The organism is Stenotrophomonas sp. GD03877 (assembly GCF_029840555.1).
In the GTDB taxonomy this organism is placed as follows: domain Bacteria; phylum Pseudomonadota; class Gammaproteobacteria; order Xanthomonadales; family Xanthomonadaceae; genus Stenotrophomonas; species Stenotrophomonas geniculata.
Genome location: NZ_JAOCCT010000016.1, coordinates 1 through 55,398 on the forward strand (window position 1 = coordinate 1; position 55,398 = coordinate 55,398).

Annotated in this window: 53 protein-coding genes, 1 tRNA gene and 1 pseudogene (1 of these 55 only partly in view); 19 read left to right on the forward strand and 36 right to left on the reverse strand. The window is 63.9% G+C overall.

The genetic code is table 11. The annotated features are described in order from the left end of the window. Positions 1-27: 27 nt before the first annotated feature. On the reverse strand, positions 28-564 hold the full coding sequence (locus tag N5D20_RS13120; RefSeq protein ID WP_197579571.1) for a hypothetical protein: 537 nt from the start codon (positions 562-564) through the stop codon (positions 28-30). Then, the gene (gene mrcB / locus N5D20_RS13125; RefSeq protein ID WP_043399215.1) at positions 561-2,999 is read right to left on the reverse strand and encodes a penicillin-binding protein 1B; all 2,439 of its coding nucleotides are present in this window, start codon (positions 2,997-2,999) and stop codon (positions 561-563) included. Before mrcB ends, N5D20_RS13120 begins: the two co-directional genes overlap by 4 nt. 96 nt (positions 3,000-3,095) lie before the next feature. Here mrcB and N5D20_RS13130 point away from each other — a divergent pair, with 96 nt between their 5' ends. After that, positions 3,096-5,195, forward strand: coding sequence for a glycosyltransferase (locus N5D20_RS13130; RefSeq protein ID WP_197579572.1), 2,100 nt, complete (start codon positions 3,096-3,098; stop codon positions 5,193-5,195). On the opposite strand, the gene N5D20_RS13135 is transcribed toward N5D20_RS13130, so the two are convergent. Together N5D20_RS13135 and N5D20_RS13140 are read right to left on the reverse strand one after the other, a co-directional pair. Further along, a complete protein-coding gene (locus tag N5D20_RS13135) occupies positions 5,192-6,757 on the reverse strand; it encodes a hypothetical protein (protein WP_197579573.1) in 1,566 nt (521 codons plus the stop codon). The genes N5D20_RS13130 and N5D20_RS13135 overlap by 4 nt on opposite strands. Before the next feature lie 30 nt (positions 6,758-6,787). Continuing rightward, positions 6,788-8,944 carry a bifunctional (p)ppGpp synthetase/guanosine-3',5'-bis(diphosphate) 3'-pyrophosphohydrolase gene (locus tag N5D20_RS13140; protein ID WP_197579574.1) on the reverse strand — a complete coding sequence of 719 codons (2,157 nt, stop codon included), beginning with the start codon at positions 8,942-8,944 and terminating at the stop codon, positions 6,788-6,790. Positions 8,945-9,074: 130 nt separating this feature from the next. Here N5D20_RS13140 and N5D20_RS13145 point away from each other — a divergent pair, with 130 nt between their 5' ends. After that, positions 9,075-9,611: a hypothetical protein gene (locus tag N5D20_RS13145; RefSeq protein ID WP_057502257.1), complete on the forward strand. Its 537-nt coding sequence runs from the start codon at positions 9,075-9,077 to the stop codon at positions 9,609-9,611. 107 nt (positions 9,612-9,718) lie between these two features. Here the strand turns inward: N5D20_RS13145 and hrpA are convergent, their stop codons facing one another. Then, the gene (gene hrpA, locus N5D20_RS13150; RefSeq protein ID WP_197579575.1) at positions 9,719-13,801 is read right to left on the reverse strand and encodes an ATP-dependent RNA helicase HrpA; all 4,083 of its coding nucleotides are present in this window, start codon (positions 13,799-13,801) and stop codon (positions 9,719-9,721) included. Between the two features lie 86 nt (positions 13,802-13,887). Between hrpA and N5D20_RS13155 the strand changes: the two genes are divergently transcribed. The 6 genes from N5D20_RS13155 (at position 13,888) to N5D20_RS13180 (ending at position 20,769) form a co-directional block, all read left to right on the forward strand. Beyond that, a complete protein-coding gene (locus N5D20_RS13155; RefSeq protein ID WP_006439098.1) occupies positions 13,888-14,436 on the forward strand; it encodes a Dps family protein in 549 nt (182 codons plus the stop codon). Between the two features lie 542 nt (positions 14,437-14,978). Beyond that, entirely contained in the window at positions 14,979-16,784 is a 1,806-nt protein-coding gene (recQ, locus tag N5D20_RS13160; RefSeq protein WP_053443400.1) for a DNA helicase RecQ, read from the forward strand. 131 nt (positions 16,785-16,915) lie between these two features. After that, the gene (locus N5D20_RS13165; protein WP_197579576.1) at positions 16,916-17,299 is read left to right on the forward strand and encodes a CopL family metal-binding regulatory protein; all 384 of its coding nucleotides are present in this window, start codon (positions 16,916-16,918) and stop codon (positions 17,297-17,299) included. A 75-nt stretch (positions 17,300-17,374) separates the two neighbouring features. Further along, positions 17,375-19,183, forward strand: a complete 1,809-nt coding sequence (locus tag N5D20_RS13170) for a copper resistance system multicopper oxidase (RefSeq protein ID WP_197579577.1) — start codon at positions 17,375-17,377, stop codon at positions 19,181-19,183. Further along, a complete protein-coding gene (locus N5D20_RS13175; RefSeq protein WP_197579578.1) occupies positions 19,180-20,175 on the forward strand; it encodes a copper resistance protein B in 996 nt (331 codons plus the stop codon). Before N5D20_RS13170 ends, N5D20_RS13175 begins: the two co-directional genes overlap by 4 nt. An 81-nt stretch (positions 20,176-20,256) precedes the next feature. Continuing rightward, positions 20,257-20,769, forward strand: a complete 513-nt coding sequence (locus N5D20_RS13180) for a GNAT family N-acetyltransferase (protein WP_197579579.1) — start codon at positions 20,257-20,259, stop codon at positions 20,767-20,769. A gap of 78 nt (positions 20,770-20,847) precedes the next feature. On the opposite strand, the gene N5D20_RS13185 is transcribed toward N5D20_RS13180, so the two are convergent. Then, entirely contained in the window at positions 20,848-21,168 is a 321-nt protein-coding gene (locus N5D20_RS13185; RefSeq protein ID WP_010481706.1) for a zf-TFIIB domain-containing protein, read from the reverse strand. Between the two features lie 149 nt (positions 21,169-21,317). Here N5D20_RS13185 and N5D20_RS13190 point away from each other — a divergent pair, with 149 nt between their 5' ends. Further along, positions 21,318-22,085 carry a CPBP family glutamic-type intramembrane protease gene (locus tag N5D20_RS13190; RefSeq protein WP_197579580.1) on the forward strand — a complete coding sequence of 256 codons (768 nt, stop codon included), beginning with the start codon at positions 21,318-21,320 and terminating at the stop codon, positions 22,083-22,085. Between the two features lie 94 nt (positions 22,086-22,179). Beyond that, complete coding sequence (locus tag N5D20_RS13195) at positions 22,180-22,602, forward strand: response regulator (RefSeq protein ID WP_197579581.1); 423 nt, start codon at positions 22,180-22,182, stop codon at positions 22,600-22,602. Between the two features lie 66 nt (positions 22,603-22,668). Here the strand turns inward: N5D20_RS13195 and N5D20_RS13200 are convergent, their stop codons facing one another. Together N5D20_RS13200 and N5D20_RS13205 are read right to left on the reverse strand one after the other, a co-directional pair. Next, positions 22,669-23,604 (reverse strand): alpha/beta hydrolase-fold protein, encoded by a 936-nt coding sequence (locus N5D20_RS13200; protein ID WP_197579582.1) that lies wholly within the window; start codon positions 23,602-23,604, stop codon positions 22,669-22,671. 82 nt (positions 23,605-23,686) lie between these two features. Beyond that, positions 23,687-24,535 carry an alpha/beta hydrolase-fold protein gene (locus N5D20_RS13205; RefSeq protein WP_197579583.1) on the reverse strand — a complete coding sequence of 283 codons (849 nt, stop codon included), beginning with the start codon at positions 24,533-24,535 and terminating at the stop codon, positions 23,687-23,689. A gap of 131 nt (positions 24,536-24,666) precedes the next feature. Between N5D20_RS13205 and N5D20_RS13210 the strand changes: the two genes are divergently transcribed. The 4 genes from N5D20_RS13210 (at position 24,667) to N5D20_RS13225 (ending at position 27,064) form a co-directional block, all read left to right on the forward strand. Further along, positions 24,667-25,101 (forward strand): hypothetical protein, encoded by a 435-nt coding sequence (locus tag N5D20_RS13210; RefSeq protein WP_197579584.1) that lies wholly within the window; start codon positions 24,667-24,669, stop codon positions 25,099-25,101. A 78-nt stretch (positions 25,102-25,179) separates the two neighbouring features. Continuing rightward, positions 25,180-25,497 (forward strand): hypothetical protein, encoded by a 318-nt coding sequence (locus N5D20_RS13215; protein ID WP_010481695.1) that lies wholly within the window; start codon positions 25,180-25,182, stop codon positions 25,495-25,497. 261 nt (positions 25,498-25,758) lie between these two features. Beyond that, complete coding sequence (locus N5D20_RS13220) at positions 25,759-26,226, forward strand: integrase arm-type DNA-binding domain-containing protein (protein ID WP_197579585.1); 468 nt, start codon at positions 25,759-25,761, stop codon at positions 26,224-26,226. A gap of 430 nt (positions 26,227-26,656) precedes the next feature. Continuing rightward, positions 26,657-27,064 carry a hypothetical protein gene (locus N5D20_RS13225; RefSeq protein WP_197579586.1) on the forward strand — a complete coding sequence of 136 codons (408 nt, stop codon included), beginning with the start codon at positions 26,657-26,659 and terminating at the stop codon, positions 27,062-27,064. 9 nt (positions 27,065-27,073) lie between these two features. Here N5D20_RS13225 and N5D20_RS13230 read toward each other — a convergent pair whose 3' ends face one another. After that, entirely contained in the window at positions 27,074-27,664 is a 591-nt protein-coding gene (locus N5D20_RS13230) for a hypothetical protein (RefSeq protein ID WP_197579587.1), read from the reverse strand. Between the two features lie 620 nt (positions 27,665-28,284). On the opposite strand from N5D20_RS13230, the gene N5D20_RS13235 reads away from it, so the two are divergent. Both N5D20_RS13235 and N5D20_RS13240 read left to right on the forward strand, forming a co-directional pair. Beyond that, the gene (locus N5D20_RS13235) at positions 28,285-29,199 is read left to right on the forward strand and encodes an IS110 family transposase (RefSeq protein WP_279948126.1); all 915 of its coding nucleotides are present in this window, start codon (positions 28,285-28,287) and stop codon (positions 29,197-29,199) included. A gap of 170 nt (positions 29,200-29,369) precedes the next feature. Beyond that, positions 29,370-29,588: a hypothetical protein gene (locus tag N5D20_RS13240; protein ID WP_343239049.1), complete on the forward strand. Its 219-nt coding sequence runs from the start codon at positions 29,370-29,372 to the stop codon at positions 29,586-29,588. On the opposite strand, the pseudogene N5D20_RS13245 reads toward N5D20_RS13240, so the two are convergent. From N5D20_RS13245 to N5D20_RS13255, 3 genes and pseudogenes are all read right to left on the reverse strand, one after another. After that, positions 29,584-29,787: pseudogene (locus N5D20_RS13245) on the reverse strand (DNA adenine methylase); the annotation flags it as partial. The gene N5D20_RS13240 and the pseudogene N5D20_RS13245 overlap by 5 nt on opposite strands. A 224-nt stretch (positions 29,788-30,011) precedes the next feature. Then, positions 30,012-30,086, reverse strand: a tRNA-Gly gene (locus tag N5D20_RS13250). A 207-nt stretch (positions 30,087-30,293) separates the two neighbouring features. Further along, complete coding sequence (locus tag N5D20_RS13255) at positions 30,294-31,127, reverse strand: hypothetical protein (RefSeq protein WP_197579538.1); 834 nt, start codon at positions 31,125-31,127, stop codon at positions 30,294-30,296. A gap of 124 nt (positions 31,128-31,251) precedes the next feature. Between N5D20_RS13255 and N5D20_RS13260 the strand changes: the two genes are divergently transcribed. Both N5D20_RS13260 and N5D20_RS13265 read left to right on the forward strand, forming a co-directional pair. Further along, positions 31,252-31,815: a hypothetical protein gene (locus N5D20_RS13260; RefSeq protein WP_197579537.1), complete on the forward strand. Its 564-nt coding sequence runs from the start codon at positions 31,252-31,254 to the stop codon at positions 31,813-31,815. Positions 31,816-31,883: 68 nt separating this feature from the next. Then, positions 31,884-32,333, forward strand: coding sequence for an integrase (locus N5D20_RS13265; RefSeq protein ID WP_279914458.1), 450 nt, complete (start codon positions 31,884-31,886; stop codon positions 32,331-32,333). A gap of 99 nt (positions 32,334-32,432) precedes the next feature. Here N5D20_RS13265 and N5D20_RS13270 read toward each other — a convergent pair whose 3' ends face one another. The 4 genes from N5D20_RS13270 to N5D20_RS13285 all read right to left on the reverse strand — a co-directional run bounded on the left by N5D20_RS13270 (position 32,433) and on the right by N5D20_RS13285 (position 37,101). Next, a complete protein-coding gene (locus N5D20_RS13270) occupies positions 32,433-35,015 on the reverse strand; it encodes an SIR2 family protein (protein WP_197579536.1) in 2,583 nt (860 codons plus the stop codon). A gap of 370 nt (positions 35,016-35,385) precedes the next feature. Then, entirely contained in the window at positions 35,386-35,730 is a 345-nt protein-coding gene (locus N5D20_RS13275) for a hypothetical protein (RefSeq protein ID WP_279914459.1), read from the reverse strand. A gap of 63 nt (positions 35,731-35,793) precedes the next feature. Continuing rightward, positions 35,794-35,982: a hypothetical protein gene (locus tag N5D20_RS13280; protein WP_099484417.1), complete on the reverse strand. Its 189-nt coding sequence runs from the start codon at positions 35,980-35,982 to the stop codon at positions 35,794-35,796. A gap of 186 nt (positions 35,983-36,168) precedes the next feature. Beyond that, complete coding sequence (locus N5D20_RS13285; protein ID WP_279914460.1) at positions 36,169-37,101, reverse strand: SOS response-associated peptidase family protein; 933 nt, start codon at positions 37,099-37,101, stop codon at positions 36,169-36,171. Positions 37,102-37,367: 266 nt separating this feature from the next. Here N5D20_RS13285 and N5D20_RS13290 point away from each other — a divergent pair, with 266 nt between their 5' ends. Continuing rightward, positions 37,368-37,673 carry a hypothetical protein gene (locus N5D20_RS13290; protein WP_279914461.1) on the forward strand — a complete coding sequence of 102 codons (306 nt, stop codon included), beginning with the start codon at positions 37,368-37,370 and terminating at the stop codon, positions 37,671-37,673. 42 nt (positions 37,674-37,715) lie between these two features. Here the strand turns inward: N5D20_RS13290 and N5D20_RS13295 are convergent, their stop codons facing one another. From N5D20_RS13295 to N5D20_RS13390, 20 genes are all read right to left on the reverse strand, one after another. Next, complete coding sequence (locus tag N5D20_RS13295) at positions 37,716-39,557, reverse strand: SGNH/GDSL hydrolase family protein (RefSeq protein ID WP_279914462.1); 1,842 nt, start codon at positions 39,555-39,557, stop codon at positions 37,716-37,718. Positions 39,558-39,578: 21 nt separating this feature from the next. Then, positions 39,579-42,641: a host specificity factor TipJ family phage tail protein gene (locus N5D20_RS13300; protein WP_279914463.1), complete on the reverse strand. Its 3,063-nt coding sequence runs from the start codon at positions 42,639-42,641 to the stop codon at positions 39,579-39,581. Further along, a complete protein-coding gene (locus N5D20_RS13305) occupies positions 42,638-43,015 on the reverse strand; it encodes a nitrite transporter (protein WP_279914464.1) in 378 nt (125 codons plus the stop codon). The genes N5D20_RS13300 and N5D20_RS13305 overlap by 4 nt, the downstream gene beginning before the upstream one ends. After that, positions 43,012-43,494: a DUF1833 family protein gene (locus tag N5D20_RS13310; protein WP_279914465.1), complete on the reverse strand. Its 483-nt coding sequence runs from the start codon at positions 43,492-43,494 to the stop codon at positions 43,012-43,014. Before N5D20_RS13310 ends, N5D20_RS13305 begins: the two co-directional genes overlap by 4 nt. Beyond that, positions 43,491-43,949: a hypothetical protein gene (locus N5D20_RS13315; RefSeq protein WP_227852785.1), complete on the reverse strand. Its 459-nt coding sequence runs from the start codon at positions 43,947-43,949 to the stop codon at positions 43,491-43,493. Before N5D20_RS13315 ends, N5D20_RS13310 begins: the two co-directional genes overlap by 4 nt. Continuing rightward, entirely contained in the window at positions 43,949-46,462 is a 2,514-nt protein-coding gene (locus N5D20_RS13320) for a phage tail length tape measure family protein (RefSeq protein ID WP_279914467.1), read from the reverse strand. The genes N5D20_RS13315 and N5D20_RS13320 overlap by 1 nt, the downstream gene beginning before the upstream one ends. A 16-nt stretch (positions 46,463-46,478) precedes the next feature. Next, positions 46,479-47,108: an NUMOD3 domain-containing DNA-binding protein gene (locus tag N5D20_RS13325; protein WP_279914468.1), complete on the reverse strand. Its 630-nt coding sequence runs from the start codon at positions 47,106-47,108 to the stop codon at positions 46,479-46,481. Between the two features lie 74 nt (positions 47,109-47,182). Further along, positions 47,183-47,368, reverse strand: coding sequence for a hypothetical protein (locus tag N5D20_RS13330; RefSeq protein ID WP_199155929.1), 186 nt, complete (start codon positions 47,366-47,368; stop codon positions 47,183-47,185). A 107-nt stretch (positions 47,369-47,475) separates the two neighbouring features. Then, on the reverse strand, positions 47,476-47,865 hold the full coding sequence (locus N5D20_RS13335; RefSeq protein ID WP_199155930.1) for a phage tail assembly chaperone family protein, TAC: 390 nt from the start codon (positions 47,863-47,865) through the stop codon (positions 47,476-47,478). Then, complete coding sequence (locus tag N5D20_RS13340) at positions 47,862-48,581, reverse strand: phage tail tube protein (protein WP_099559402.1); 720 nt, start codon at positions 48,579-48,581, stop codon at positions 47,862-47,864. Before N5D20_RS13340 ends, N5D20_RS13335 begins: the two co-directional genes overlap by 4 nt. A 63-nt stretch (positions 48,582-48,644) precedes the next feature. Then, the gene (locus N5D20_RS13345; protein WP_099559403.1) at positions 48,645-49,010 is read right to left on the reverse strand and encodes a DUF3168 domain-containing protein; all 366 of its coding nucleotides are present in this window, start codon (positions 49,008-49,010) and stop codon (positions 48,645-48,647) included. Next, complete coding sequence (locus N5D20_RS13350; protein WP_279914469.1) at positions 49,007-49,489, reverse strand: HK97-gp10 family putative phage morphogenesis protein; 483 nt, start codon at positions 49,487-49,489, stop codon at positions 49,007-49,009. The genes N5D20_RS13345 and N5D20_RS13350 overlap by 4 nt, the downstream gene beginning before the upstream one ends. Next, complete coding sequence (locus tag N5D20_RS13355; protein WP_199155931.1) at positions 49,482-49,817, reverse strand: phage head closure protein; 336 nt, start codon at positions 49,815-49,817, stop codon at positions 49,482-49,484. The genes N5D20_RS13350 and N5D20_RS13355 overlap by 8 nt, the downstream gene beginning before the upstream one ends. After that, positions 49,814-50,020, reverse strand: a complete 207-nt coding sequence (locus N5D20_RS13360) for a hypothetical protein (RefSeq protein ID WP_279914470.1) — start codon at positions 50,018-50,020, stop codon at positions 49,814-49,816. The genes N5D20_RS13355 and N5D20_RS13360 overlap by 4 nt, the downstream gene beginning before the upstream one ends. Positions 50,021-50,080: 60 nt before the next feature. Further along, a complete protein-coding gene (locus N5D20_RS13365; RefSeq protein ID WP_279914471.1) occupies positions 50,081-50,389 on the reverse strand; it encodes a head-tail connector protein in 309 nt (102 codons plus the stop codon). Next, positions 50,389-50,691 carry a hypothetical protein gene (locus tag N5D20_RS13370; RefSeq protein ID WP_279914472.1) on the reverse strand — a complete coding sequence of 101 codons (303 nt, stop codon included), beginning with the start codon at positions 50,689-50,691 and terminating at the stop codon, positions 50,389-50,391. Before N5D20_RS13370 ends, N5D20_RS13365 begins: the two co-directional genes overlap by 1 nt. Before the next feature lie 65 nt (positions 50,692-50,756). Further along, on the reverse strand, positions 50,757-51,926 hold the full coding sequence (locus N5D20_RS13375; protein WP_279914512.1) for a phage major capsid protein: 1,170 nt from the start codon (positions 51,924-51,926) through the stop codon (positions 50,757-50,759). Positions 51,927-51,955: 29 nt separating this feature from the next. Beyond that, the gene (locus N5D20_RS13380) at positions 51,956-52,606 is read right to left on the reverse strand and encodes an HK97 family phage prohead protease (RefSeq protein ID WP_279914473.1); all 651 of its coding nucleotides are present in this window, start codon (positions 52,604-52,606) and stop codon (positions 51,956-51,958) included. Then, a complete protein-coding gene (locus tag N5D20_RS13385) occupies positions 52,587-53,816 on the reverse strand; it encodes a phage portal protein (RefSeq protein ID WP_279914474.1) in 1,230 nt (409 codons plus the stop codon). Before N5D20_RS13385 ends, N5D20_RS13380 begins: the two co-directional genes overlap by 20 nt. 2 nt (positions 53,817-53,818) lie before the next feature. Continuing rightward, positions 53,819-55,398 carry the 3' portion of a terminase TerL endonuclease subunit gene (locus N5D20_RS13390; protein WP_279914475.1) on the reverse strand. Its footprint extends 124 nt past the window's final position, so only the last 1,580 of its 1,704 coding nucleotides appear in the window; the start codon falls outside the window, past its right edge; its stop codon occupies positions 53,819-53,821.

Below are 55,398 nucleotides of genomic sequence, written 5' to 3' on the forward strand. Positions count from 1 at the left end.
CGAGGGGCTGCGCCGTTGGCTGGAAATTCAGTACCGCTTGATCCCCGGCACGGTGCAGCCTTCCAGCTGTGCATGCGCCGACACCGCATTTTCCTTCTCGCCCCGCGCCAGGCGCGACTGCTCGATCGTCGCCCAGTGCCGCCGGCACAACGGCCCCGTCTTCGAGCCCAGATCCACCGCCTTGCGCGCGAACGTCTCCGCCTGCGCCCACTGCCCCTGCAGCAGCGCCAGTTCGGCACGTTCCTGCAGCACCGCCGGGTCGCCGGCGACGATTTCCAGCGCGTGATCCAGGCTGCTGGCGGCACCGGCCAGGTCGTTCGCCTGGCGTTGCGCCTGCGCGGTCACCCGCAGGTCTTCCACCTGCGAATCACGCAGCGGCTGCACCGACAGCTCCTTGTCGTCCGGACCTGCGGCCGCATCCACCGCAGCCAGGCGCTGTGCCGGCGTAGTGGTATCGACCGGCTTGACCACCGGCGGCGCGCTGGTCACGCAGGCGGCCAGGGCCAGGCTGAGGCCGGTCAGGGCCAGGAGCTGCAGCAGGGATCGCATGTTCATCGGCATCATCGGCTCGGGGGAGGAGTGGCGGCGGCGGGCGCCGCGGCAGGTTCAGCAGGCGCTTCCGGCTTGCGGTCCAGGCCGAACCAGCTGCGCCAGCCACCGCCCTCGCCTTCGGCACCCTGCCCGTCCGGCGACACCGCCGGCGCGCACGGTGCATAGGCCGGTGCATAGCCCACCACGAACGGGAAACGACGCGCGCCCGGACAGCCTTCATCCGTGCTGTTGAGTCCGGTGGGCGCCACCGACTGCCAGTCCAGGCCCTTGTTGCTGACCCGCAGCGGAGCACTCGGCAGACGCTGGAAGATACCCGACCAGACCCGCATCGCGCCGGTGGCGCCGTACAGGCCGGCCTGCTCGTTCTGGTCGTTGCCGATCCAGATCACCGCCAGATGATCGCCGGTGTAACCGGCGTACCAGCTGTCGCGGCCATCGTTGGTGGTACCGGTCTTGCCGGCCGGCTGCAGGCGGCCGAGGCCATCGGCGTTGAGCCGCTGCGCGGTGCCGCTGGCAACCACCTGCTGCAGGCCGACACTGATCAGGTTGGCGGCAATCGAGTCGCCTTCCTGGGCCGGTGCCGGGGTCTTGTCGTAACGCTTGAGCAGCTTGCCCTGCGGATCGAGCACGCCACGCACCGCATGCAGCGGCTGGATCTCGCCACCGGACGCGAGGAACTGGTACAGCTGTGCCATCGCGTACGGGCTCTGGTCGGTCGAGCCGAGGATCACCGCCGGGTTGGCCTCGGCCTTGATGCCGGCCAGTACGTGGATCAGCTGGGTCACGCGCTCGGGGCCGACCTGCATGCCCACGCGCACCGTGGCCTGGTTGTAGGAATGCGCCAGCGCGTCGATCAGGCGCACCGTACCGTGGCTGCGGTTGTCCGCGTTGCCGGGATTCCAGTTGCGGCCGCGGCCGAGCTGCACGGTCACCGGTGAATCATCGACCCAGCTGGCCAGCGAGTAGCGGTCCGGCTGCGCAAGCGCCAGCAGGTAGACGAACGGCTTGAGCAGCGAGCCGACCGGACGCTGTGCTTCGATCGCCCGATTGAAGCCGACCTCGGACACCTCACGGCTGCCGATCACCGCCAGCACATCACCGTTGTGCACGTCGGTCAGCACCATGCCGGCCTGCAGTTCGGGGCGGCGCTTGCTTTCCAGCGACTTGATGGTGCGGGTCACCGCGCCTTCGGCATAGGCCTGCGCGGACGGCGACATGCCGGTCATCACGCTCAGGCCCGCGCCCTGCAGCGCCGATTCCGGATAGTCATGGCCCAGCTGGCGGCGGACCAGATCGACATAGGCCGGGAAGCGGTTGGCGGCAACCAGGCCCGGCGTCTTGGGCACGCCCAGCGGGGCCTTCAACGCACGTTGGTACTCGGCGTCATCGATCAGCGTGGCCTCGTGCAGTTTGCCCAGCACGAAGTTGCGGCGATCCAGCGCGCGTTCCGGATTGCGCCGCGGGTCGTAGAAGGACGGGCCCTTGACCAGGCCGATCAGCAGCGCGATCTGCTCGGTCTCCAGCGACTGCAGGTCGCGGCCGAACCAGAACTCGGCACCGGACGACATGCCATGGATCGCCTGGCTGCCACGCTGGCCCAGGTACACCTGGTTGAGGTAGGCCTCGAAGATGGTGCGCTTGTCGTAGCGCGCTTCCATGATCAGCGCGTACAGCACTTCGTTGAATTTGCGGGTGACCGTTTGTTCCTTGCCGATGCCGAGCAGGCCGCTGCGGGCCAACTGCTGGGTCAGCGTGGAGGCGCCCTGGCGGCTCTGGCCGCCGGAGCGGATGGTCACCCACACCGCGCGCGCGATGCCCGACAGGTCGATGCCGTGATGGCGGTTGAAGTCCTTGTCCTCCACCGCCTGCAGGCCGGTCACCAGCAGGTCCGGCGCCTCGTCCATGCGGATCAGGCGGCGTTCTTCCTGCTTCTGGCCGTACAGGGTGGCGATGCGGGCCGGGTCCAACCGTGCGGCCTTCAACGCCTTGCGGTTGTCGGCGTCACGCAGCGAGGCGACCGCACCATCGGCCAGCGACAGCTCGAGCCGGCGCGGGGCAACCCGGCCATCGACGTCGTTGTAGCCGCGGCTGGAGATGACGAAGCGCCCGCCGTTCACCGCATAGGTGGCCGGCTCCTTGCCCTGGCCGTCATCGCGGTAGGCGGAGGCGGCCAGCTCGGTCTTCAGCGTGGACGCATCCATCGCCTTGCCGGGGGTGAGCACCAGCGGGCGCGCATAGACACGCGTCGGGATCTGCCAGCGCAGTTCACCGAAACGCTGGGTCACCTGCTGGTTCAGGTACAGCGTATAGGGAATGAGGAAACCCAATCCCAACGCGACCGCAGCCATGCTCCAGGTGATCAGGCGACGCCGCCACAGCGGGCCGTTGTCCTGCTGGTCGTCGTCGTCGAAATCGTCGATGTCGTCGGAATCGTAGCGTCGGGGCACGGGAATGCGAGAATGTAGGGTCTGGCGAGTCTACCCCAGCCGCTGCGGCTGGCGGATTCTCCCGGGTTCCCCTGCTTAAGCTGGAGTTGCAACCGGATGGCGATGTCCCTGGCCGAGATCCGATACCTGATCAACCGCCTCACGGGCCTGGCCCGCCGGAGCCTGGCCAGCCTGCGCACCCGTGGGTGGCGGGCGACCTGGCAGCGCATCCGCGTGCATACCCAGCGCGCCGTTCCCGCGCCGCGAACGCCGCTGTTCCTGCCGCCGGCACAGGATTTCGCCCCCTTCACGGTGCCGTTCAGCGAGACGCCGGAAGTGAGCATCGTCATCCCGGTCTATAACCACGCCGGCCACACCCTGGCCTGCCTGCGCGCCCTGGCGGCACATCCGCCGCTGGCCGCGTGCGAGATCCTGGTAGTGGATGACGGCAGCAGCGACGCCACCGTGCAGTGGATGCCGCAGGTAGCCGGACTGCGCTACGAAGTGCGCGAGCACAACGGCGGCTTCATCGAGGCCTGCAACGATGGCGTGTCGCGCGCACGCGGCCGCTACGTGGTGCTGCTCAACAACGATACGGTGCCGCAGCCGGGCTGGCTCGACGCTCTGCTGGACACGTTCGCCAGCACGTCCGGCGCCGGCCTGGTCGGCAGCCAGCTGCTCTACCCCGATGGCCGCCTGCAGGAATCAGGGGGGGTGATCTTCGCCAACGGCAGCGGCTGGAGCTACGGCCGTTTCGAGGCGGCGGACGACCCGCGTTTTGCCAGCCTGCGCGACGTCGACTACTGCTCCGGTGCGGCGCTGATGCTGCCGCGCGCCCTCTGGCAGCAGCTGGATGGCTTCGATACCCGCTACAAGCCGGCCTACTACGAGGACACCGACCTGGCCTTCCGCGTGCGTGCACAGGGCCTGCGCGTGCTGGTTCAGCCGGCCAGCCGGGTGATCCACGACGAGGGCACCAGCAACGGCACCGACACCGGCAGTGGGGTGAAGGCCTACCAGGTGCGCAACCAGGCCATCTTTGCCGCCCGCTGGGCCACCGAGCTGGCCCGCCATCCGGCGGTGGGCGAAGTGCCGTCACCGGCGCTGCTGCTGCGTGGCCGACGCCAGGTGCTGATCCTGGACGAGGAAGTACCGCAACCGGATCGCGATTCCGCGTCACTGCGCCAGGTGAACCTGATCCGCCTGCTGCTGCAGGGCGGCGCTCATGTGGTGTTTGTTCCCACCCGCCGCGAACATGGCGGTGCCGCCACCGAAGCACTGCAGCGGATGGGCGTGGAAGTCTGGTATGCACCGTTCCTCGATGGCGTCGCCAGCTGGCTGCGAACGCACGGTGCACGCTTCCATGTGGCGCTGCTGGTCCGCCACCATGTCGCCCACGAGTGCCTGCCGCTGCTGGAGCGCTATGCGCCACAGGCACGCACCGTGTTCGACACCGTGGACCTGCACTACCTGCGCGAACGCCGTGGTGCCGAAGTCGCCGGTGATGCCGGGCTGCTGCGCGCCGCCGAGCGTACCCGCGCCAGCGAGCTGACGGTGATGGAGCAGTGCGACGTCACCGTGCTGGTCAGTGCCGCCGAGCGCGAGCAGCTGCAGGCCGACGCCCCGTCCGTGCAGGTGGAACTGATCTCCAACCTGCACGACGTCGCCGGCGCCGGCAGGCCGTTCGAACAGCGCCATGATCTGGTGTTTGTCGGCGGCTTCCGCCATCCGCCGAACCTGGATGCCATGGAGTGGTTCATCGGCGAAGTCTTCGCCGGCATCCGCGCCCGTCTGCCCGATGTACGCCTGCACTGCATCGGTGCCGCCACACCCGATTCGCTGCTGGCATTGGCCGCACGCCAGCCCGGCGTGCAGATGCACGGTTTCGTCGAGGACATCACGCCCTACATGGACGGCGCACGCATTTCCATCGCGCCGCTGCGCTTCGGTGCCGGCGTGAAAGGCAAGATCAACCTGAGCATGGCCCATGGCCAGCCGGTGGTAGGTACCACCTGCGCCGTGGAAGGGATGCACCTGCGCCCGGGCCAGGACGTGCTGGTGGCCGATGATGCGGCGGGCTTCGCCGATGCGGTGGTCCGCCTGTACCAGGATCCGCAGCTGTGGCAGCAGCTGTCCGATGCCGGCCTGGCCAACATCGCAGAGCACTTCTCGCTGGACGCTGCCCGGGCAACCGTGCAGCGGGTGTTCTTTACCTAATCCGGGCGCCCGCCTGCGCGGCGCAGGCGGTCTTCGAACGCTGGCAGCTCGGCCAGGTCCGGCTGCAGCAAACGGGCCTGTCCGGCGGCATGCGCCGCGAAAGCCAGGTCGCCGTTGCCGAGCCGTTCGCTGCCGATCGCCAGCCAGCGCTGGGCCAGGCGCAGGCGTGCCGAGGGAAGTCCGGCCGCGGTCGGCGACAGGGTCTGCCAGGCCTGCAGGCAGGCACCTGCGGCGTGCACGCGGTTCTGCCGCAGGTTGTCGTCGAAGCAGCGGCGACTGGCGGGCAGCAGCCGCGCTGCGGCAGCCTTCACCCGTGCATCGCGTGGCGCCAGTGACTGCGCTTCGCGCAACGCGTCGAACGCACTGTGGCCGGGGGGGCTGATCCATTGCCCGGCACGTTCGGCTCGCTCGATCCTGCGCAGGTGGTCGCGCAGGTGGCGCTCGCGCTGCGTGTTGCTGACCGCCGGCTGCTGCAGCGCCTTCTGCGCCTGTTGTGCGCGCTGCAGGCGTTGCGCGAGCTGCTGTTGCGCGGCCGGCGAAGCGCCCAGCGCTTCCGCCAGCGCGGCATCGGCCTGCGCCGCCTCGAACTGGAAGTCGTCGGCCTGCTTCTGGCTGCGTACCAGCACTGCCTGCAAGGTCTGTTCGCGGCCGCGCTGGGCACTGGAATCATCAACCGCCACTGCCAGCACGGCGAGGAATCCCTTCGCTGCCGATTCCAGCTGCCGCCGCTGCAAGGCGCGCTGGGCCTGGCGCAGGCGCTGGTCGACAGCCTGTGCCAATGCTTCCTGGCTTGCGGGCAGATCGGCGTGGCCGGCATCGAACTGGCGCGCACGCTGCAGTATCGTCGCTGCCTCGGCCAGCTCGCCGCGCCCGGCCAGGATACGGGCCTGCTGCAGCAGATCGCTCAGTGCGTCCTCGCGACCTTCCAGCGCCGGCAGATTGTCCGGCTGCAATGCCAGGATGCGCTGGAACAGGGGCAGCGCGCTGCTGTCACCTTCGTCCAGCCGGCCCGCTGCAAAGGCGTTGCGCGCCTGCGCCAGCAGTGCACCGATGCCGGCGCCTGCAATGCGCCGGGCCTGCAGCTGGCGAGCCACGGCGTCCGCTTCGCCCTGCGGCACCTGCAGTTCCCGGGCCAGTGCCAGCGCCTGCGCGCTGCCCTCGAGGTCGTTGGCCCGCAGTTTTTCGCTGGCCTGCTGCAGGGCCGCGGCGCCGGTACGGGCCAGGCCTTCGCGGGCCTGCGGACGATCGCCATCCAGCGCCAGCACGGCCTGGTAGCGCTCGCGCGCGCCACTGCCGTCGGCCGCGCTCAACCGGCCGGTGGCAAGCGCGCGGTCACCTTCGGCCAGCAACTGTTCGATCTGCGGCTCATCCCAGAACCAGTCGGCCAATGGCTTGCGCAGCAGCACCAGCAGCACGAACACCGCCAGCGCCGCGACCAGCGCCCAGCGCCACACCCGGCGCGCGTGGCGTGCCTGCAGCCACCACCAACGGCCTTCGCGGCGGACGCGGTCCAGCGCAGGATGTTCAGCGCCATGCGGGCGATGCGGGGGCTCGCGTTCCATGCGTGCAGGGTAGCCGGGGCAGCGTGAAGCTCAGCCGAGGCGACGCGCCTCGCTCACGCCGGGCAGCGCGTCCAGCTTGCCCAGCAGGGTCGACAGCTGGCCGTAGTCACTGACTTTCAGGCGCAGGCGCAGATGGGCACGGCCACTGTTGCGCACGTTGTCACTGTGGATGTCGAGCACGTAGGCGTCTTCCTGGGCGATCAGGTTGGTGATGTCCTTCAGCAGCCAGCGGCGGTCGACCGCAGTGACCACCACGTCCACTTCGTAGCCGCCGCCGGCCTGGCCCCACTCCACCGGCAGGATGCGCTGCGGGCTGGTGGCTGCCAGCCGGGCCAGCGCGGCACAGTCTGCACGATGCACGGTGACACCACGGCTACGGGTCAGGTAGCCGACGATCGGCTCGCCAGCCACCGGCTGGCAGCAGCGTGCCAGCTGCACCAGCAGGTTGCCTACGCCCTGCACGGTGAACTTGGACTTGCCCAGGTTCTCGCGGCGCGCGGTCGGCCGCGGCAGGGTCGGCGCGGGCGCCGGCTGGCTCGCTGCACGTTCGGCTTCCAGCAGGGTACGGCTGACCTGGTTCGGGCCGGTATCGCCCAGCGCCACCTGGATGTAGAGGTCGTCAACGCTGTCGGCATGGAACTTCTTCGCCGCCACCGCCAGGTCCGAGTGCTGCAGGCCCAGACGCTTCAGCTCGCGCTCAAGCAGTTCGCGCCCGGCCTGCACGTTGCGCGCGCGGTCCAGCTTGTGGAACCAGCTGCGTACCTTTTCGCGCGAGCGGTTGCTGGCCAGGAAGCCGTTGGCCGGCATCAGCCAGTCGCGGCGGGGGTCGGCCTCCTTGCCGGTCAGGATCTCGACGCGGTCGCCGCTGCGCAGGCGATAGGTCAGCGGCACGATGCGACCGTTGACCTTGGCGCCCCTGCAGCGGTGGCCCACCATGGTGTGCACCTGGTAGGCGAAATCGAGCGGCGTGGCGCCCTGCGGCAGATCCAGCACCTCATCCTTCGGGCTGAGTGCATAGACCCGGTCTTCGGTCAGCTCGGCATCGAGCGCCCCGGCCAGCTCATTGCCCTGCCCGTCCTGCGCCTGCTCCAGCAGCTGGCGCATCCAGGTGATCTTGCGGTCGAAGGACTTCTCCGCGCCCTTGCCACCTTCCTTGTACTTCCAGTGCGCGGCCACGCCCAGCTCGGCCTGCGAATGCATTTCGTGGGTACGGATCTGCACTTCGATGGTGCGGCCTTCCGGGCCGACCACGGCGGTGTGCAGCGAGCGGTAGTCGTTCGCCTTGGGCCGGGCGATGTAATCGTCGAACTCGCTCGGCACCGGTGCCCACAGTGCATGCACCACGCCCAGCGCGGCGTAGCAGGCGGCGACGTCATCGACCATGACGCGCACCGCGCGGATGTCGTACAGCTGGTCGAACGCCAACCGCTTCTTCTGCATCTTCCGCCAGATGCTGTAGATGTGCTTTGGGCGGCCGCTGACCTCGGCCTTGATGCCCTGCGCGACCAGCTCGCGCGACAGCACCTTCTTGACGTTCTCGACGTAACGCTCGCGGGCGATGCGGGTTTCGTCCACCTCCCGCGCAATGCGACGGTAGGTCTCCGGTTCCAGGTGGCGGAACGCCAGGTCCTCCAGCTCCCACTTCAGCTGCCAGATGCCCAGGCGGTTGGCCAATGGCGCGTGGATGTCGCGTGTCAGCTGTGCCAGCGCGCGGCGTTGCTCGTCATCCAGCTTGTCGGCCGCGCGCATCCGCGCCAGCTGCCGGGCCAGCAGGATGGGCACCACGCGCAGGTCGCGGATGATCGCCAGCAGCAGGCGGCGCAGGCCTTCGCTGTTGCGCCCGGCCTCACGGCCGGCATGCAGCGCCCACACCGGGTCGGCGGCGTCCTGGCCATCCAGCAGGCCGATCACCGCGGCCTTGTGGTTGCCCAGCGGCAGTTGCTCCAGTCTGGCGCGCAGGCCCGGCAGGTCGAACAGCAGGGCTGCGACCACCGCGCCTTCGTCGGCAGAGAGCATCGCCAATGCATCGAGGGTGTCACCCAGCACCGACCAACTGGCGCGCATCTGGTGGTCGCATTCCGGCGCTTCCCAGTGCCCGCGCAGGGCCTGGCGCAGCGGAGCAGGCAGCACGGCTGCCGAGGGACGGTTCAACAAGGCATCCAGGCCGGGGACGGAAGCGCGGTTCACAGCATCGAGCAGGCAAGACAGAGGCCTCTACACTAGCGCCGGCGCCGTTCAGGGACAATCACCGCGGCCACCATCACCCGGCATGAAGACATGCCGCTACACTCGCGGGCAAACCCAGGAGAGTCCCGACATGTCCTCGATCGCCCCGCGTTTCCGCCTACGGCTGCTGGCCTGTGCCGCACTGTTGCTGTCCCTGTCGGCGCCTGCGCTGGCCCAGCGCGTAGTGGAGGGGGACCTGCAGCAGCAGATGTCACCGGCCGAGTTCAAGGCTGCTGGCCTGGACAAGCTCAGCGCGCAGGAACTGGCCACGCTGAACCGCTGGCTGCAGGGCAAGGTCGAAGCGGCCACCACCCAGGCGGTTGCCGCCGTACGGGAATCGGCGCGCGAGGAAGGCCGTCAGGAAGTGATCGTGAAGAATCGCGGCTTCTTCGATTTCGGCAGCAGCGAGCCGATTGTCGGTGTGCTGCAGGGCGAATTCCGCGGCTTCGGCAAAGGCCGCGTCTACGTGCTGGACAACGGCCAGGAATGGGAGCAGACCGACACATCCACGACCCCAGGGGTACGCAAGCAGTCGCCAAACGTCAGTATCAAGCCCGGAATGCTCGGTGTCTGGTACATGAAGATCGAAGGCGTGAACGTACAACCGAAGGTGCGCCGTACCAAGTAACGGCTTACCCGTCCCGTGGAGCCTGGCCGATGCTCCGCTGCTTTCCGATGGACCGCCATCGTCCATCGCCAGCAGTCGAGCGCCGGCTCGGCTCTACAGGACCGGATTCACGCCTGGCGCAATGCGGTCACCCGCTGCGCCAGCTTCTTCGCCGAGATGCCGGTGCGTGCCCCCAGCTCCTGCGCGAACAGTGACACCCGCAGCTCTTCCAGATCCCAGCGCAGCGCCTGCCATTGCGGGCGCTCGCGCAGTCCCTGCTGCTCCCCCACTTCCAGCGCTTCCAGGAACGGGTGCAGTTCCAGCATGCGCGCCTGGTCACGTGGCGGATCACGCTTGGCACGCTCGGTGCGCAGGATCATCGCCTTCAGGTAGCGCGGGTACTGCGCCAGCGCGTCAGCCGGCGTGTCGCGCAGGAAGCCGGGATGGATAAGGCCGGCCAGCTGCGCTTCCATGTCGTCCAGGTTGCCGCGCGCCCAGCCCATCAACGGTGCTTCCAGCATCGGCTTCAGTTCCGCCACCAGGCCCAGGATGGTTTCGGCCAGTTTCAGCCGCGACATCGCCTCACCGAACAGGGCCTTGGCCGCATGCTCGCGTCGCTGCTCGAAGGTCGCCGCATCGCGGATGTCTTCCAGCCCCTCGGCCAGCACTGCGTTCATCGCTGCATCGACCAGGTCGCCGCGCAGGCGCTCCTGCGATTCGATCGCGGCATACAGCAGGCCGGTCTTGGCACCGACCGGCAGCTGCTTGCGCGCCTGCTTCACCTTCTCGGCCAAGGCGATTTCCAGCAGGCGGCGCACGCCGAGCGGATGGGTCTCCAGCGCCTGCTGGCGGTCGGCGAAGATGCGCAGCGCCACGCTTTCGCCCTCGTCCAGCAATGCCGGATAGGCCGGCACGCCTGCTTCACCGGGCACCTGCAGCGGAATCGGCGTGGCCGGGAACGTACGCAGGCCATCGGCCGCCATCTCGCGGCCGGCGCGTGCAGCGAAGGCATCGCCGGCACGACCGCCGAACTTGGCGCGCAGTGCATCCAGATCGCGCGAGGTCGCCAGCACCTTGCCCTGCTCGTCGCGCAGCCGCAGGTTCATGTGCAGGTGCGGTTCGATCGAACCGGGCTCGAAATCGAGCGCGGTCACCGTGGCGCCGGTTGCGCGTGACAGGAAGCGCGCCAGTTCGCCGGTGATGGCATCGGCGCTGGGCTGCGGGAACGCCTCGTAGAACGCGCGGCCGAAATCCGGTGCCGGCACGTAGTTGCGACGCATCGCCTTGGGCAGGCTGCGGATCAATGCCGAGGCCTTGTCGGCGACGAAGCCCGGCGCCAACCAGCCCAGTTGCACCGGGTCCAGCGCGTTGAGCAGGTGCAGCGGCACGTCCAGGGTCACGCCATCGTCGTCGGCACCCGGTTCGAAGCGGTAATGCAGTGGCAAGCGCGCCTGACCCAGCGCAAGGTACTTCGGGTAGCGCTCCTGTTCGCTGCCCTCACCGGGCAACAGGTCGACCAGCGACCAGTGCAGGGTCTTGCGCTGTTCCGGCGCCAGCCCCTTCCACCAGGTATCCAGGCCCGCCGCCGAATGGATCTGCGGCGGCACCCGGTCCAGGTACCAGCGCGCCTGCCAGTCTTCGTCGGCGACGATGCCGGCGCGACGTAGCTTCGCTTCTTCCTCGCGGGCGATCTCCAGCACTTTCTGGTTGTCGGCCACGAAACTGGCGCGGGTGTTGATCTCGCCGGTCACCAGCGCCTGGCGCACGAAGATGTCGTGCGCCTCGCCCGGTGCGATGCGGCCGTAGTGCACCGGCTTCTTCGGCGCCAGCACCAGGCCGAACAGGCTGATCTGCTCCGATGCCAGCACCTGGCCCTGCGCACGCGACCAGTGCGGGTCGAAGTGCTTGCGCAGCAGCAGGTGCGGTAGTTCGGCGATCACCCAGTCCGGCTCGATCGCGGCCAGGGTCATGCCCCACACCTTCTGCGTATCCAGCAGGTTGGCCACCAGCAGCCACGGCGGCGGCCGCTTGGACAGCGCCGAACCCGGGAACGGCAGGAAGCGGCGCTGGCGTGGTGCCTGGAAATCGCCCTTCTCGGTGCGGTGGCCGATCTGCGTCGGCAGGCCCGCCACCAGCGCCCGGTGCAGGGTCTGGTAGGCGGCGGCGCGCACGCGTTCGCTGAAACCGCCGCCAACCGGCGCCTGTTCCTTCTGCGCACGCACGGCCACCGGCGCCGGTGCGGCCTCGGCCTTGCCTTCGCGGGCCAGGCGCGCGGCACGGTGCAGCTGGCCACGGGTGGCTTTCACCGCCGCGGCGTCGTCACGCGCCGGTGCCGGCGCACTGCTGCCGGCCAGCAACGGTGCCATCGACGCCTCATTGGCCTCTTCCTTCCAGCCCAGTTCTTCGCACAGCAGGCGCAGCTGGCGATGCAGCTCGCGCCACTCGCGCATGCGCAGGAAGCCGAGGAAATGACGGCCGCACCAGTCGCGCAGCTTGGACTGGGTCAGATCTTCATGGGCCTGCCGATAGGCATCCCAGAGGCGCAGCACACCGACGAACTCGGAACGTCCATCGGCGAACTGCGCATGCGCGCTGTCGGCTGCACCGCGGGCTTCGGGCGGGCGTTCGCGCGGGTCCTGGATGCCCAGGAACGAGGCGATCACCAGCATCGGCCGAAGGCAGCTGGCGGCCTGCGCGGCGACCAGCATGCGCGCCAGCTTCACGTCCACCGGCAGGCGTGCCATCTGCTTGCCGATGGTGGTCATGCGCCGCTCGGCGTCGATCGCGCCCAGTTCAGTCAGTTGCTGCCAGCCATCGGCCACCGCGCGCTCGTCCGGCGCTTCCAGGAACGGAAACTCCTCGATGCGGCCCAGGCCCAGCTGCAGCATGCGCAGGATCACCCCGGCCAGGCTGGAGCGGCGGATTTCCGGATCGGTGAACTCCGGCCGCGCCTGGAAATCGGCCTCGGCGTACAGGCGGTAGCAGATGCCCTCGGCGATACGACCGCAGCGGCCCTTGCGCTGGTTGGCACTGGCCTGCGAGATCGGCTCGATGTGCAGGCGGTCCAGCTTGTTGCGCGGACTGTAGCGCTTGACGCGGGCGAAGCCCGGATCGACCACGTAACGGATGCGCGGCACCGTCAGCGAGGTTTCCGCCACGTTGGTGGCCAGCACGATGCGCCGGTTCGGTCCGGGATTGAACACCCGGTCCTGGTCCTGGTTGGACAGACGCGCGTACAGTGGCAGCACCTCGGTATTGCGGTACTTGCGCCGTTCCAGCGACTGGTGCGCATCGCGGATCTCGCGCTCGCCCGGCAGGAAAATCAGCACGTCGCCGCGCGCATCCAGGCGGGTAATCTCGTCGATGGCCGACACGATGGCATCGTTGACGGTACGCTCGCCCTGGTCTTCACCCTCGCCTTCCAGCGCGCGGTAGCGCACTTCCACCGGGTAGGTGCGGCCTTCGACGCTGATCACCGGCGCATTGTCGAAGTGCTGGGCGAAGCGTTCGGTGTCGATGGTGGCCGAGGTGACGATCAGCTTCAGGTCCGGGCGCTTGCGCAGCAGCTGCTTCAGGTAGCCCAGCAGGAAGTCGATGTTGAGGCTGCGTTCGTGCGCCTCGTCGACGATGATCGTGTCGTAGTTCGACAGCCAGCGGTCGCTGGCGATCTCCGCCAGCAGGATGCCGTCGGTCATGAACTTGATGCGGCTGTCTTCGCTGACCTTGTCGTTGAAGCGCACCTGGTAGCCGACCAGCTGGCCCAGTTCGCTCTGCAGTTCCTGCGCCACGCGGCTGGCCACCGCACGTGCGGCAATCCGTCGCGGCTGGGTGCAGCCGATCATGCCGGCCTGGCCCCGGCCTGCGGCCAGGCACAGTTTCGGCAGCTGGGTGGTCTTGCCCGAGCCGGTTTCACCGGCGATCACCACGACCTGATGACCGCGGATCAGCGCGATGATGGCGTCGGCTTCACGCGCAATCGGCAGCTGCGGGTCCAGAGTAATGGACGGCTGCTGCTGCGCCCGCAACTGCCGGCGCTGCACCGACGCCTGCAAGGCCTGCTCGAAGGTGGCGGCCAGTGCCGCATCCTGTGGCTTGGCCTGGCACCGCGAGAGCATCCCCAGCAAACGGCCCCGGTCGCGGCTCATGGCGCCGTCGATGGCGGCGCGCTGTTGGCGCAGGCGGGGCGATGGATTTTTATCGATAGAGTTCATCAATCGGTTCGTTCAAAACTTTGAAAGCGACCAGTCATCACGACCGGTTTATTGTGAAGGCCAACGATTCCACAAGGAGGAACCCCATGGCGAAGACCAAGAGCACGACCAAGGCCAAGACCGGCAAGCAGAAGCTTGCAGCGGCGGCACCGTCGGCGCCGAACATCGATATCGGGATCACCCAGGGCGACCGCAAGAAGATCGCCGACGGTCTGTCGCGCTTCCAGGCCGATGCGTTCACGCTCTACCTGAAGACGCACAACTTCCACTGGAATGTGACCGGGTCGATGTTCAACTCGCTGCACACCATGTTCGAGACGCAGTACACCGAGCAGTGGGCGGCACTGGACGACGTGGCCGAGCGCATCCGCGCGCTGGGCTTCAATGCCCCGGGCTCCTACCGGGAATTCGCTGCGCTGACCTCGATCGCCGAGGAACCGGGCCTGACCGACAGTGCGGACTGGCGTGAAATGGTACGCCAGTTGGTGGTCGCCAACGAAGCGGTCTGCCGTACGGCACGTGAAGTGCTGGACGTGGCGGCCAAGGGTGACGATGCCCCGACCGAGGATCTGATGACCCAGCGGCTGCAGACGCACGAGAAGTACGCCTGGATGCTGCGCTCGCTGTTGCAGTAAGGGTTGGGGGTGTTCGGCAGGGCTTGCAGCCCTGCACCCGCCGAAGCCTTCAAGCCAGCGCCAGAGCAAAAGCCAGTTTCCTGAAGGTTGGCGGGGTGGGTCCGGTTGAGGGGGACGCCGTAAACCCGTCCATGGGGGCTTGGTCGCGGCATCCATGCCGCTCACACCCCCTCAACCGGACCCACCCCGCCTTCGACAGATTTCCGCGATCTGCCAGGGCATTGCTTGGGGTCAGATCCGTTTTCCGCAGGAAAACGGATCTGACCCCATTTCGTTTGTCGATATCTGACAGATTTCATCCACGCATGGCGTGGATCTACGAGCCGCCGGCCAACTGTCGAAGGCGGGGCGGTGTCGGATTGCGGGGTGTCAGCCGCATGGATGCGGCTGCCAAGCCCCCATGGACGGGTTCACGGCGTCCCCGCAATCCGACAGCGCCCCGCCAACCCACGGACAGCCCGCTTTCGACGTTGACGTTGCCTTTGATTCGGCAGGTGCAGGGCGCAGCCCTGCCGACTCCCCCGCCGGGGTAAACTAACCGGATGGCTTCCCGTCCCGCGCACGACCTGCTCCAACGCGTCTTTGGTTACGACGATTTCCGTGGTCCCCAGCAGGACATCGTGGAGCATGTGGCTGCCGGTCACGATGCCCTGGTGCTGATGCCCACCGGCGGTGGCAAGTCGCTCTGCTACCAGGTGCCGGCCCTGCTGCGTGACGGATGTGGCATCGTCATCTCGCCGCTGATCGCGCTGATGCAGGACCAGGTCGAAGCCCTGCGCCAGCTCGGCGTGCGTGCCGAGTACCTGAACTCGACCCTTGACGCCGAGACCGCCAGCCGCGTCGAGCGCGAACTGCTCGCGGGCGAGCTGGACATGCTCTATGTCGCCCCCGAGCGGCTGCTGACCGGCCGCTTCCTGTCGCTGCTGTCACGCAGCCACATCGCCCTGTTCGCCATCGACGAAGCACACTGCGTGTCGCAGTGGGGCCATGACTTCCGCCCCGAATACCGCCAGTTGACCGTGCTGCACGAGCGCTGGCCGCAGATCCCCCGGATCGCGCTGACCGCCACCGCCGACCCGCCGACCCAGCGCGAGATCGCCGAGCGCCTGGACCTTCAGGAAGCACGCCACTTCGTCAGCTCCTTCGACCGCCCCAACATCCGCTACACCGTGGTGCAGAAGGACAATGCCCGCAAGCAGCTGACCGATTTCCTGCGCGGCCACCGTGGCGAGGCCGGCATCGTCTACTGCATGTCACGGCGCAAGGTCGAGGAGACTGCCGAATTCCTCTGCGGCCAAGGCTTCAACGCCCTGCCCTACCATGCCGGCCTGCCGCCGGAAGTGCGCGCTAACAACCAGCGCCGTTTCCTGCGCGAGGATGGCATCGTGATGTGCGCCACCATCGCCTTTGGCATGGGTATCGACAAGCCGGACGTGCGCTTCGTAGCGCATACCGACCTGCCCAAGTCGATGGAAGGCTACTACCAGGAAACCGGTCGCGCCGGCCGTGATGGCGAAGCCGCTGAAGCATGGCTGTGCTACGGCCTGGGCGACGTGGTCCTGCTCAAGCAGATGATCGAGCAGTCCGAGGCCGGCGAAGAACGCAAGCAGCTGGAGCGGGGCAAGCTCGATCACCTGCTGGGCTACTGCGAATCCATGCAGTGCCGCCGCCAGGTGCTGCTGGCCGGTTTCGGCGAGACCTATCCGCAGCCCTGCGGCAACTGCGACAACTGCCTGACCCCGCCCGCTTCGTGGGATGCCACCATTCCCGCGCAGAAGGCATTGAGCTGCGTCTACCGCAGCGGCCAGCGCTTCGGCGTCGGTCACCTGATCGACGTCCTGCGTGGCAGCGAGAACGAGAAGGTGAAGCAGCAGGGCCACGACAAGCTGAGCACCTATGCGATCGGCCGCGACCTGGATGCACGCACCTGGCGCAGCGTGTTCCGCCAGCTGGTCGCCGCCAGCCTGCTGGAAGTGGACAGCGAGGGCCATGGCGGCCTGCGCCTGACCGATGCCAGCCGCGACGTGCTGACCGGCCGCCGCCAGATCAGCATGCGCCGCGACCCGGCCAGCAGCACCAGCGGACGCGAGCGCAGCGCACAGCGCACCGGCCTGTCGGTGCTGCCGCAGGATCTGGCCCTGTTCAACGCCCTGCGCGGCCTGCGTGCCGAACTGGCGCGCGAACAGAACGTGCCGGCCTTCGTGATCTTCCACGACAGCACCCTGCGCAACATCGCCGAACAGCGCCCGACCAGCCTGGACGAACTGGCCCGGGTCGGCGGCATCGGCGGCACCAAGCTGAGCCGCTACGGCCCGCGCCTGGTCGAGATCGTGCGCGAAGAGGGCTGACGGTAACGCGTTGCCGCGCTGCGCGAACAGCAGCCGAGCGTGGGCTCGGCTCTACGCTGGTGCTGGTCCAACCTTGAACCGGCCATTCAGCCGGAAGTGCATCCGCGCCCACTTGCAGCTAGATTAACGCCATGTCCCTGGCCTCGACCCTGCTCCGTGTCGTGCTCATGCTCAGCCTGTTGCTCAACGGGCTGAACGCGGCCATGGCCAGTGGTCATGAGGAAATGGGCCGGATAGCCCATGCGGTAGCCGCCCTTGATGGCGGCGGCGATGCCGACTGCCACCACCACGCCGCCATGCAGGCCGACCAGGCCCCGCAGGCCAAGGCCCCCGCCCACGACGCCCACTGCCAGATCAAGGACTGCGTGCGCAGTTGCGCCCAGCACCCGCTGCTGGTGGTGCAGCCGTTGCCGTATCTGGCGGGCCCGGCACTGTCGCTGGCGCCGCAGCCGATGCCGGCCACTGGCCGGCCGGCGCCGCCGCTGCCGCCGATCTCCCGCCCTCCCATCGGCTGATTCCACACACACCGTGCGCCCTGCGCACCGTAGCCGGCCACCTGCCGGCGTCTTTACGTGTCTGGAGTCACCACCATGAATACCCGCATTCCCCCCGGTCCGGGCGCTGTGCCCATGCCGTCGCGCCGCCTGTTCGTGCAGGGCCTGGCCGCCGGTGGCGTGGTTGCCGGCATCGCCGCTGTCGGCGTGCCGCAGCGCGCGCTCGCCGCCGCCACGGCTGCCCCACGCCTGGCCGGCGCCCCCGCCGTGCTCAGCGACACCCGCATCGAATTGGCCATCGGCGAATCGCTGGCCAATTTCACCGGCCGCACCCGCCCGGCGATCACCGTCAACGGCTCGCTGCCCGCGCCGATCCTGCGCTGGCGCGAAGGCCAGACCGTGGACCTGTTCGTGCGCAACACGCTGGGACGCCACCCGACCTCCATCCACTGGCACGGCATCCTGCTGCCGGCCAACATGGACGGCGTGCCGGGCCTGAGCTTCAACGGCATCGGCCCCGGCGAGACCTACCACTACCACTTCCAGCTGAAGCAGTCGGGCACCTACTGGTACCACAGCCACTCGATGTTCCAGGAGCAGGCCGGCCTGTACGGTGCGCTGATCATCGATCCGGCCGAACCGGCGCCGTACCACCACGACCGCGAGCACGTGATCATGCTGTCCGACTGGACCGACATGGACCCGGGCGCGCTGTTCCGGCGCATGAAGAAGCTTGCCGAGCACGACAACTACTACAAGCGCACGCTGCCCGACTTCCTGCGTGACGTGAAGCGCGACGGCTGGTCGGCCGCGCTGTCCGACCGCGGCATGTGGGGCCGGATGCGGATGACGCCGACCGATATCTCCGACATCAACGCGCATACCTACACCTACCTGATGAACGGCACCGCCCCGGCCGGCAACTGGACCGGCCTGTTCCGCAGCGGCGAAAAGGTGCTGCTGCGCTTCATCAATGGCGGGTCGATGACCTATTTCGACGTGCGCATCCCCGGTTTGAAGATGACCGTGGTCGCCGCTGACGGCCAGTACATCCACCCGGTCAGCATCGACGAATTCCGCATCGCTCCCGCCGAAACCTACGACGTGCTGGTCGAACCCACCGGCCAGGACGCCTTCACGATCTTCTGCCAGGACATGGGCCGCACCGGCTACGCCGCCGGCACGCTGGCGGTTCGCCATGGCCTGCAGGCACCGATTCCCGCACGCGACCCACGCCCGTTGCTGACGATGAGCGACATGGGGCACGACATGGGCAGTGGTGGGCACAGTGGCCACGACATGGCCGCGATGAAGGGCATGGAAGGCAGCTGCGGTGCCAGCATGGGCCACGGCGCGCACGGCGGCGATACCGCCAGCAAGGCACCGAAGCATCCGGCCAGCGAACGCAACAACCCGCTGGTGGACATGCAGAGTTCGGCCACCGAACCGAAGCTGGACGACCCCGGCATCGGCCTGCGCGACAACGGCCGCCAGGTGCTGACCTACGGCGCGATGCGCAGCCTGTTCGAGGATCCTGATGGCCGCGAGCCGAGCCGCGAGATCGAGCTGCACCTGACCGGCCACATGGAGAAATTCTCCTGGTCATTCGACGGCATCCCGTTCGCCAGCGCCGAGCCGCTGCGGCTGAACTACGGCGAGCGCATGCGCATCGTGCTGGTCAACGACACCATGATGCAGCACCCGATCCACCTGCACGGCGTGTGGAGCGATCTGGAAAACGCACAGGGCGAATTCCAGCTGCGCAAGCACACCATCGACATGCCGCCGGGCACGCGCCGCAGCTATCGCGTGCGCGCCGATGCGCTCGGCCGCTGGGCCTACCACTGCCATCTGCTGTACCACATGGAAGCGGGCATGATGCGCGAAGTGAGGATCGAAGAATGAGCCGCTCACTGCTTTCCCCCAGCCTGCTGGCCCTGGGCCTGGCCGCCGCATTGCCGGTGTTCGCGCAGTCGCACGCAGGCCATGACATGGCCGCGATGGACGCGCCGGCGAAGACCGCGAAGACGCCGGCCGAATCGGTCGATCATTCGAAGATGGATCATTTGAAGATGGACATGAGTGCGGCGGATCACGCCGGCATGGACCACTCCACGATGGACCACTCCACGATGGACCACTCGAAGATGGACCATTCGGCGATGGGTCACGGCACGCCCGCACCGACCGAACCCCTCGAACCGATCCCGGTGCCTACCGATGCCGACCGTGCCGCTGCATTCCCGCCCATCGCCCACGGTGCGATGGAGCATGCGCCGGAGATCAACAGCCTGCTGCTGATCGACCGCCTCGAGCATTGGGATGGCAAGAGCAGCAACGGCCAGGCCTGGGAGGCCACGGGCTGGATCGGCGGCAACATCAACCGCCTGTGGCTGCGCACCGATGGCGAACGCAGCCGTGGCCGCACCGAATCATCGTCGCTTGAAGCACTGTATGGCCGCAGCGTGTCGCCGTGGTGGGACGTGCTGGTCGGTGTGCGCCAGGACTTCCGACCGGCCGACTCCCGCACGTGGGCAGCCATCGGCATCCAGGGCCTGGCGCCCTACAAGTTCGAGAGCTCGGCCACGCTGTACATGGGCTCCGGCGGCCAGGTGCTGGCCAAGGCCGAAGTCGAGTACGACGTGCTGCTGACCAACCGTTTGATCCTGCAGCCGCTGCTGGAAGCCACAGTGGCAGCCAAGGATGAACCGGAGTACGGCATCGGCCGTGGCCTGAACAAGGTCGAAGCCGGGCTGCGACTGCGCTATGAGTTCAGCCGCCGCTTCGCGCCGTACATCGGCATCAGCCACGAACGCAGTTTCGGCGACACCTCTGACTATGCCGGTGACCACGCGCGCGACACGCGTTGGGTCGCTGGCGTGCGCATGTGGTTCTGAGCAGCGTTACGTGAGCAGTGGCCAGCCCCGGCAGCCGCCGGGGCCGGCTACACTGCGCCACGTTCCAATGCAGGCACCGCCATGTCGTTGCAGATCCGCCGCGCCACCCTCGCCGACGTCGACACGCTTTCGGCGATCGCCATCGCCACCTATACCGAGACCTGGGGCGACTCATATCCGCCGCAGGACCTGCACGATTTCCTGCAGGATCACTACAGCAGCGAACCGCAGCGCATCGAACTGTCCGACCCACGCAGTGCCATCTGGCTGCTGATGGACGGTGACGCCGTGGTCGGCTATCTGGCCGCCGGTGCCAACACCCTGCCGCACACGGATGCATGCGAGGGCGACATCGAACTGAAGCGGTTCTACATTCTGGCTGCACACCAGAACGGCGGCCATGGTGCACGCATGATGGACGCGTTCATGGCCTGGCTGGACCAGCCGCAGCGCCGCACCCTGTGGGTGGGCGTATGGGAAGAAAACTTCGGCGCGCAGCGCTTCTACGCGCGCTATGGGTGCAGCAAGGTCGGCGAGTACGACTTCATCGTCGGCGACACGCATGACCGCGAGCTCATCATGCGGCGGCCGTGATCACGCGCTCCATGTAGCGTCGACCCATGCTCGACTATGGCCTGCAACATCCAGTCGAGCATGGCTCGACGCTACAAACTAGAAATCGAACAACTCCGACAGGAAGCTGTCCTTCTTCTTTTTCTTGTAGCCGTGGCTGTACTGCTGGCCCCGGTTGTCCTCGTAGCGCTGGCCCAGATGACGGGTGTCGCGATGCATCACCGGCGGCGGCGCGGCGGCCGGCTGCGACTGCGCCGGGGCGGGCGGCGGTACCGCACTACCCGCACCCGCGCGCTCGATGATCTTGTCCAGTTCACCACGATCCAGCCAGACACCACGGCAACCAGGGCAATAGTCGATCTCGATGCCATGGCGTTCGGCCATCTGCAGGGTCTGGGTCTTGCACACGGGGCACAGCATCGGCATTGCTCCTGTCGGTCTGGTAACGACTGTACCTGCCCTGTGATGACTGTGCGGCAACACATGACCGATGGCACAGGGACTTCCGGCGCGTGCCAGCGTGCCCGGCTCCTTCCACACTGCATGCTGGTTCCGCAGGGAGTGCGTGCATGACCGTCCTGTCCCGCCTGCCCAGCGCCGCGCGCCTGCTGCTGGTGCTGCTCGGCGTCGGCGTTGGCCTGAATCTGCGCGACATCGCAGCCGCCGCAGGCACGCCGATTCCCGCCTTGCCCATTGCTTACGGCGGCAGCCTGCTCGACAACGCGCTGGCCGTGCTCGTGGCACTCCTGCTGGCCGCGCTGCTGCGGCCACGCGGGATGGGCCTGATGACCAGCCTGGGGCTGCGCGGCAACGGCTGGGGCGGCCCGTTCTGGGTACTGCTGGCCAGCCTGCCCTGCTGGCTGGGCCTGGCGCTGCTCGGTACGCCGAACAAGGCACTGACCGCACTGGATGCCACCATGCTGGCGGTGCTGTTCCCGCTGGCCGAGGAAGTGCTCTTCCGCGGCCTGGGCTTCGTACTGCTGGTGAAGATCGTGCGCGGCCCCTGGCCATGGCTCGCACTGCCGCAGGCGCTGTTGTTCGGCATGGTGCACTGGCTGGGCTTCGGCGGCTTCGACGGTGGCGGCCTCGCGCTGTTCGTCGGCGCGGTGATCGCCCTGGGCGGCTTCATCTTCGCCTGGCTCGACCACCTCGACGGTGACACCTTGTGGTGCGGCCTGGTCCTGCACGTATCGATGAACCTGGCCTGGAACGTGTTCAGCCTTGATGACGCCGTTGCACTGGGCTGGCAGGCCACCGGCCTGCGCATCGGCACCGCCCTGCTCGCGGTCGCGATCCTGGCCTGGCACGTGCATCGCCGGCGCCAGACGCGGTTGTAACGCCCACTTAGCTTGCCGTGCACGCCGGGATCACTACCGGCTTGCGCATACTTGCGCGCCTTTCGCTCCCCCTGTTGTCCGGAGTTGCCGCGTCATGTTGCTGTCCAAGCGCTTTGTGGAACCGCGCGTCCTGCTCATCGAGGACGCCGAGGAAACCCAGGAACTGAGCCGTCTCGCCCTGGAAAGCCAGGCCTGCCAGGTCACCGCTGTCAGCAGCGCCGAGGCCGCGCTGGGCCTGCTCAACGCCGGTGAACCGTTCGACCTGCTGTTCACCGACGTCTGCCTGGGCGGCATCAGCGGCATCGAAACCGCCAACCGCGTGCGCGAGCACCTGCCGCAGCTGCCGATCCTGGTCACCTCCGGCATGGATCAGCATCGCGTGCTGCCGCAGCTGCGCGCCGGCATCCACTTCCTGCCCAAGCCATACAGCATGAGCGAGCTGCTCGATGCCATCCGCCTGTGCTTCCGCCACGCCGATGTGGGCGTGTTGACCGGGCCGGATGCACAGGCCGCGTGAGGCATTCATCCACGCATGCGTGGATCTACTGATTTCACTTCTCGTCGGCGTGGATTGAACGGGTCATCAGCCGCCGGTATACGGCCCCTCACCCGGCAACACTTCCAGCAGCGCACGGCTGATCACCCGCGGGTATACCGTCAGGTGGTCCTCACCGTCGATCACCACGTTGTCCACCTTCAGCTCGCGCCCCTTGCGCTCAAGCTGGGCAGTGAAGTCGGCAGTCTGCCGCAGCATGTCGTTCCCGGTTGAGTAACGCGGCCCTGGCTTGTCCGTCTCATAGCTTCCCACCGACAGCAGCACCCGCGTCGGCTGCGCCGGAATCACAGCGGCATCCTGCATCCGCGGCAGCAGAAGGTGGTCGAACCACAACGACGGGCTCGACAGAACATAGGTGCTGAACATGTCCGGCCGGGTCGTCAACACGTAGGCGCCGAACAGAGCACCATAGGAATGACCGGCGAACATGCGCCGGGCGGGATCGGTGCGATAACGTGCATCGACCATCGGCAGCACCTGCGCCGCCAGGAAATCACGATAGTGCGCGGCACCGCCGTAGGTGACGTCATCACTGTAGTAGCCCTCGGTACGCGCCGGATTACTGGGCGTGTAATCGCGCGATCGACTCTGCTTCGAGGTCAGGCCTTCCTGTGGTGGCAGCCCGACCAGGATGAAATTCTCAATGTTGACACCCTTCTGGCCCACCAGGTTGCGCACGCTGCGCACCAGCGGGAAGCTGTACAGCGCGTCGGTCACGTACAGCACCGGATAGTGCTTTTCCGGATGTGCGGCGTAGTCGGCCGGCAACGCCACCCAGACCGGATAATCGCGGCCGATCGGATCGTGCACGCGCAGCGCTTCGGTATCAGGCAGCACCACGCCCGACACAGCGGCGGCCGGGCTCTCCTTCGCTTCACTCTGCGCTGCCGGCGGCGCCACCGACATCGCACAGCCACTCACGGCCAGGCAGGCCGCCACACTCCATCCACGCACACGCTGCATCCACACGCTCCCATTGCGGGCGGCGCACCGGATGGCGCCGCTGCCGCATCCTTGCATGGTGCGCAACCGGCTGCCAGTGCGGTCAGGGCGAGGCCGGCGGCGCCGGGAACAGCGTGCGCAGCGCCTGCAATGCGGCCGGATGATAGATCGTAGCGTGGGTTTCTTCCGGCAACGGCAGGTACTTCACCAGCGGCGACGGCGAAGCCTGCTGCAACAACTCGGCCAGTCGTGCAGTGGATGCGGCCAGCTCCGGCTGCCCACTGCTGGCCAGGAATACGCGCGGCTGCACACGCGTCACCGCCGGCAGCTGCTTGGCCGCCCCGGCCAGCATTGCTCCGCGGTTCCACCACAGGCTGGGATCCAGCGCGATGTAGCTGTTGAACAGTGTCGGCTCCTGCAGCAGCGTTTCGACCACGAACAGGCCGGCCAGCGATTCACCGATCAGCGCGCGCTCGTCGGTGGTCGGGTAGCGCTGGCGCACCTGCGGCATCAGTTCATCGCGCAGGAACGTGCGGTAGGCCGCCGAGCCGCCGACGCGCGGCGCGATCTTCCGGTCCTGCGGGTCGTTGCTGGGGCCGGTCATGTCGCGGCGGCGCTCGGTGTTCTCGATGCCGACCAGCAGGAACGGACGCATGCTGCCGTTGCCGCTCAGCACCTGCACCAGCCCGGCCACATGCAGGAAATCCTCACCGATGCCACCATCTGCCATGTACAGCACCGGCAGCGGCGCCTTCGGATCCAGGCCCCACGGCTGCGGGCGGTAGACATTGATGCGGCGGGTTTCGCCCAGCGCCTTCGACTCGATGGTGAAGGTCTCGCCGATGACCAGAGGGGTTGCGGCAGCTGATTGTGCGGGCGGCGCCGGTTCGGCGGCCATCAGCGGCGCGGCGGAGACGACGGACAACAACAGCGACAGCACGATCAAGCGCATGGAGCGGCCCATCCTGGGAAAGCGCTGAGCATAACGCCAAGGCCAAGGCGTCGGCCGATTCGGCATGCCTGCACGTATGCTACGGCGCTGCGCGATGCTTGAACTGTATCGGGAAATGACTGCAATCACGTTTGCTAACATTCATCGTTTCCTACAAGGAGTTGGGACATGGGGGGATTCAGCATTTGGCACTGGATCATTCTTCTGGCGGTCGTCCTGATCCCGGTCGGCATCGCAGCCGTCATCGCAGCGATTGTTCTCAGGCGAAAGTAGATCCACGCCATGCGTGGATGCGCATTCTGGGATGCCTCAAGCGCATCCGCGACGGCGCCGACGGCCTGCCCTGGCCGGAAACCGATCTGCCGCCCGGGCGGGAACAGGCGATGGCACACGCGGAGCGTGCCGCCGTTGGCATGCTGACCGTGGCGGAAATGCTGCACGCCGCCGAACGCTGCCGGTCGATGGCCACGCCCGACCGCCATCTGGATGAGGGGCTAATCGATGGGTTGTTCTTCGCCTGCCGCGGGCCGGCGGAACTGGTGTGCCGGGATATCCGGCCGGCGTAGCCGCCGTTTCACCCAGATCCGGTCCATACTTGGGACGGACTGGTTGCCAGTCCCTTCGAAACCTACAAGGAGGTTTGCATGTTGAGTGCCCTGCTCATCGCCGCGCTGGCCGCCAGCTCGGCCGCGCCCGTACCGTATGCCGATTGCCTGCTCGGCAACATCCAGCCCGGGCTGTCTGATCGTGCCGTGCAACTGGTGCAGGAGGCCTGTGCTGCAAAGCATCCGGAGAGCTTCGCCGCAGCAATGGAACTGGAACGCAGAACCAGCCTGCAGCGGCTCACCTATTTCGAGGCGGCAAGAGCGGAGGCGGCACGTTCTGCGAATGCAGCAGCAACGGCCGCACAGGAGGCTGCTGACGCGGCGGCGGCTAAAGCGAAGACTGCGCGGACGAAGTAGTTGCCGTGGAGGAGCGCAACAAAAAAGGCACCGCATTGCGGTGCCTTTCTGAATGACCTGGGTCATGGGATGCAATGGTGGGCCGTGAAGGATTCGAACCTTCGACCAAAAGATTAAAAATCCTACGCGACGCGTTCCAGCACGTTCCAGCCTGGCCCATCGGTTAAGCTAAGCCTCTGAATTTTACAATCCTTAGCGTTTCAACCAGTTCCAGCTGGCACCCTGCATGCCCACTCAATGTAGGCACCAAATAGGCACCAGATGGCGAAGGGAAATGGACAACTCACGGCTCGCGGCCTCGCCGCTCTCGCGCTGGGGGAATGGGTCAACGACGCAACCACCCATGGCGCCGGCGTCCTGCAAGTTCGCAAGCTCGCATCAGGTTCTGTCGGATTCTACTACCGCTACACCGGCCCCAATCGAAAGCAGGACCGCCTCAGCCTCGGTAGCACCCTGAGCCTGGCGGAGGCTCGCGCACCGGCGGCTGGCCTGGCTCGCCGCTACCAAGCCGGCGAGCGCGATTTGCGTGCCGCCCTTCTGGCAGATGAGCCCATCGCGGCGCGCGAGGTGGCGCTGGCCAAGGCCACGGCTTCGGCCCGCAGTGCGGCGACGCTCGGTGCGCTGATGTACGCATACGTGTCGAGTCTTAAAGAAGCGGGCAAGGTCAGCGCCGGCAATGTCGAGAAAGCGGTGGCCCTGCACATCGAGAAGGTATGGCCTGCGCTCTAGGATCGGCCTGCAGCGGAGATCGAGCTGGACGACCTGATTCCGGTTCTGGCGCGGCTGGTGCGCATCAAGAAGCTGCGCGAGGCTGCGGGCGGCTTATGCTGCGGCAATCCGCGCGAAACAGGATGCGGCTGCACCAGACGCTCTGCGTGCGGTAAACCTGTCCCGCAACCCCGCCCAGGACCTCGCCACTGCTGACAGGGGCACCTCCCGTGAGCATGCCCTATCCGTCGCCGAACTCCGCGCCTACCGGCTCAGGATCGCCGTGATACCAGGGGCGCGCGGCCCATGCTTCGTTTCCACATGCTGATCGGTGCACAGCGAATCTCTCAGATGGTCAGGCTGGCTGGTGGCGACTGACGTAGACCACGACCACCAGTCCATCCGGATCCTAGACATCAAGGGCCGGCGCAAACGCCCGAGGGCGCACGTCGTGCTTCTGATCCCGCAAGCAATGGCGGCGCTGCTGACAATCCAGGGCAAGAAGGCGGGCGCTTTCTTCTTCATCATCACCGACGGCATGGAGGCGGTCTCCTATGACCTCTTCCAAGGCAGCCTCGACCGCGTGGTAAGCGCAATGGATGCCGCCGGCGAGCTGGAAGGGCCCCGGTTCACGCCCGGCGACCTTCGGCGCACAGTCGAGACGCACCTAGCTGCGGCTGGGTACTCCGAAGAGGTTCGCGGCCATGTGCAGTCTCACGGTCTCAGTGACGTACAGAAGCGGCATTACAACAAATATGAATACGACACGGAGAAGTGCGGCGCGATTAGAACCCTTTACGACCTGCTCGCTGGAGATAGCGCAGATATTATGAAACTGCGCCAACTGGCCGCAGGCTAAATCAGCCCGTTAATCATTATTATCACGACTGAACTGCATGCCGGATACATTATCAACGTATATGCCGCCCCCCAAGTCTGCCTCGTACACTTCCTGGTTACCTGTCCGATAGTCAGCCCTGGTCAAATTTCGAGACTCCGGCTGAGGGATCGGATTGAGTGTCGGATGGAAGTTCTGAATGTAGTACGAGATATCACTATCACACTGATAGCGGCTCATGTAGCCATGCAGCTCGTTCTCATATTGGACAGATGAGGGATAATTGCACTCGATGAAATCCTCGACCATGCCAGTCATAACATCCGGATTTTCAGCGAAACACTCACTGGTGCCACTAGTACTAAAGTGCTTCAAAGGCTCATAGCCAAGGAAGTGCTTGATGTGATCGAGTAGATTCACCTCGATTTCATGCACGCTGCCGCGAACTATTTGGAATGCGACGTAGATGAAGAAGCTAGTGTTTTGCGGTGACCTATGGCGATCGATTAGATTCCTGGTCGTCTTCCCGACTTTACACTCGCGGACGTTGTTGATGTTGCCGCCAACATAGATCCAGCTCTCATCGCCAGACCCGGCCTCCAGATTGATCTCAAAGCTCACTCAGCAACCCTCGAATTTTTAGATGTGCGCCGGACGTGGAGAAAATGACCTTGCAACTGAGGAACGCAACCCAGACGCCCCAGCTCCGCCACTAAATTCGGCTGCCCTCTCACTAGACTAATGCAACTTATCTCAATCTGAACCGATAGACAAATCGTCTACCCGACTACTTAGAGCTTGGCCTCAGTAGCGTTTGGTTTGATTGGCCTTCGAGCTGCGCTGTCTGGCCACACACTAGAACGGCAGGTCTTCGGACAAGTCCAGGCCCGCCAGCCGGCCAGCGGCGCGCTGATAGTCGCTGGCCGCATGTCGCAGCCGTTGCGCACTTCGCTCCCGGCGAGCGCGGCACCGCTAGCTTCCCGAGGTGTCCCGTTCGAGCCCTGATGCCTGCTGCAGTTTGGCAGCCTGAGCCTTATCTGATCGGAATCTGGCAGCGTAGGTGTCGAGAGCCGGCGTGGGCCGCCGTACGAGCCTGGATCTCGACGATCGCCATGTAGCTTGGCGCCCACGCCGGAATCTCCCTTGATCCGCCCGAACAGTTGCTGGAGCTGACACTCGAAGCGATAAGACTGGGCAAGCGGGGGAGCTCTCGACCCTTGCAGACTATACGGAGTCGGGCAATGAACGGGATCGGGATCGATGTGAGCAAGCGCCGATTGGATATCGGCACGACAGACGGCCAGACCCTGCAGGTCTGCAATAACCGCTCCGGCTTTTCTGAATTGGATGTTTGGCTGAAGAAGCGTCCGGTCAGCCAGATCGTGCTGGAAGCCACCGGCGGCTATGAGCAGACTGTCCTGGACTTCCTTCACAAGGCCGGCCATCCGGTGATCCGTGCCAACGCCCTGCGAGCGCGTAGACTGGCTCAGGGGCTGGGTAAAGTGGCCAAGACGGACCGTTTGGACGCTCTTGTATTGGCGCAGATGGCCGCACTGGTGGAATTGCCTTCCTATCAGCCGCTGGAGCCCTGGCAGCGGAAACTGCGTGAGTTTGTGCGGGCGCGACGACAAACGATGCAGGCACTGACCGTAGCCCGCCAACAGCAGGAAATGGTCGGTGATCGTGAATTGCGCCGGCTACTGCAGGCCAACATCACCCGCTTGCAGACACTGGTCGAGCGGCTGGGAAAGCAAATTGCCGAGCAGGTCACGCAGCAGCCTCAACTGGCAGTGCTGAAGTCGATGAAAGGGGTCGGCCCGGCATTGCAGGCGGTACTGGCCAGCTACCTGCCTGAGTTGGGTCAGATCAGCGGAAAAGCCATTGCCAGCCTGGTCGGCGTGGCGCCGATCTCCCACGACAGCGGAGCCATGCGAGGGAGGCGAAGCATCCATGGCGGCAGGGCCGAGATCCGCCAGGTGCTCTACATGGCAGCCATGTCGGCCATGCGACATGAGCCACGATTACGGGACTTTTACCGGTCGCTGCGGGCCCGCGGCAAGGAAGGAAAAGTAGCCATCGTGGCGGTGATGAGGAAGATGCTGGTGATTCTCAACGCTCGCGTGCGTGACGCTGAAAACGGGTTGGTCCCAGCCTAAGGCCAGGCAGCGGCGCAAGACCAAAGGCTGCCGGCCAGCGGCCGGCACTACCGTGCCCGTCTCATGGAGGGGCCAAGCCCCTCCATCAACACAGTTGCTCCAATGAGGCCTGATCCTTCTGCTTCATCGATCTGGAGGGAGCGCGGGACCGCGAGAGATTCGCCCGTGATCTGCGGCAGCGTGTGCACCGCTGGACCGGCATTCCCAACTGCATCGGCATCGGGCCCGCGAAGACGCTGGCCAAGCTGGCCAACAAGGTGGCCAAGAGTGCCGACGGGGTGATTCGACCTCGTGGACACGAGCAACCGGGGCACGGCGTTACGGGCCTTCCCCGTTGGAGATCGGTGGGGTGTTGGCCGCAGGCTGGCGCCGCGGTTGAGCATCGCTGAGGTCCTGCTCCAGCCGCAGCAGGTTTATGCGCATTGTCGACGCCGGGCCGACCCCCAGCGTTTGACCGTCCACTTTCCCGCCGAAGGTCAGCTTCTGCAGGTAGTAGAGCCGCGCTGCATGCTGAATGTCGGTCAGCGTCTCAACGTGCTGTAGCTGCGCCCAGCGGTACATCTCCCGGCTCGTCAGGGACCAACGGAAGTGCCGAACGAGGCGCCGCCCTGTTTGGTGGTCGGTGGGCAGGGGCTCATGCCCTGCGGGCCGAACGTTTGCGGCCTTGGTCCCCTTGAACAGCGGGAGGCTTCCAAGAATACAGACCAGCTTTCGCATGCGCGCAGCGCGCGCCACCCACCCTTAGAGGTATCGGGTCCCGAGGTGCGCCCATCACCGGAAGCCCGGTCCAGTGAAGCCGACACCGCTATGAATGGAGCGGGCCATGGGAGTCGAACCCACGCACTCAGCTTGGAAGGCTGATGCCTAAACCACTCGGCCAGGCCCGCGAACCAACGCCAGAAACGACGAACCGCAGGTGACTGGACCTCCCGAGTCCAAGCCTGCGGCCGTTGAGTGCGGGTAGATCGGAACCTCGCCCACGGTATTGATTGAACAACAACACTGGTTCCCAACGCAACTGCGGCAAGGTTCCTTACTGCAGTCGGTCGAATGCGGTAAGTTTCGCGGCAACTGCGGTAAGGATGATTAATGAATCACTCGTCTTCATACCTGTCAGCGTGGTACTGCCCTGAGCAACGGTAGCATCTATAGACCTCTCGCGGCTCACCATTGTCCTCGATGGTGTCACTATAGAGTTCGCCAAACGTCAACCGCTCTTGGCACCAATCACATGCGGCCGGAACATCATCGCTTGTCGTGTTATCACACAACGTGCATTTGTATCCGGTTAGGGATTTTTCGTTTACGACCATAGTGAAATGACCGCACCAGTCACAATCCACTCGAACGTTCGGCCGATTCTCGAATGGATTTAATTTTGCGGAGCGGGCCACGACGTCGGCTGCCATATGCGCATCCCGAACCTTCAGCTCGTACTCATCGGACAGAACTTTGAACGTGGCCTTCACTTCTTTCGGAATTTCTTCCAATAAATCTAGGTCCGTGTAATCTTCGATGAACAGCATCATGGAGCGAAAAAGCCTACCCATCGTCGAGCGAACCTCAGCAACATTCATTTCGAACTTATGATGCTCAATCTGGTTCCGCAGGTTCTTCAGCCAGTCTAGATCACTACGAAAATCCTTCGAAACGGCGCCGGCCTCTTCGTTGTTGATGAAGTTGATTGCTTCCCATAGCCCAATCGTCTTTTGTGTATTGAGCTTTTCATCGAAAGGCCTCGCATAGATCAACAATGGGTGCTTCTGAGTAATATGATGCTTGAAGATTAGTTCGACAAAATGCGCCATATGAAGGACTGCAAATTTGTAGGCCTTCGGATTCCCATTGTCTCCTTGCTCAAACTTCTCTAGCGCCTCCACCAGACTGTCGATTGCGTTTCCTAATAAATCCAAATCATGCTTGTCCATGCCGCTCCGCCCGCTCCTATTTAGCTCGTTAGCTTAACGCCGGCCATCAGGCAAAGAACAGCCTAATCTTGAACTCTCGTCGCCCATCCTCCAGCGCTTGTCCAAGCACGGCAGTAGCGAGGGCATGGACTTTCAGATAGGTGCCCTTTCACATCTTGGCCGCCTTAGCCGCATCCTGCGCCGCAACCTTCTTCTCCGGCCAAACCAGATCGTTCACAGCATCCTGCAGAACCAGACGTATGCGCCATCGGTTCCCGGAAAGCTCGCCGAACGGTCGCGGGGCCCCACGCCAAGCTTTCCGAGTTACACGGACTCATGGAAGCCGGAGAAGGAACCGGAACAGTTGAATGGGTCTGCACTCAGTGCCGAGTTCAAGGGGCTTGCGCTTGGCACACGTCCGGACTACGAGTCGGCGCCCAAGTTCGTGAGCTACCCCTCGAACTTGGGAGTGCCGTTCGGCAAGCTCCAAGTCAACAAACTGCGGAATCACAATTTCCAACGCCTTGTTGATCGGATCGAATCGGCAGGAACACCCACTAAGGCAAACAAGGTGCTGCGCTACTCGCGGCTCGTGCTCCGCTGGGCATTGAATCAGGGCATCGTGAACCATAACCCTGCCAGGGACTTGAGCAGGCGAAGGAGCGTAAGCGTCAACGACTTCCTACCGATGAAGCCTATGCCAAGTTGATAGCGTTCGCGCGCGAACGCTCCAAGCGAACAGCTAGGACAGAGGGTTCAGTACCGCCATACCTGTGGATGATCACGGAGCTGGGCTACCTTTGTAGACTGCGCGGCATTGAGACGCTCAGGCTCACTGAGGCGCAAGGCACGACTGAAGGGCTGCGCACCAATCGCCGAAAGCGCAGTCGCGATAGCCTGGTGGAATGGCCCCCGCGGCTACGGAGCGCATGGGATACTGCAATCGCTCGGCGCGAAGCCATCATCGAGCGCCACAGCTTGCCGGTGCAGATGCGGGCCGATCAGCGCTATCTATTCCTTGCAGAGCATGGCGAACCCTTGCAGAAGACCGGCCTGGACAGCACGTGGCAGCGCTTCATCCAGCTCGCAATCAGCTCTGGGGTCATCGTGGCAGAGGAACGCTTCAGCCTGCACAACCTCAAGCGGAAGGGGGCCCGACACTGTCGGCAATCGCGCCGACCGCCAAGATGCGCTCGGTATTACCGGCGCGATGATGAAGATTTATGACAAGAGTATCCCTAAAGTCAAACCATCTGGAGACCGACAAAGTTAATGGCACGGATCGAAGCCCACCCGAACCCGCAAGAATCCGGGTGGGGCCACAGATCAGTTAGCAGAATTGACCGCTGCCTCTAGGACAGATCTCCCCTTCGCGTCCGAGAAGATTGCCCAATCCTCGTAGATATACCGATTTTCCCGATTGCGTCGCAATTCCGTCTTGAGCAACTCCTTGCACTTCTCCATATTTCCCATCAAGAAATATGCACAAGCTGACGCAGCCTCGTTGCCTGACTTATCAATTACGTCTTGCAACTTAGCCTTTTTGGGAGATTCGTCCTGCCTAACCCGCGCCAATTCATAATTAATAAGCAACTCTGGATGTGCAACACTCCAGCCGACTTTCTCCAGCGCCGTCTTCGCAATTTGCTCCGCCTCCCTGTATTTCTTCAACAGAAGCAGGTCATGAATTTCCTCATTGGCTTGATCCACGCCAATTATTCTAAGCGTATTCATCGCACGCAACTGAGCAAGAGCACCTTCAACGTTACCGCGAGCCAAGGATTCACTTCGAGTCAGGAGATGGCGATGCAATGGATAGAATCTCTTGCCGTACTCCTTAATTATATCAGCAACTCCAGAAGGGTCTTTCTGATAAACGTAATACCGAGCAAGGTGGAGCGCGTCATCGGGAGATTTTTCAGCCTTGAGCGCAGCTTTCATGGCTACGACAGCGCCCGTCAGGTCACCACTGGCTTCTAGCAGATGGCTGGCCTTCCGGACAAGGAAATCCCTGCTGGACGAAAGATCAGAATCCAAATTTAGTTCACTGACCTTCTTGGAAAGTTCTGCCGTTTTACCAAGCGCAGACATTGCGTCCATTTCGAGCCAAGCATAGTCAGCCCGAAGAAACTGTGGCTTTTGCTTGGCAGCCGCAGCTATATCCGACAATAAAGCTTCAGCTTCGCCAGAAGCCCTATCTTCCTTGTACCGGGACAGTCTATTTAGGCGCGCACGCAATGCCCTCAATGACGCTGGATCCATAGATGAACAGCGAGAAACGATCTCATCCATTCTTCGACGGAAATCATCCTTGGGCATGACTTCCTTGTACAGATGCTTCCCGAGCATATCCCACGCCCAATTATTTAGCCCCGGATTGCACCGTATGCTAGCCTGGAAATGATGCTCAATTTTCTCACTAAGCGTGCTGCTGTCGAAGCCTAATCCAGCTCGCCTAGCATCCAAGAGCGCTGCCAGCGCTGCATTATGTACCTTGTAGCTATTGGGAGCGACTTCGAGGCAGGAATTAACAGCGACCATCCGCGCATCGTGATCATGCAGGAGATGAGTCTTACGAATGTAGTTATCTGGATCGCGAGAATCCAGAGCAATTAAATCATCCAAAACTCTTATCGCCGCTTTAACGTCTCCGGCAAACTCCTCAGTCCTGACCAGCAGATCATAAAAGCGTTCACGCGCGCGAGCTCCAGGATGCTTCTCAAGTTCAGATCGTATCCTGTCACGCGCTTCCGAGAACGAGTTGGAATCGATGAGGCGACGAATCTCGATCATCGCGACCGTCTCTCGATCGCTGATTTCATCGTCATCTGATTCCTGAGGAAACCTCTTTATGTCTCGGAATGTACTGAATAGCTCCTCACGTGAATTTTGCCGCTCTAGGATCTCGAGATCTCTTTTGATCACCTCAGAACTCGAGCTACCCAAATAGGTATTTTCACAAAAACCCTTAATTATTGTCCGAGGCTTATCGTTAACAATTCCAGTGTCGATGGGCAGACTATTACCGACCAGGTCGTTATGAAGCTGCCCCATCAGCTCATCAAATCCGTCAATCTCGACAAAGTAGACTCGGTCACGCCAAAGCAGCTTGATCAACTCATCACTGGGCGCCTCGCCCTTACGGATGCACCAGTATATTCCGTGCTTGAAATGGTCCTCGCTTCTAAGAAGATACTGAAGGACGTCCATGATAGATCTATCGCAGCCACTATAACCCACCACGACCAGACCGAAATCCCTTCCGAACTCTACGAATTTCTTCCGGGTATTCTCCTCTAGGGACTCCGTCTCCCTAACGGTCGATTTGATATCATCGAATAGATAATCGCCGTGAAGCTTTATAATTTTTGGACGCGTAGATGTTACCGATACGCTTGAGATTGCCGAATCGTGAGCACACATCATTGGGCGGCTCTGCGAAAACTGGAAGAACGATTCGGTTATCAGGTCATCAAAATTGGTCGTAAATATCGTATTGATATAGCCGTGATCCACCAACCTAATCAAGTAAGCATAGCCAAGATTAGGCACTTTCCCAGCAACTTCTTTCTCAACAAACATACGCCTCTGTCGAGGCAAGTCAAAATTCTTTTCAAAAAGCGCAGAGTACTCCCGATTTGGGTTGTACCAAACGCCCTCAAGCTTACTAAGCCGTTCCTTAGCAGCATCAACTTCGTAGGCATCCCCTGGGTAAAGGCGCTCGAACACCTCGCGCCGCCATTCCTCCACTAGCGCTCCGGCGCTGCGCACGCCTGAAGAAACTGAGCAGCCCGCTCCCAGCAGGAACGTGTAGTTAGGAACCTCTGAAGTGCGCGACGATATGAAGCGGCTCAGGTCAGCGTATGTACGCCGCTTGGCCGAAAGTTGCTTTAGCGGATCATGGTCCATCACTTCCCCCTTGTGTAATTTCCCCACCCTCTCATGCCCAGCCATCTGGGTGAAGATGGCGTGCAGAGTATGCACTTGCCTAGACCCGGAGGACCATCGCAGGCACCGAATTACGGAGGAAATTACGGAAGCGATGAAAAAAGCGCCACCAGGGCGCTTTAAGTCATTGACTGCATTGGTGGGCCGTGAAGGATTCGAACCTTCGACCAAAAGATTAAAAGTCACTGGACAACTTCATTGTTTTCAATGCTTTGCGTCTCTATCCGTTCCGCTTCAATCTTCGAAGCTGACACTTGAAAGCCTTGGGACACAAAGGGCGATGGAATTTTGCGGAACGGATTTCCAACCCTCCAGCAGGCTTCGGCAAGTCCTACCCCATCCAGCCGAAAGGCGGCTTCAGGCTGTCTTTCAGCAGGCGGTTCCCCGCGATCGCCTCCCGGTACTCCCGTATCTTGGCCACGTCCTCGCGCAGTCGGGCCTCGTGCCTGGCCACCCACAGCTCGGCCCCTGCCCGGCCCTGCTCATAGCTGCTGCACCAGCGGAACGGACCGCCGGGGCCATGCCGGTGCCGATCCAGCGAGGCAATCCAGATGCCATCGTTCACCCGCTGGGCCATGGCCACCACCCACACGCCATGGCAGGCGATCACGGTCAGGGGATCATCCGGGCGGCTGGCGGACCTGGTCGTCCAGCGGAAGTCGGCGGGGAGTGGCATGGCCGGGAGATTACGGCGGACCGTCGCAGATCCTGCGAACGTGGCTGCGACCTGGCTGAATCGTTATGGCTGTTCGCTAGGCTCAACCTTGATGACAGCGCTCACGTAGCGCTGTCCTTCAACTTCGGACCTGCCAATCGCTGCCCCCTTCGGCGGGAACAGCATCCCGCCTGGACGGCAAGCAAGTTCCAGCTGCTCCTTCACCTGCTGCCGAACCATTTCCTCGATCAGCTTTCGAGTGGTCTCGTCCATCGCCGGATCCTGTATATGCGTGATGCCATTATGGCCCCGGCGCCGATGAGGAAACAGTGCCGGCGCGGCGCTGCTCACGCGCCCCCGGGTTGAGCTGCCTGCGGCCCCGGATCCGGCATGGTCAGGATGCCTCCCCTTGCGGCTCTGCGCTATCGGGCAACCACCCACTGACGTTCGGGTTTCTCCCTACGCCGCCAGCTTGTGCTCGTAGAACGGGTGCCGCTTGTCGTCAAAGATCCGGTACAGCGCTGCCAGGTCGGCCGGGTCCGGATTGAGCCAGGCGTCCACGTGCTCTGGCTTAATGTTGATGATCGTCCGGTCGTGGCCGGCGGCGGCCACCTCGGGCTCCGGGTCGTCGGTGATGGCGGCGAACGACAGCAGATCGGGCTCCTTGCCGGCCGGATCCTTCCAGTGCGACCACAGGCAGGCCACCAGCATCGGCTCCCCGGTGCGCGGCGTGAACTGCACCACCTGATTCTTCCCATCCGGCCCCTCGACGTTCTCGTAGAACGTGTCCACCACCAGCAGCCCGTGCGTATGGCCGAAGGCCGGTGCCCAGAACTTCTCCAGGCTGTCGCGGCGAGCGTTGTAGGTGCCGGGGAAGCGCTGATCGTAGTTGGCCGGCTTTCCGGCCAGACGGCACTGATAGCGCATGGGCCGGATCACCAGCTTGCCGCCCTCGGAGACGATCACCGGGGCATACACGCCGGGGAAGATGCGGCTATCTCGGTCCTTCGGCTCGGTGCGCTTCAGGTCGGCCAGCTTGGCCAAGGCGCGATCGATCTTGTTGCCGGCGATCCGCACATCTTCCCGGGCCTTCTTGGTTTCCTTCGCCTGCAGCGCGCGCTCGGCATCGGCCAGGCGCTTGCGGTTGGCGAACAGCTCCTGCTCTAGTACCGCGGCCTCAGCTCGGTTCCACTGTTCCACCTCAGCCCACACTGCCAGCTCCGCCGGGCTCGTCCCGGCCCGGAAGGCGTCGTCCATCGCCTTCGGGGTCTTGGGCCGCTTCTTGCCCGGGTCGTGCGCGTATAGAGCGGCGAACTCCTGCAGCGACAGGGTGGCGCCGGTCATCCGGACCAGCTTCTGATAGGCGGCGGTGATCTGGGCGGAATAGCACATGGCTGCCATCTCGCCCGAGCCAGCGTTGCGGCGGCGTGACGGCCCGCGATTACCCGAACCCCAGCGGCACCTCGGTCAGGTCCACGATGAAGATCATGACGAACTCCCTGTCGGCCGCCACCGACGACGGGAGGCGTACCGCGTCAGCCGCGCGGTCAACACGCCCGAAACAACAGCAAGTCATTGATTCAAGCCGAAGGATAGGCCCGTCTCTTGGGATTCCCTGGACGGAGCCCCATAGGGTTACCTTCACACGGGAGAATCACATGTCACTGCGGCAGCTGGAAGAAGACCTTGAGACCTACACTACACGCCGGGATGAGGTTGCGGCGTTTCGGGCGGGGCTGAGCCACGCCCAGCTTGTTGAACACGACAACCGCTCTGATCAAGAGCTCGGCGAGGTCACCCAGGAGCTGGAAGAGAACGGCAAAGACATGGATGTTATTGACCGCAGCCAGCTCGAACAGCGCCAACTCGACCTGATCGATTTTGGTCGTGGCGGCTTGAGTCGCATCGAAGGCGAGATCCTGGACATCAAAACCGAAATCCTTCGCGCAAAGAATCGTCGCTAACAAATGCTGGGGGGCAGTCATGCCCCCCGGCACTCTCTGGATTTACCGCTGGATGTCCCAGAGGCGACCATTCACGATCCTCCCCAGAAGCGGGGCTCCGGCCGCGACCGAGGGATGGAAGTAGGCCCCGTCATTGTCCAGGAACTGCGCAACGTTCGAGTGGCTCCACCCACACTCCCGCGACCATTCAATGACCGGCAGGCCATAGTGCTCGGCAACGCGCCTGGTAGCTTCCGCGTACGCCCGGACAGTCAGCCCTATCGCGTTGGTCCATCCATTGGCCCAGTCTCCGGGAACTGTGATCCTCTCAGCATACGGAGACGTGATGCAGAAGATTCTGGCCTGCGGGAATCGAGTCAACAGCTTCCCGATCGTTGAATGAAGTGCGCCGTAGAACTCGGTTTCAGCAGTGGAAGTGAACTCGCCAAGCGGCACAGACTGCGCCCAGTCGTTGGTGCCGCCCTCGAACAGCACAGCCACGCTGCCGCCTGGAATTGCGTCGATTCTCGCCTGATCACACATAGATACCGCCTGCGGGCCTGAGTCCGGCTTTGCAACCTTGCTGCCACCGACTCCGCAGTTGGTATGCACAATTCCATGCTCAGAAACCACAATTGGTTGCCATCGCCCCTGGCCAACCAGGCTGTCACCGAACGAGGCCACTGCCTGGTCGCGCCAGCTGCTAAGAGATGAAGAGCTGCTGGCCTCGAGGACTGCGAGTCGCTTGGCTACGTCCGGCGATACCTGCTCAAGCTTGATTATGATCGGATTGCCCGAACGAGCAGTGACTGCTACGGACCGGGCAGCCGGAGGAATTGCTACTCGCTCGTCCGTGTACTGCGTACCGACCGCGCCAAAAATAGAAATCAGCGCTCCACTCGCGCCAAAGAAGGCTAGCGGAGTGGTCGTAGTTCCCGTGACAAAGGTCGTGAAGTAGACGAACCCCTCATCGCCATTCAGAGGCAATGAGGAGTAGTTGTACGCCGAACTAGCTACTGCAGCCCCGGTGCTTTTGTCGATGTAGTAGCCAGGAACGTCCATGGTGCTCTGCCGGGTCAGGTCAGCCAACGACGCAGCCGATTCCTGAGCGTTGCGTTCGGCAGTCGTCAAGCGCTGTGCAACACCTGCGGCAATGTAGGAAGCGTTGATCTCAATATTGTTCCTTCGCGAAGAAACGTAAATAGCCCTAGCCTCAGCAGGAACCGCCTTCAGCTCATAGTCTTGATACAGGGTTTCAGTTGAAGTACCCATCACCTCAAAGCCCAGATAAGCGCCGTTTCCGTCCTTGTAAACGGCAAGGGCCTGAACTGGCTGACTGAGGCTGGCAGTGACCTTGATCGCCGATTCTTGCCCTGTAATTGCGGAATAGGCGTAGAAGAAGTTTGCCGAGGCCACTAGCTCACCAGTGGTCCGATCAACATAGAACCCAGGACCACCCGTTTTGCTCAGCGCCTGGAACACAGATAGCGTTTTCTCGGTGTCCGGGGTTAGGCGAATACGGTCGTTGATTGACTCAATCGAGTCCGCACGCATCCATTGCCAAGCTCCTCCGGATGAACGGAACTGACCTGAGTTGGTCACAGACTGGCCTGTAATGGGGTCAGTGTGGAAACCCGTGTCTCCTATCACGTCCGCGGCGAAACCGTCGGGTCTCGATGTATCGGCCGCCAAGGCTGCCCAGCTCGAGTATCGCTTCAGGCCATTGTCGGCAATGAACTGATCAAACTCTGCCTCGATACCCGTCCAACTTCTACGCTCGACCCCACGTCGATCCCGCCAGGTAGGATCGGCGCCATTGATCCCGCTGTCGAGGTTCTCGGCATTGTCGTACAGATCAAGGGGCGAGCTCGAGCCCACTGGGTTGCCGGTGTTGTATTTGGTCATCTGGGTGCGTCTCCAGTGGCGCTACGGCGCGTTGGCGTCGTCGTATTGGTAGAAAGCGGGGTCGTACTGCAGGGCGGTCAGCTCCACCGAGCCGTCTTCGCCAGGTGTGAGCTCGGCCAGCACGGCGTCATACCCAGCGCGCGTGCTGTCGCAGAAGATCAGCTCCGGCGGGTCAATCGTCGGGTCGTCCATGATCCAGGTATTGAAGGCGTGCTCCCCCGGCAGTGCCGAGGCGGCGATGGTCAGTCGGCGGTCGTCCACGCGGGTGGGCACCATCACGCCGGACAGCGTTCCGTCCTGGAAGCGCACCAGGCACCGCGGCGCCGGCAGGCTCCAGTCCAGGTACTCACCCACCTCGATCAGCAGCCGAGTACCGTCCAGCCTGGCCGACTCGATCATGGTGCTGGTGGTGCTCGAACCCGGAATGTCATCGAACAGCTTCACCCGGTCGCCGTACTGGTAGACCAGGCCCATCATCTCGGTCTTGGTCTTGTAGGTCAGGCGCTGGCCTTGGTGCTTCATCAGGCGGCGCATGCCGATCCGGTATGCGCGATCGCGCGTGCCGACACCCTGCAGCTCGTAGGTCTCCACCTTCCACGGCTCGGTCACACCTGGCAGCCGGCACTCCACCGTCTCGGCCGCCCACGTGACCTCGTCGACGTAGGTCACGTCCACGCCGTCATAGTCGTCCGGGCCCGGCGAAATGAACGACGTGCTCAGCGGCTCAAGCTGGCGCTGCGGCGAGATCCCGCCGCGCCACCCCTTCACCCCTTCGCGGCCGGCCGAACACATAGAATCGATCAGCAAGAAGTAGCCCATGCCCGCCTGTGCCGCCATCTGCAGCATGTCCAGTGCGCTGGTGCCGGACTTCTCCGCGCTGAAGTCGAAGAACTCCCCTCGCGGCGTCCAGTAGGTGTCCTCCAGATGCTGCAGCGTGTCCGTGTCGATCTGGTCCGCCGGCAGGCCAAGGGACCGCATGACGTGGATCATGGCGCCACTGATGCTGCGCGCAGTGCCCTGGTCATACAGCCGTGTAGCTTCCACGTTGAACCTGCGGTCGGTCTGCGCCGCCAACTTCGTCCCGGTGGTCACCGTCAGGCCGATGGTCGTCAGGTCGTCGTAGCGCGTTGGCCGCTGCGATAGGCGCGCGCGCAGGCCCTGCCAGTAGCACGCATCCCGTGCCGAGTTGCCTCCGCGCTCGGTCACCCGCCTGACACGCACCTCGACCTGCCCAGGGGCGCCGAGGGTGATGCGCTCGGTGAAGCCCACCGCATCCTCGGAGTATCCGGTGTACGTGTGGGTCCGAACCGTCCAGGGCGCGCCCGAGCCATACACCCGATACCCAACGCGGATGCTGACCGTGAACGTGCGCTTGTTGCCCTTGCTGGTGTACCAGATCAGGCCGCTGGGGAAGTTGAAGTCGTATTCAAACGCATCGGTGGTTTCGCCGTTCGGGCACACCAGGAACGGTCCCAACCACTCCTCGCCCTCCTGGAACCCGGTGGCGCTGTAGTCAGTGGCCGTCCGGCTGGTCCAGCCCGGCCAGCTCGTGTCGACCACGCCAGCCTCTGTAAGCCGCTCCACGGCCAAGGTAAGCCCGGACACGGCCGCAATTCGATAGTCACTTTGGCCGCGCGACATTGCCAGCGAGACCACACCAGGCGGCAGGCCTCCGAAAGCAGTGCCGGTCGGACCGTCATAGGCCAGCGTTATACGAGGCTGCGTTGCCGGCGTTCCACCGGTCGTGGCCACACCTGCTGTAGACGTTGGGCTGCTGCCGAAGACAGAAGCCGGCAGTCCGCTGTAGGTGATGCTTCCACCGGCAAACGGGCTGGCCGCCTCAGCAATCGTCACCACACCGCCGGACTGGGTCGCTACCAAGCCGCTATCCACCAACTGGTCGTTGATGGCAGTCAGCAGCACGCCCAAGGTGATGTAGTTGGCCACCAGCGCCACGCTGTAGGTGGTTCCCCGCCAGCTGATCCCGAAGGTGACCGGAGAACCGCTGAAGTCGAAGTTGCTCGCAGCAGCCGAGCCCGTCACACGGGCAGCGCTGCCACCAACACCGGGCACTGCGGGAGAGCCGGGAACGTAGCTGGCCACGAACAACGCGTAATCGGCTCCGTTGTAGGTCAGCAGAACCGGCATGCCCACGTAGGGCGCCAGTTCCGCCACAGCACTGCCGGCGATGATCGAGTAAAGGCCGCTGGTGGTCGCGGTGAAGGAAGCCGCGACCTTTAGCGTGAGCACGGCGCCGACAACCCAGCTGCTGGGCACGGAGCTGGTCGGCCGCTCGTTACCGTTCGCGTCGGTGACTGTCGCGTTGTTCAGGGTGATCACATTCCCCGATACCGTCACCGAGTCTGCGTTGATCCCCGTTGACACGTCTGCCGTGTCGCTCAGATCCAGACCGGCGGTGCCGGAGGCGGTAGCCCCCACCTCGGTAGAATTCACCCAGTTCTCGGAGCGCACGTCGCCACCTACATCGGTGCCCGGTGGGTAGATGGTCATCTGCACGTCGCTGCCGAACGAGCTGATGGGTGTGTTCCCCAGCCGTGCCGAACCCACTGGGATGATGTGCCGGCCCTTCCCCACGCACACGAACATGTGGGTCCGATAGGATTTCTCGCCTACGAAGCGAGACACCGGCTGCACCAGGTAGTCGGCCCAAACGCGGCACCGCCCCAGAACCTCGCGCACAGGGCTACCGAGGCGGGCCGTGTTCGCCCGCGCCGTGTCGAGACTGAGGCTGTCGCCCTGCCCGTTCCGACTGCCAGGCAGGTTGTTGGCCATGTAGATGGCATACGCGGCCACCACCGCAACCACAACCCAATAGATCACCGCGGCAATGCCCTCGTAATGAGGGACCGGGTAGATGCGCACGTCGCTGCCGTGGTCGATCCAGGTGGTTGCCCACGCACCTGGCGCAACCGGCGAGCCGTCCACCTCCAGCTCAATCGGCTGCTCACCCTCTCCGGTGTAGCCACGCACGTTCGCCCGCAGCCAGCCGTCCACCGTGATCCGGCCATGCTGGTGGGTTTCCAGGGCTTCACCGGGCATCCGGGAAGGGAACACCCGGATCACGCGTAGTACTCCACGCGATTGAAGCGGCGCTCGAAGCGCGCCACAGGCAGGACCGTCACGTTGCGACCGTCGTTACATTCGAGCGTGCACATGCGGCCGTCTACCTCTACCAGCACGGCAACGTGGGTCACCATGCTGCCCTCGTAGCAGAACGCCACGGCGCCCTCTACCAGGTCGCTGCCGGTGTGCTGCAGGACCGCCTGCTGTGCCAGCTCGGGCAGATCTTCACGGGTAGCCCCGGGATGCTCATCCCACGCTGGCAGCCCAAGATCCCGACGAACCTCATTGACCACGCCATAGCAGTCCAGTTCGGGGAACACGCGGCCGCCACTGACCCAGACAACGTCCAGGTACTTTTCAAGGTCGATCGTCATGAGATGTAGCGCAGTCCGGGGTGCTTGGAGAGGTTGAAGCGATCGCGCGGCCAGGCCGTGTCGAGGATGTTCATGAAGCCGGCCGTGATCTGGACCTCTGTGGCCGACCACTGGCCGCCCTTGATGTCCATCGAGAGCGGACGCTTGATGGGTGCCAGCAGATCACTGCTCAGGTAGACCCGCAGGGTTACCGTCATCTCCTGCCGCGCGGCCAGCGCGGCACGGATCTTGGTGCTCACCACACCATCAATGTTGGTCAGCGCGAAGCGCAGATCCTGTACGCCGTCGGCATTGCGCGCCGGCTTGGCCACGTCCATGCCGCAGGCCTTGAAGGTCACCGTCTGGCCCGTCTCCAGAACCGCAGTCAGGTCCTCCCAACCCTTGGTCAGGTAGTGGGTTTCGCCACCGACGGTGATGGCCAGCGTCTCGTGCTCGATCTCGCTGCCACCGGAGGCATACAGCCGTTCAAGGATGCTCATGGCTGGGGCCACTCCCTGTTTGCGGCCAGGTCGACCACATTGGCCTGTAGGAAGCCTTCCGGGTACTCAGACCAACCATCAGCCAGCAGCGGCCGGAGATACAGTTCCAGCTGTGCGGTGAACATCCACAGGTTGCTGTTGGTCAACGTCGGACCGTCGTAAATGTCGGTGAACCGAGCCTTGTAGTAGTCCATGCCGAGCGGGCTGCGAAGGCGGCAGGCAAACCAGGACACGCCATCAAACAGCTGCTCCTGGAACCACTTCTCGAACAGAGCTGCCTGCTGGTCGTTCAACAGCCATCGCACCTCGGTCTGGCTCGGGGTCGCGGTGTAGGCCCGCCGGGGCAGGGATCGCCCGCTTACGAAGGTGGACCGCGTCTGCGGTGATACGTGGCGCAGCCCATAGCCCTCACGCAGCGGTTCGGGCAACCACTTCGGCTGCATGATCAGCGCCATTACCCGACCTTCCTTCTGACATTCCAGTTCGATCGCATCGCGCGTGACTGAGGGCCGGTGCCGGACGTGGTGTCCGCCACACGGTCCTGCCGCGCCAGGGTCACCGCGCGCCGCACTGTTTGTTCCTGCATCAACCGCTCTCGCTCGCTGATGGACCCGTTCACATTGAAATGCATCTCAAAGCTATCGCCCCGACCTCCGCCAGCGGAGTCGCGTGACACGCGGTCGAGGGTTGCGTCCAGCTTGGCGCTGGTGGCCGCAGTGGTGACCCGCTCGCCCTTCTGCAGGAGCCAGGTGCCGGTCTCGGGAACGCTGTCGATACCGTCGTGGGCCATGCCAACCGCCGACACCTCACCTACCAGGTTGGCAACTGCTGCAGCTGCGGCGGCCATCGCCGCCAAGTTGGCAGGAAACGGCAGGCCGCTCGAAAGCGCCGAGCTGACCGCGTCCTTGGCTGCCAGCGCGGCCTTTGCGACCGAGAACGCCTTGCTGATTGCGAATGCGGCCCGGTAGATCCCGGACTGCTCGCCGAAGCCCGCACGCATGACGCCCGCAACACCGGCCAGTCCCTGCTCTGCGGCAGTCAGGCCAACCTGCCACCTAGCCTTGTCCAGCTCGTCAAGCCGGGACTGATGGGTAGCCGCCAGCACCGCCTCCTGGGCATCCCAATCCTCATTCAGGTCGGCGCGGGCTTTTCTGTACTCTTCCAACGCCTGAAGCTGCGTCGCGTACTTCTTGTTCTCTTCCTCGACCGCCTTGTTGATCTTGGAAAACTCACCGCTGGCGCCGCCGTACAGTGCATCCGGTCCTCGGTACTCGCTGCCGCCAGCGCCGCCAACCTGCTCAATTACCTTTCCAGCAACCTTGGCAAATTCAGGGTCGTTCGCGGCACCAGCCGCTGCTGCCGCCTGCAAGGTTTTCAGCCGCTCTCGGGCCAGATCCAAGCCGAGAGAGTCTTTCTTGTTCAGCTCGTCCTTCAACTTGACGAAAGCCTCGGTGGCCTTGGCCGCTTCCTCGTTCGCGGTCTTCTGCTCCTGCAGAACGTCCAGCCTCCGAGCATCGATGCGCAGGGACTCCTGCTTCGAGGCATTAAGCCCCTTCAGCGCGCCATGCTCCAGATCGAAGTTGAGTCGCTGCAGCTCAGTGGCCTTGCCAGATCGGTCCGCGCTGGTGTCAAACAGCTCGATCTGTCGCTTCAGCTGCAGCGAAGCAGCCTCATAGGCGTGCTCCAACTGCCGCTGCCCTGCCAGCCGCTTCTTGGCATTTTCAGCATCAGCTGCGGCGGCTGCAGCAGAAGCTGCAGCGGCCCGGGCAGCCGGATCACCTGTTACACCGGAAGGAGGTAGGCTGGCCTCAATCAGCCTGACTGTAGGTGTGGGCCGCGGCTGCATGGCCGCCCAGCCGCGGTCGGCGAATTGCGTCCCGTTCTGATAATCCTTGAGGAACTGGCTCCAGCCGCCACCCTGCGAGCCAAACAGCCCGCTGTACTGGCCGGTCGCCAGCTTCATCACCGCGTTGCCCTGCTTTTCGATTGCAACCAGACCGCCACGAACACGGTCCAGGCCTTCAATCGCCCCGCTGAAGATGCCACCGAGGTCACTAATCTGCCGGAAGCTCTCCGCGATCGACTCGGTGAGATTGCGAACCTCGGCGCCGTCTTTCAGATACGTGGCGAAATCGGTGAGGATCGATCCGAGGCCTGCAATCATCGCATCGAAGCCCTCCCTGACCAGAGGGTCGTTGAGGGTATCGATGAACGAATTGATGGCAGCAGTGGCTCCGGCCAAGCTTCCATCGCGACCAGTGGTCAGATCGTCGATCGTGTGCCGTAGAGCCGTCAGCGAACCCCCGAAGGTGTCCCGTGCCGCCAGTGCAGCACCAGCGTATGACTCCTCGAGGATCTCCAGGATCATGACCTGGGCCTCGCCTTCCTTGCCGGCCTTGACTAGCTCGTCGATCGTACCCCGCACTTCCTTCGTGAAGGCGGCACCGAATCCCTGCTGGGCGAGCGCGGCGGCCGCCTTGCTGGGCGATTCCAGCGCGCGGCCGATGGTCTCCGCCGACTGGCTGACACTGATGCCTAGTCGCGCCGACTGGTCGATGACAGCCTGCATGGCGCGGGGGATGTTGGAAGCCAGGATGCCCGAATAGGACAGCAGGCGTGTCTGTGCCTCGACGATCTCCCCACCACTGAAGGTGGACTTGCTGGCCAGCGTATCGGCCATGTCCAGCAGCTGCTGCCGGGTGTACCCGGCGGCACCGCCGGTTGACCGGATGATTGCATCGAGTTGAGCAACCTCTCGCTCGGCACTCATGGTGTTGCGAGCGATCAACAGGCCCACCGTCGAAAGCCCGGCAAGAGCAGCGGTCATGCCAGCTGCAAGCGCCAGACCGGCCAGTTTCGCCTCGGCTTCGACCTTCTTGCGCCACTTCTCCGCCCGGCGCTCGGACTTGTCCAGGCCGGATGCGAAGCCGCCGACCTCGGCGATTACGTCGATCGTAAGTCGGCCCAAGCTCCTGCTTGCCATGCTATTTCACCCACGAGTATGTTTTGCCACGAATGAAGTCGTAGGCCGCAGCGAAGGAGCATCCAAGGGAATCTGCGATGGCCTGGATACTTGCTCCGGATGAGCGCAACTTCCTGCCCTCCTTTACCAATGAAGGAGTGAGCACGCTCTTACTGGCCCGCATGGCGACTGCGACCCTCTCAATTACCTCTGGTGATCGAGGGCCACCGCCCTTTCCTCGTCTGCCCACACTGATGCGCTTTCGGGTCTCTTCAGAGAGCCGAACTCCACGGCGCGGACTTGTCTTCCCTTTGTGGGACTCCGAGAGCTTTTTCCTAGTCTCCTCTGAAGCCCGACTCCCCTTCCGAGATGCTGCCGTCGGCGACATGTTGTAGGCAGGCTTAAGACCGTCGATCAGTGCCTGCTCATACAGAAGAAGATCCTTCACCGCGCACATGATCAGAAGCTCGAACGAGAAGCTGCCCGGCCCATGCTTGTTCCACGACCGTTGCAGGAACCGACTGTGATGCCTATTTTTCTGGAGATCGCGCTGGTGATCTCCAAACCGCTTCCGGACGTTCCACGAACTTCCGATGTAGCAGCGGCCGGTGATCAAGTTCCGAATTCTGTAGATTCCGGAAACAATCTTCATGGTTCTCGAACCCAACCCTATGCTGCTGTGGCCGGCCTCTGGTGGGCTGGATGAATGTGCACCCTACGCGCCGGCTACCACTGTTTCATCGCCTCCTCGAGGCTGATGGGCTCGGCGTCCGCGTAGGGAATGAAGTCGGCAGGCTTGAACGGGGTCGAGCCAGGCTTCTTGTTGGCGTTGACGAACAAAGCGGCCAGCATCCCTGCAGCTGCATCCATCCGCCCACCCAAGTTCAGGCTGCCGCGCTTGGCGCGGTACACGCTCCAGAGCTGGAATTCCCGGATGGAGAGGCGTTCCTTCGCCTCCCCGATGCTGCGGCCGCCGATCCCGTTGAGGACCAGCTCGCACCACAGCTCATCCTCCGGGGTCAGCTCGTAGCTTTTCCCAGGTTGTTCACCTCGCCAATGGCCATCAGCAGCGCCACCGACAGGTTGCCGTCCAAGGCGCCGCGGTCCGGATCGGCCTCGCCGGTGATATCAGCAACGGTGAACACCGCCTTGCCGTCCTGGTCGCAGATGCTGGCCGCGATGCGGCCGGCCACGCCGTCGTGCTTGTTCGTGGCCGAAAGCACATCCGACACCGCCGCCTGGAAGCCAAGCGGCCGCACATAGACAGTGGCAGTCAGCTCTTCGTCGCCCTGCTTCCAGCGGATCTCCTTCTCCACTGGCCGGCCAGTGAACGCACCGGCCTTGTGCAGGCCGGCCACGCTCAGGCTCACCGCACGCGCGGGGACGGACTTCTTCGGGGCCCGGCTCACGGCGTCTCAGCCTTGCGCAGCCAGACGCCCGACCCGCTGCGCTGCATGGTCGCGGCAGTGGTCACCACCGCATTGCCCTGGAAGTCGAACGGGAAGTCGCTCACGTAGGCCTGGAAGGTGTACCAGGTGCGGGTATTCGGCAGGACCAGCTCGTCTACCGTGGAGCGCTCGGCCGTAGCCGCGGCGCCGGTGCCAGCGCCGCCGGTGAAAGCGACAGTCGGCGTGGCGGTGTAGCCGGTGCCAGGGTTGGTGATATTGACGCCGATCACCGAGCCAGAATCGACGATGGCCGTGGCCGTTGCACCGCTGCCACCGCCGCCGGTGATGGCCACGGTCGGCGCCGACGTGTATCCGGTGCCGCCGTTGGTCACTTCGATGTTCGAGATGCTGCCGACCTGCTGCACGGTGGGCTGGATGTCCACGCCATCGGACCAGCCGATGGCCCATTGGATCGGCTCGCCGCCGTCCACCTGCTCGGCCAGCTGCCACATCAGGTAGTGGCTGTCGTTCTTCGGGTCGGCGTTGATACTCACAGAAGCTTGGCCGGGCGTGCGCAGGCCCTTCTTGTAGGTGCGCGTGTTGGTCTCGGACAGGCACGTGTCGTCGATCTGGTCCGCCGGCGCGGTGCCGGGGTTGAAGGCCGTAATGCACTCGATCTCGCGGACAACGCCGTTGATCAGGCCGTACAGCTGGGTTCCTTGGGTCAGGGCGCTCATCGTTTCTCCTGCGGGCAATAAAAAGCCCCGCAGTGCGGGGCGTGGGTGGGGATGTAGAAGGTGCTACCGAGGGACCAGCCAGTCCAGATCAAATGACAGGCGCAGCAGCTTCGTTTCGGGATCAAGCATCTGGCTGCCCCAGCGGGTGATGTACCCACGGGGTTCGAAGGCATCACGCAGTGCGGCGGCCCCCTGAATCAGGGATGCTTCGTTCTTTGCATAAACGTCCACCTGCGTGGTCAGGGCGTCCACGTCAGGGCGCTGGGCCAAATAGTTCTCGGGGCTACCACCGACCGTCTGCCAGACCGCATAGGGAAGTGCAGGCGGCTTCTCGATCAGTCCGAACGGATAGACACGGGTCGGAGCGTCGCCAAAGGCCAGCAGCACCGCTGGTGATGCGATGCAAAGCGGGAAGATGGGCGGGATCATGCCGCCCCCTGCTTTGCCAGCACGCGGTCGAGCGCCTGGTTGAAGCTTCGCGCGAACACGTCGACGGCCTTCTGGCCTGCTTGGTCCGGCACCGGCCGGAAGATCGGCTGGGCGGCCATCTTCGAGGTGCCGAACTCCAGCAGGCGCCAGTACCAGGTGATGCCGCCCGGATTGCTCATGCCCAGCTGCGCCGAGCGGCCGGCCTGGGCCCCGCCCAGAACGCCTACGCGGAACGCCAGCACGCCATCCTGCTTGAAGGCGCGGCCATTCCAGCGCACCGCGACATTCTTCCAGATGGCGGTCTCGGTTTCGTGGTCGTCCACCCGGCGGGCGTTGCTCTGCGCTTGGTCGCGCAGAACGTTGGCCGCCCGGCGCAATGCGGACCGGCCGCCCTTGTAGTTCACCTCGCGCTTGACCTGCGCCATCTTGGTACGGATGCCGTCCAAGCCGCTCACGTCGAATCGGATGCCATCAGCCATCGTTGACACCCTCGCTGCAGGGGAGCGTGAGATATTCCAGCCCGCTGACCGGGTCGGGCAGCACGCCATGGATGTTCAAGATCTTGCCGCGGTGGATCACCCGGCACTTGTCGGTCACGCCCTCGCGATGACGAATGGTCACCCGCAAAGTGACCTCGCTGTCGAGCGCCTTGGCTGCCACGAACTCGCGGGCCGACAGCGGCGCCACTTCGGCCCAGACATCAGCCAGGGGCTCCCAGCTGACGGTCTGCGCGCCGGTCGCAGGCGACTGACCGTAGACCTGACGCTGCAGCTGCACCCGGTGCCGCAGCCGGCCAGCGGCGATCATCGCGGCTTCCCGCTCAGGTAGCTGCCGGAACCGACGGGATCAGCCTCACCGCCCTCGCTGTCGCAGAGGTAGTCCACCAGCCGGTTAACCGCCTTGGCGTTCTCCAGATCGGCCCTGGTTTTTTCCTGCAGCGCCGCCACCAGTTGGTGCGTGGCCTCGGTCTGGGCTCGCAGGGCGACCAGCAATTCGCTTTGCTCGTTCATTCGCTTCTCGCATCCATTTCATGAGCCAGGCGCGGCGGCGCGCGCAGCCAGTGCAGGCCATCAGAAGCGCTTCCGATACCAAAGCAAGCTATCGAACCCGAGGGGCACCCTTGCAGCGCTGTCCCCCACGGTGACCGCCTCCCTGACTGAAACCCAGTGGGCGACCAGCACCAGGACTGCTTGCCGGACATCGGGCGTGAAATTCATCTCGCCCTCGTCCGCAGGATCACCCTCGACCAGCACCCGGTCACAATGCATCTGCACATGAGCCAAAGCCGCATCGACATACGACTGGAGCATCACGTCGCTCACTTCGTCGATGACACGGCACTGCTCGCGGACCAGAGCGAGGTCGAGGGTGATTGGCATTACGGGGCCTCGCTTGCCTTGTCCTGCGGCTCGGTAGTGGAGGCCGGCTTTGCTTCCTTGTTGCCCTTGGGCTTGGCCTGCCTGTCGCCTTCGGCATTTGCCTTCTGCGCCGCACTTGGCTTGGCTTCCTTGTTGCTCTTGGCCCCCGCGTCGTCGTCCACCGCCACGGCAAGGCCCTTCCCGATGAGGGTGTGGGCGTACTCGTCGTCCGCATCGAATGTCTGACCGGCCTTCACCACGTTGCTATCAGCGTTGAGCTTCACGGCGTTGCCGATGAAGCCCCATGTCGTCCTGATCTTCATGCCGTCTCCAGCAATTTGTGGGGGCCAGCATCGCGCCGACCCCTAGGTTGTGACGCCCCGGTGGATCAGGTGGTCGGGAACTGACCCTTGACGAGAGCTTCCCGGCGACGCACGCCCAGACCCAAGCGCTCTTCAACCAGCAACGCGCGTTCGTTCTTGATGAACATGTCGTTGATCAAGCCCATCTTGAACAGGAAGGACATACGGTCGAACAGCGTGGCCGCCCGCGCGAAGTTTGCGACGAGGAACTCGCCACCAGTGTCCGCGTCGCCCTCGTCCATGCTGTCGGAGGTAATGACCGGGCGACCCCACAGGACCGGGGTAACCAGACCCTGCAGGTTGGCGAACAGGTAACGGTTCTGCGAGTCCTTCTGCAGCTCGATGTTCATCCAGTCGAGTTCAGTCATGACCACGCCATCCGCAGAGAGCTTGGACTGCTTGCGCACCTGGTAGATCGCGCGGCGGACGATGTCGATCGGAGTGTCGCCGGGCTTCGTCAACGCGGCGCTGTACGCGGTCGCCTGGGTCATGAGGCCATTGAGGTTCTCGCCGGTGCCATCACCCTTCAGAATCTGGGCCTCCTCTTCCAGCTTCAGGTCGTAGCGGAGCAGTTCCCGGATGTAGCCCAGCAGCTGCGGCACGTCGTCCAGCGCCTCGTCGGTCACCGGCATCCAGACGGCGATCTTCTTCACGCGATCAGTCACCGACTCGAACGTCACATTACTGGTCGGCTTGGTGCCACCTTCCGCCACCGGCGCCGCCCCTCGGGTATGCAGCAGCTCACGGAAGAAGGTGTACTGCTGACCCGACACGGGGATGGAAGTCAGAAGATCACGGATGCGCAGTTCCTGTCGGATGCCCGGCTGGATGGTCGGGTCGTAGTTCGGTGCCACGATGCCTGCGCTGGTGACCTTCGTTTCCTTCATCGAGGCCAGGTCGCCCTTGGTGATCTCGATCTCGGCGCGCTGCACGGTCTTTTGCTGCAGGCCCTTGTACTCGTCGTGGCCCTTCACCAGGTCGATGAAGGACTTGCCCTCACCGGGCTGGCCGCGGACCTTGACGCCCTTCTCTTCCAGCTCCTGAACCTTATCAATTACGCGCTGCAGCTCGCCCTTGGTGTTCTCGATTGCGTCCTTCACATCCTTGGGAATGGCATTGCCTTTCTGGATGTCGTCGATGACTGCGTCGTACTTCTTCTGCAGGCCGTTGAAACCGTCCTTGAGCTGGGTTTCCAGCGACTCGCGGACCTAGGTGATGTCTTCGCTCATGGTTTTTCTCCGAAAATGGATTGGATGGAACTACCGAGTTTCTTCAGCTCGTCCACGGTCGCCGTGGCCGCATCCGCACCGTCTCGGTGGATTGCAGGGAAGCCGAGCGAGGCGACGGCGGCCGCCTCCTTCTGCGAGAGGCCCATGCGTTCACGCAAGCCCTTCTCAAACTGCCGGACCGAAGACTTGACGCTCAGAATCTCGGCCTCAGGATTCATTCCAAAGGGGACGATTGACGCCTCCCAAAGCTCTGCCTTCTTGATCACCCTCACGCGGCGCCCTTCGCGTGTCTCTTGGGCGTCCTCAATCGTGTTGAATCCGATGGACATCGAGTCAAGTGGCGCGTCCCCCTTCATCAGCTCATACGCATCACGCGCGTAGCTGACATTGAGGTTGATCTTTCCCTTAACCCATAGACCGTGATCATCATCGCGATACTCGGCCGTGCCGATGAGCTTGGTCAGGTCGTGATACAGCGCCAACTTCAGTCGCCCGCCGCGCGTTGTCTTCACGCGAACGAACGCACCTGGAAGAATAACGTCGTCGCCGAGATCGACGTTGTTGTAAACGGACGCGTAACCCTCGAAGTTCCCGGCCTCGTCGGCTTCCTTCACTTCGAAGGGGCATTCAATTCTGCTGACGGTCATTGCCTTGGGACTCCCATTGAGTGATGGCGTCGTACTGCGCGCCCTCGAGGCGCGGAAGGTTCTCTTTCAATCGGACATCGTTGATCGACATCCAGCCCGACCCGCCGGACCCGCCAAGCGCAGCCTTGTAATAGGTCGAGCGAGCAGCACTATCGCCACGCAGCAGGCCCTCCACTACGAACTCGACGAAGACCTCGGTGCCGCGGTGAATTTTGTCGTTCCACTCATCCTCGATCGCATCGAGGTAGGGCTTGAGCCCATAGGTCACGAAGCCACTGTTCTGCTGTTCGAGGTTGGAGCCCATGATCGACGTACGGCCGGCGCGGTTGGCCAAGTACAGCGGCACACCCCATACGCCAGCTAGCGCCTCTTCCTGGAACTGCTGCGACTCAATGAACTGGCTGTCCTTCTGGCTCAGCCCTGCCGGGATCAGCTTGGGTCCGCCCTGCAGAACCGCGATCTTGCCGATATCGTCTACGTCGCCCTTTCGGACATCGGGAAACTTTTCCATGATCTGACCCTGCTGTTCCTTGGTCAGGAACTGGTCGTAGACCACATAGCCGCCGGTGAAACCGCCCTTGCGCATGAATCGAGCCGACCAGTCCTGGCCGGCCTTGGCCAAGCCCATCGCCTCGGCCTGGTACTCCAATGGAGACAGACCGGTAACCCCGTCTGTACTGAACAGCTTGAAGTGCAGCATGTTCTCCGGAGACACGGGTATCCGCTGACCTTTCAGCTCGACGATGTAGAGCAGATCGTCGTCAGTGTCGATGCATACGTCGTCGGCAGCGACCGGAATCAACCCGATCATTTCGCCCTGCCGGTTTCGCTCGATGATCACGAACGCGTTCCCGCGAAGCGCCATGTTGACGACCACTGCCTTCAGCAGATTCAGCCGTGTGATGAAGGGGTTCGGCTTTCCGAGAAGGCGAAGGGCGCGCTTGTTCGCGGGGCTGTCACCGCGCACGAGCGTGCGCTTTCCGCCAACGTCTTGGTAGAGCTTGAGCGGCAGCCCTGCTGCCGACTCGGAGAGGATCTTGACGCAGGTCCAGACGATCGGGATCGTGATCGCGGTCTTTGCCGTAATGCTAACCCCGGCCTTCGTTTTCCTGCCGCCGACTTCCATATCGACTTCCCGGTAGTCGCCGGTCTGTGGATCGGTGTAGCCGAAGAAGCGCCAAGTGAGCGGGTTATACCAGCGCACGGCCATGGTCAGCCCACCGTCCCGAAGAAGCCGTTCTCCAGATACTCATCGACTCCGGGCTCGACCGATTCGACTGCGTGAGCCAGCCCCACCGCCATCAACAGGGAAGCCATGTCATCGATCTTGTCCGGCGACCTCTTCTTGTCGGGCTTCATGTTCAGGTTTCCATCTTTCAATGCGATGAGGTTGGACGCGCACCAGTTCAGGACTGGGTCGTTGCCGTGCTGGATCTTCTTGCCTATGTAGGCCCGCTCCAGCTCCTGCATCGCGGGGTGGTAGTTCTTCGTGGTCTGGTTGAACTCGACCAGCGGGTGCCCGTCGGCCAAGAGGCGCTGCGCAATTTCAGCTGCGTTCCAGCGGTCATAGCCGATCGCCAGGGGACCGAAGCGGGCGATATCCTCACGAATCCTCGCCTCAACCACGCTGTAGTCGGTCACCTCTCCTTCGGTCGCCTCAATCAACCCGGCCGCGACCCAGCCCGCATACGGCACCACACCGCGCTCCGTACGCGCCCGCACCGCGTCCTCCGGAACGAATCGACGGCCCCAGGTGTAATAGACGTCGTCCACCTTCCAGACCAGGCGCCAAGACGTCATATCCAGCGTGCTCGCCAGATCGAATGCGCCCCAGCACGGCTGCCCCGCGAGCCAGTCCAGGTCGACGGCGCCGCCGCACTTCTGCCACTTCGTCAGGTCCACCCAGCCCGTGGCCGAGGAGGCCGGTCGGTTGAGCCGCTTAATCTTGAATTCGGCCAGCTTCGAAGGCATCTGCCGCGCCTCGACGGCCTCCTTGCGTATCGCCTTCAGCAGGTGCGGGTTCGCGTCCATCAGGGGGTTGGCCTTCGGCCAGGCTGATTCGTCGAACTCGTCGTCGTCATCGTCGACAGCGAAGAAAACCACCAAGAAGTGATCGGCCGACTCGCCCAGGATGCCCTGCAGCACCTGCTTAGCGAACTGCCTGATCTCACCCCACGGACCCGGGTTCGTGTATCCCTCGGTCGTGGTGTACAGCCAAAGCGGGTTGCTGCGTGCGCCGGCAGCCGATGTCAGTACGTTCAGAAGGTCCGCCGACTTGTGGGCGTGGATCTCGTCCAAGCCCACATGCGATGGATTCAGACCGTCCTGCGTGCTGGCCTTGGCGTTGATGGGCTTGAAGCTGGCCCCGGTCTCCATCCGGCTGATCGAGTTCGCCCAGCATGCCAAGCCGAAAGCTTCCTGCAGGTCCGGTGTCTTCTCCGTCATCCTCTTGGCGACGTTGAAGATGATCCGTGCCTGGCTGCCGGTAGTGGCAGCAGAAATGATTTGGGCGCCCTCCTCCTCCTCGCAGCACTGGCAGTACAGCAGGATCGCTGCTGCCAGGGTCGACTTGGCATTCTTGCGCGCCACCGCGAACAGAGCCGAGGTGAAGCGCCTGCTGCCGTCCAGGTTGCGGAACCCGAACAGCTGCACGACGAAGAACACATGTGACCGATGCAGCTCGATCTCAGGCCGCGCCCACTTTCCTTCGACGTGCGGCAGCTTCTCGATGAAGTCGCACGGGTCGCAAGCGTGCCACTCGTCGAAAACAAACGGCGGACGCTTCCGCCGCG

Excerpts from the sequence above, each read along its gene's own strand:
- N5D20_RS13120 (WP_197579571.1), bottom strand. The coding sequence starts at position 564 with ATGATGCCGATGAACATGCGATCCCTGCTGCAGCTCCTGGCCCTGACC.
- N5D20_RS13130 (WP_197579572.1), top strand. The coding sequence starts at position 3,096 with ATGGCGATGTCCCTGGCCGAGATCCGATACCTGATCAACCGCCTCACG.
- N5D20_RS13135 (WP_197579573.1), bottom strand. The coding sequence starts at position 6,757 with ATGGAACGCGAGCCCCCGCATCGCCCGCATGGCGCTGAACATCCTGCG.
- N5D20_RS13145 (WP_057502257.1), top strand. The coding sequence starts at position 9,075 with ATGTCCTCGATCGCCCCGCGTTTCCGCCTACGGCTGCTGGCCTGTGCC.
- hrpA (WP_197579575.1), bottom strand. The coding sequence starts at position 13,801 with ATGAACTCTATCGATAAAAATCCATCGCCCCGCCTGCGCCAACAGCGC.
- N5D20_RS13155 (WP_006439098.1), top strand. The coding sequence starts at position 13,888 with ATGGCGAAGACCAAGAGCACGACCAAGGCCAAGACCGGCAAGCAGAAG.
- recQ (WP_053443400.1), top strand. The coding sequence starts at position 14,979 with ATGGCTTCCCGTCCCGCGCACGACCTGCTCCAACGCGTCTTTGGTTAC.
- N5D20_RS13165 (WP_197579576.1), top strand. The coding sequence starts at position 16,916 with ATGTCCCTGGCCTCGACCCTGCTCCGTGTCGTGCTCATGCTCAGCCTG.
- N5D20_RS13170 (WP_197579577.1), top strand. The coding sequence starts at position 17,375 with ATGAATACCCGCATTCCCCCCGGTCCGGGCGCTGTGCCCATGCCGTCG.
- N5D20_RS13175 (WP_197579578.1), top strand. The coding sequence starts at position 19,180 with ATGAGCCGCTCACTGCTTTCCCCCAGCCTGCTGGCCCTGGGCCTGGCC.
- N5D20_RS13180 (WP_197579579.1), top strand. The coding sequence starts at position 20,257 with ATGTCGTTGCAGATCCGCCGCGCCACCCTCGCCGACGTCGACACGCTT.
- N5D20_RS13185 (WP_010481706.1), bottom strand. The coding sequence starts at position 21,168 with ATGCTGTGCCCCGTGTGCAAGACCCAGACCCTGCAGATGGCCGAACGC.
- N5D20_RS13190 (WP_197579580.1), top strand. The coding sequence starts at position 21,318 with ATGACCGTCCTGTCCCGCCTGCCCAGCGCCGCGCGCCTGCTGCTGGTG.
- N5D20_RS13195 (WP_197579581.1), top strand. The coding sequence starts at position 22,180 with ATGTTGCTGTCCAAGCGCTTTGTGGAACCGCGCGTCCTGCTCATCGAG.
- N5D20_RS13200 (WP_197579582.1), bottom strand. The coding sequence starts at position 23,604 with ATGCAGCGTGTGCGTGGATGGAGTGTGGCGGCCTGCCTGGCCGTGAGT.
- N5D20_RS13205 (WP_197579583.1), bottom strand. The coding sequence starts at position 24,535 with ATGCGCTTGATCGTGCTGTCGCTGTTGTTGTCCGTCGTCTCCGCCGCG.
- N5D20_RS13215 (WP_010481695.1), top strand. The coding sequence starts at position 25,180 with ATGTTGAGTGCCCTGCTCATCGCCGCGCTGGCCGCCAGCTCGGCCGCG.
- N5D20_RS13220 (WP_197579585.1), top strand. The coding sequence starts at position 25,759 with ATGGCGAAGGGAAATGGACAACTCACGGCTCGCGGCCTCGCCGCTCTC.
- N5D20_RS13235 (WP_279948126.1), top strand. The coding sequence starts at position 28,285 with ATGAACGGGATCGGGATCGATGTGAGCAAGCGCCGATTGGATATCGGC.
- N5D20_RS13255 (WP_197579538.1), bottom strand. The coding sequence starts at position 31,127 with ATGGACAAGCATGATTTGGATTTATTAGGAAACGCAATCGACAGTCTG.
- N5D20_RS13260 (WP_197579537.1), top strand. The coding sequence starts at position 31,252 with ATGGACTTTCAGATAGGTGCCCTTTCACATCTTGGCCGCCTTAGCCGC.
- N5D20_RS13265 (WP_279914458.1), top strand. The coding sequence starts at position 31,884 with ATGATCACGGAGCTGGGCTACCTTTGTAGACTGCGCGGCATTGAGACG.
- N5D20_RS13270 (WP_197579536.1), bottom strand. The coding sequence starts at position 35,015 with ATGGACCATGATCCGCTAAAGCAACTTTCGGCCAAGCGGCGTACATAC.
- N5D20_RS13275 (WP_279914459.1), bottom strand. The coding sequence starts at position 35,730 with ATGCCACTCCCCGCCGACTTCCGCTGGACGACCAGGTCCGCCAGCCGC.
- N5D20_RS13280 (WP_099484417.1), bottom strand. The coding sequence starts at position 35,982 with ATGGACGAGACCACTCGAAAGCTGATCGAGGAAATGGTTCGGCAGCAG.
- N5D20_RS13285 (WP_279914460.1), bottom strand. The coding sequence starts at position 37,101 with ATGTGCTATTCCGCCCAGATCACCGCCGCCTATCAGAAGCTGGTCCGG.
- N5D20_RS13290 (WP_279914461.1), top strand. The coding sequence starts at position 37,368 with ATGTCACTGCGGCAGCTGGAAGAAGACCTTGAGACCTACACTACACGC.
- N5D20_RS13295 (WP_279914462.1), bottom strand. The coding sequence starts at position 39,557 with ATGACCAAATACAACACCGGCAACCCAGTGGGCTCGAGCTCGCCCCTT.
- N5D20_RS13305 (WP_279914464.1), bottom strand. The coding sequence starts at position 43,015 with ATGACGATCGACCTTGAAAAGTACCTGGACGTTGTCTGGGTCAGTGGC.
- N5D20_RS13310 (WP_279914465.1), bottom strand. The coding sequence starts at position 43,494 with ATGAGCATCCTTGAACGGCTGTATGCCTCCGGTGGCAGCGAGATCGAG.
- N5D20_RS13315 (WP_227852785.1), bottom strand. The coding sequence starts at position 43,949 with ATGGCGCTGATCATGCAGCCGAAGTGGTTGCCCGAACCGCTGCGTGAG.
- N5D20_RS13325 (WP_279914468.1), bottom strand. The coding sequence starts at position 47,108 with ATGAAGATTGTTTCCGGAATCTACAGAATTCGGAACTTGATCACCGGC.
- N5D20_RS13340 (WP_099559402.1), bottom strand. The coding sequence starts at position 48,581 with ATGAGCGCCCTGACCCAAGGAACCCAGCTGTACGGCCTGATCAACGGC.
- N5D20_RS13345 (WP_099559403.1), bottom strand. The coding sequence starts at position 49,010 with ATGATCCCGCCCATCTTCCCGCTTTGCATCGCATCACCAGCGGTGCTG.
- N5D20_RS13350 (WP_279914469.1), bottom strand. The coding sequence starts at position 49,489 with ATGGCTGATGGCATCCGATTCGACGTGAGCGGCTTGGACGGCATCCGT.
- N5D20_RS13355 (WP_199155931.1), bottom strand. The coding sequence starts at position 49,817 with ATGATCGCCGCTGGCCGGCTGCGGCACCGGGTGCAGCTGCAGCGTCAG.
- N5D20_RS13360 (WP_279914470.1), bottom strand. The coding sequence starts at position 50,020 with ATGAACGAGCAAAGCGAATTGCTGGTCGCCCTGCGAGCCCAGACCGAG.
- N5D20_RS13365 (WP_279914471.1), bottom strand. The coding sequence starts at position 50,389 with ATGCCAATCACCCTCGACCTCGCTCTGGTCCGCGAGCAGTGCCGTGTC.
- N5D20_RS13370 (WP_279914472.1), bottom strand. The coding sequence starts at position 50,691 with ATGAAGATCAGGACGACATGGGGCTTCATCGGCAACGCCGTGAAGCTC.
- N5D20_RS13380 (WP_279914473.1), bottom strand. The coding sequence starts at position 52,606 with ATGACCGTCAGCAGAATTGAATGCCCCTTCGAAGTGAAGGAAGCCGAC.
- N5D20_RS13385 (WP_279914474.1), bottom strand. The coding sequence starts at position 53,816 with ATGGCCGTGCGCTGGTATAACCCGCTCACTTGGCGCTTCTTCGGCTAC.